Source organism: Micromonospora sp. M42, assembly GCF_000568915.1.
Taxonomy (GTDB): domain Bacteria; phylum Actinomycetota; class Actinomycetes; order Mycobacteriales; family Micromonosporaceae; genus Micromonospora; species Micromonospora chalcea.
The window spans coordinates 1861934-1912743 of the sequence record NZ_KK037233.1; the positions used below are offsets into that span (position 1 = coordinate 1861934).

The following is a 50810-nucleotide window of genomic DNA, read 5'->3' on the forward strand; positions in this document are numbered from 1 at the left end:
TCCGCTTCCCCTCGTACTCTTGACTGACTACGTCCCGCGGATCCTCACCTTTGCCATATCCCGCGCGAATACACCCCTCGGAGCCGTCGCCGTGCCGACCACACCCACCGCCCCGGAGACCGGGCCGGAGCCGACCGAAACCCGTCCCACCAGCACGCCGGGTGAAGTGCTGCCCGGCGTGGCGACGCCTGCCTGTCCGCGCTGGGCGCGCTGGGGCGGGCCGGGCAGGGGGCGAGCACCGCCGAGCTGGGCTTCGTCGGGCTGCTGCTGGGCGCGGTGGGCGACGCCGGGGACCGGGACGTGGCCGGATTCCTCACCGCGACAGTGGGTCCGGTGGTGGACTACGACGCCCGGCGGGGCACGGCGCTGGTGAAGACGCTGGAGGCGTACTTCGGGGTGGGCGGCAGCCTGGCCCGGGCCGCCGAGCAGCTGCACGTGCACGTGAACACGGTCACCCAGCGGCTGGAACGGGTCGGGCAGCTGCTCGGCGCGGACTGGCAGCGCCCGGATCGGGCGCTGGAGGTGCAGCTCGCGCTGCGCCTGCACCGGCTGCGCACGCCCACTCGCTGAGCGGCCGGGCACTGCGACCCGGTCTCAGCGGACGCGCAGGCCGTCCAGGACGGTGTCCACGATCCGCTCGGGCACCACCCGCTCGTCCCCGGCGTGCCAGTGCAGCATCCGCTGGGTGAGCATCGGCGCGGTGAGCAGCGCCATGGTCACCTCGATGTCGATGTCGGCGCGGAGTTCGCCGCGCTCGATCGCGCGGCGCAGCACCTCGCGCAACGCCTCGCGGCGCGGCTCGACGATCGCCTCGTACGCCTGCCGGTGGGCCGAGCTGCGGTTCACCTCGGGCACCAGGCACGGCATGATCTTGCGGGCCCGGGGGTCGGCGTGCTGGCCGACGGCGCCGACGAGCAGCACCAGGTCGTCGCGGACGGAACGGCCGGCGCAGTGCGGCGCGGGCCCCTTGAGCGTGCGCAGCGCGTCCAGCAGCAGCGCGTCCTTACCCGGCCAGCGGCGGTAGATGGTGGCCTTGCCGACTCCGGCGCGGGCCGCGATCGCCTCGATGCTCAGCGACTCGACGCTGTTGCCCTCGGCCAGCAGGTCGAGTGTGGCGTCCACGATCGCCTCGTCCGCGCGGGTGCTCCGCGGTCGTCCGGGCGACCGCGGAGCATCCGCCGTGGAAGTCATGTCAGACATTGTCCACGAACCTACGCGGCCCCGGCCAGCTCCCGGTCCGTGGCGGGGGTCGCACCACCGGCGGCGGCGACCGGCCGGCCGGGCATCCAGCGCAGCACGATGACGAGGCCGAGCGCGGCCACCACCGCCGAGACTCCGGCGGCCCAGTGCATGGCCGAGACGAAGGAGTCGTTCGCCGCGTCGATGAGTCGCGGCGCGGCCGGGCCGAGCCGGTCGGCGACCGCGTACGCCCCGGAGACCGACTCGCGGGCCGCGTCGCGTACCGGCGCGGGCAGGGCGGCCACCGCCGGGGCGACCTGGTCGCGGTAGACGGCGGAGAGCACCGAGCCGAGCACCGCCACGCCGAGCGCGCCGGCGACCTGCCGCACGGTGTTGCTGACCGCCGAACCGACACCGGCCTTCTCCCGGGGCAGCGACGACATGATCGACTCGGTGGCCGGGGGCATGATGTTGGCCATGCCGGCGCCCTGGAGGAAGCCGAGCGCCGAGAAGATCCAGATCGGGGTGTCCGCGTCGATGAAGACGAACGCGCCCAGCGCGGTGGCGGTGAGCAGCAGTCCGACCGCCGCCACCGACCGGCCGCCGTAGCGGCGGACCATCGCCGCGCTGCGCGGGGCGAAGATCAGCTGGGCCACCGCGAACGGCAGGAACAGCAGGCCGCTCTCCAGCGGGCTGTAGCCGCGGACCAGCTGCAGGTAGAACGCGCCGAAGAACATCACGCCCATGGCGGCGAAGAAGACCAGCCCGACCAGCGCCACCGGGGCGGCGAAGCGGGGCACCCGGAACAGCCGTACGTCCAGCGACGGGTGGTCGCTGCGCAGCTCGTGGGCGATGAACCAGCCGAGCACCGCGAGACCGCCCAGCACCGCTACCCACACCTGCGGCCGGTCGAAGCCGTGCTCGCCGCCGTCGATGATGCCGTACGTGAGCGCGACCAGGCCGACCACCGACAGCAGCACTCCGGGCACGTCGACCCGGCCGGGCTTCGGGTCGCGGGACTCCGGCACCAGGGCCGCGACCAGCACCACGCCGAGCGCCACCACCGGCACGTTGATCAGGAAGACCGAGCCCCACCAGAAGCGCTCCAGCAGCGCGCCGCCGAGCACCGGGCCGATCGCCACGCCGAGGCCGACCGCGCCGGCCCAGACGCCGATCGCCTTGGCCCGCTCGCGCGGGTCGAAGACGTTGGAGATGATCGAGAGCGTCACCGGCATGATGGCCGCGCCGCCGACGCCCATGAGCGCGCGGGCCGCGATGAGCTGGGCCGGGTCCTGCGCGTACGCGGACAGCAGCGAGGCCAGCCCGAACAGCGCCAGGCCCAGGATCAGGAAGCGGCGGCGGCCGAGCCGGTCACCGAGCACGCCGAAGGTGAACAGCAGCCCGGCGAAGACGAGCGTGTAGGAGTTGATCGCCCATTCCAGCTCGCCCTGGGTGGCGCCGAGGCCGTGCACCGGGTCGGCGAGGGTGCGCAGCGCGACGTTGAGGATGGTGTTGTCGAGGACGACCACGAGGAGGCTGATCACCAGCACCCCGAGGATCGCCCACCTCCTCGGGTGTCCGGTGTTCCCGTGTGGTTCCACTGCAGGTTCTCCCCCCGGCTCCCCCGCGTCGAAATACGATACGGGCCAGACTCGTAACGGTGACGAGCGTAGGCGCGAGGATTTCGATACGGAACCGGTTCGTATCGAATGTGTGCCAGGTCACTTCTCGGCGTCAGGCGGCGCTACGCAGGCAGGCCAGCGTGGCCTCGCCGAGCGTGGTGAGGCGCTGCGGCACGGCCGAGGTGGGCGGGAACGGCTCGATCCAACCCGGGCCGGCGGCGAGCACCCGCACCCCCGGCAGGTCCCGCCGCAGCCGGACCAGGCGGTACGCGCGGCCGGTCACCGGGGTCTGCGACCAGACCACCACCACCCGCGGACGGACCCGCGCCGCCGCGCTGGCCAGCGCCGACCAGGGCAGGGCCGGGCCGAGGTGCAGCGCGCCGCGCCCGCGCTCGCGCAGCGCCGCGGCGAGCGCGTGCAGCCCGAGGCAGTGCGTCTCGTGCTCGGCGCCGGCCAGCAGCACACCCTGGGCGGGCAGCGGCCGGGTCGGCTCGCGGCCGAACACGTCCAGCCCGACCCGCAGCCCCTCGGAGAGGGCGTGCTCCATCGCGATCTCGGCGGCGCTGTCGCCGCGCAGCGAGCCGAGCAGCGGCAGGCAGACCTGTTCCCAGGCGGGCACCACGCCGGCCTCGGCGGCCAGGTCGAGCAGCAGCCCGGCGACCTGGTTGTCGTCCAGGTCCTCGGCGGCGGCGGTCAGCCGTTTGCGGGCCGTCTCGGCGGCCCCGGCCGGCATGTTCTCGGTCAGCAACGGACGTACCCCCGGGTAGCTCTCCTACCCAGGGGTTCGCTCGCACCGGCCGATCCGGATGCGCCGACGGCGGATCCGGCCGCCGCCGGTCAGTCCGGGAAGGTCACCACCCAGCGGGCGCCCTCGCCACGGGACAGCCGCGAGAGTGCCTCGGGCGCCTCCGCCAGCGGCACCGTGCCGCTCACCAGCGGGCCGAGGTCGAGATCACCGGCGGCGAGCGCGGCGGCCAGCTCCGGCACCTCCCGGTCCGGGTCGGTCGAGCCGTACACCGAGGAGCGCAGCGTGCGGGCGGAGTGGAAGATGTCCAGCGCGGAGAGGCTGAGCATGTCGTCCTTGCCGCCCATGCCGACCACGGTGACCGCTCCCCCGCGCCGCGTCGCCCGCCAGGCGGCGCGGATGGTGGCGGACCGGCCGACGCACTCGAAGGCGTGGTCCACGCCGCGCCCGTCGGTGCGCGCCCGGATCTGCTTGCCCAGCGTGTCGTCGGAGCGCAGGAAGTCGGTGGCCCCGGCCGCGAGCGCCAGGTCCCGCTTCGCCTCCACCACGTCCACGGCGAGGATCGGCGACGCGCCGGCCCGCCGCGCGGCGGTCAGCACGGCCAGGCCCACCCCGCCGAGCCCGATCACCGCTACCGACTCGCCGGGCGCGACCCGCGCGGTGTTGCGGACCGCGCCGACGCCGGTGAGCACCGCGCAGCCCAGCACCGCGGCCTGCTCCGGCGGCAGCCCGGCCGGCACCGGTACGGCGGCGCGCTGCGGCACCACCACCTCCTCGGCGAGCGCGCCGAGCCCGAGCGTGACCGCGAGGGGCTCACCGGCGGCCGTCTCACCCCGGGGTGTCGACGGGTTGGGATTGGCCGCGCAGAGCCACGGCTCACCGTGCCGGCAGTGCCAGCAGTCCCGGCAGGCCGGCGCCCAGTTGAGCACCACGGGTTTGCCGACCGCGATCGTTGTGTCCGGCCCGGCCTCGGCCACCACGCCGGTCGCCTCATGGCCCAGCACCAGCGGGTACGCGGGCGCCAGCGTGCGTCCACCATGGCCAGGTCGGAGTGCAGATGCCGGCGGCGCGGATGCGTACCCGCAGCTCGCCCGGGGGGGGCGGGCAGGCGTACCTTCCTCACCGCCGGGTCTCGCCCCGGCCGCGTACCACCAGCGCCCTCACCGCTGGATCGCCTTCAGCTCGGTGAACTCCTCCACGCCGTACGCGCCCAGTTCCCGGCCCAGGCCGGACTGCTTGTAGCCGCCGAACGGGGCGAGCGGGTTGAACGCGCCGCCGTTGACGTCCACCTGACCGGTACGCATCCGCCGGGCCACCGCCAGCGCCGCGTCGGGGTCGGCGGACCAGACCGCGCCGGCCAGCCCGTACCGGGAGTTGTTGGCGATGGCGACCGCCTCGTCGGTGTCAGCGAACGGGATCACCGCGAGCACCGGGCCGAACACCTCCTCCTGGGCGAGCGCGCTGTCCGGGTGCACGTCGGCGAAGACGGTGGGCGCGACGAAGTGCCCCTGCGGCGGCAGCGGCGCGTCCGGTCCGCCGGCGACGAGCCGGGCGCCGTCGGCGAGCGCCCGGTCCACGTGGTCGCGTACCCGCCGGGCCTGCGCGGCGGAGGCGAGCGGGCCCAGCCGGGTGGCCGGGTCGAAGGGGTCGCCGAGCCGGTAGCCGGCCACCGCCGCCGCGACCAGGTCCAGGGCCTCGTCGTAGCGGTCGCGGTGTACGAGCATCCGGGTCCAGGCGGTGCAGGTCTGCCCGGAGTTGAGCAGCGCGTTGCCGACGCCGACCTTGACCGCGGTGGGCAGGTCGGCGTCGGCCAGGACGATGTTCGCGGACTTGCCGCCGAGTTCCAGCGACACCCGGGCGATCCGCTCGGCGGCCAGGTGGGCGATGCGCCGGCCGGTGGCGGTGGAGCCGGTGAACGAGACCAGGTCGACGTCGGGGTGCACGGCCAGCGCCTCGCCGACCACCGGGCCGGTGCCGGGCACCAGGTTCACCACGCCGGGCGGCAGGCCGGCGTCGGTGATCGCGTCGAACAGCAGGTACGCGGTGAGCGGCGTCAGCTCGCTGGGCTTGAGCACCACTGTGCACCCGGCGGCGAGCGCGGGCGCGACCTTCGCGACCACCTGGTGCAGCGGGTAGTTCCACGGGGTGATCGCGCCGACCACGCCGACCGGCTCGCGGACGACGAGCGAGTTGCCGACCGTGTGCTCGGCGGCCGGGCGGGCGGCCAGGTCGACCATGCTCCGCAGCACTTTGAGCGGCAGCCCGGCCTGGACGCGGGTGGCGAGCTTGAGCGGGGTGCCCAGCTCGGTGGCCACGGTGCGGGCGATCTCGTCGGCGCGCGCGGCGAGCGCGGTGTGCAGCCGGTCCAGGTGCGCGGCCCGCTGCTCGGGGGCGGTTGCGGCCCAGCCGGGGAACGCGGCGCGGGCGGCGGCGACCGCGCGGTCCACGTCGGCCGGCGTACCGGCCGGCACCTCGCCGATGATGCTCGCGGTGGCCGGGTTCTCCACCGGGACGGTGTCGTCCGACGACGGGTCGGCCCAGTCACCGGAGATGTGCAGGTGGCGGCGCGTCAGCAGGGCGGGCGGGGCGGCGGCGAGATCCATGGCGTCCTTCGGGGGCGGCGGTGAAAACTAGCGGTGGGAGTTTGGACGCTACTCCGGACCGCCGACCCGTTCCAGCGGGGCGACGGTGGCCGCGTACTCGGCGGCGAGGCCGTGCAGCAGCGCGTCCAGGCCGAGCGCGAACGCCCCCTCGTCCACGCTGCGCTGGTGGCCGGCGAGGCGGTGCGCCTGGTTGAGGTGCGGGTGCGCGGCGTAGAGCGAGGGGTCCTCGACGAAGCCGCGGGCGAACGAGCCGAGCGCGGACCCGGCCACGAAGTAGCGCATCGCGGCGCCGATGTGGGTGGCCCGCGCGGGCGGCCAGCCGGCCCGGACCAGCGCGCCGTAGACCGCGTCGGCCATGGCGAGCGCGGCCGGACGGCGGCCCGGCCCCTGCGCCAGGTACGGCACGATGTTCGGGTGCGCGGCCAGCGCGGCCCGGTACGAGCGCGCCCAGCGGCCGAGCGCGTCGAGCCACTCGTACTCGTCGAAGACGCCGATGTCCACGGTCGCCGCGACGCCGTCGGCCACCGCGTCGAGGATCTCCTCCTTGGTGGCGAAGTGGTTGTAGAGCGAGGGGCCGCGTACGCCCAGCGCGGCGGCGAGCCGCCGGGTGGAAAGCGCGTCCAGCCCGTCGGCGTCGATCAGCGCCAGCGCGGTCTCGACGATCCGGTCGCGGGTGAGCAGGGCCTGTCGGGGTCGGGGCACCTGATCATCATCCTCCTTTCGACATCGGGTCTGGACGCGGGAAAACTTCCAGCGCTAGTTTATAGCCAGTCGACCTGAGGGGGAACCGTGGACTTCGCACTGTCCGACGAGGAACGCGCGATCCGGGACACCGTTCGCACGTTCGTCACCCGCGAGGTGATGCCGCTGGAGGCGGAGGTGCTGCGCCGCGAGCGCGCCCACCAGCCCGGCCTCGACCGCTCCGAGCTGCGCGAACTGCAGCTCAAGGCGAAGAAGTTCGGCTTCTGGGGGCTGGCCACCCCGGAGGAGTACGGCGGCATGGCGCTGCCGGCGGTCATGCAGTCGCTGATCTGGACCGAGCTGGGCCGCACCTTCGTGCCGTTCCGGTTCGGCGGCGAAGCCGACAACATCCTGTTCCACGCCACCGAGGAGCAGAAGCGCGAGTTCCTCATCCCCACCATCGAGGGGGAACGGATCTCCTGCTTCGCCATCACCGAGCCCGGCGCGGGCTCCGACGCGGCGAACATCAAGCTGCGCGCCCGCCGCGACGGCGACGACTGGATCCTCGACGGCGAGAAGACGTTCATCACCAACGGCAACGACGCCGACTTCGCCATCGTGGTCGCGGTGACCGACCCGGAGAAGGGCGCCCGCCGCGGCGGCGCCACCGCCTTCCTGGTGGACCGCGCGATGGGCTGGCGCTCGGAGTTCATCCAGACCATGGGCGAGGGCGGCCCGGCCTCGCTGATCTTCGACGGCGTACGGGTGCCGCACCGCAACATCCTCGGCGAGATCGGGCAGGGCTTCACGCTCGGCATGGAGTGGATCGGCAAGGGCCGCTACACCATCCCGTCGCACGCCGTCGGCATCGCCGAACGAGTCCTCCAGATGGCGATCGACCACGCCAACACGCGGGAGACGTTCGGCGCGCCGATCGCCACCAACCAGGCCATCCAGTGGATGATCGCCGACTCGGAGACCGAGCTGGAGGCGGCCCGCTGGCTGATCCTGCGCTCGGCCTGGACGGTCGACCAGGGCCTCGACCCCCGGCACGCCTCCTCGATGGGCAAGCTCTACGGCGCCGGCATGGTCAACCGGGTGGTGGACCGGGCGCTGCAGATCCACGGCGGCATGGGCTACACCCGCGAGCTGCCGATCGAACGCTGGTACCGGCAGGTCCGGCTCTACCGGATCTTCGAGGGCACCGACGAGATGCAGCGGCTGATCATCTCCCGGGACCTGCTGCGCGGCTACACGAAGATCGGCGGCCACCTGGCCTGAGCGGCCTGAGCGGCCTGGGCGGTCGCCGGGCGGAGCCGTCAGCCGGTCAACGCCTCGACCGCCCGGTCCACGTCCTCCTCGGTCGTGTAGAGGTGGAACGAGGCGCGGACCCGGCCCGCCCGTACCGCCGCGCGCACCCCGGCGCGGGCCAGCCGTTCCTGCGCGTCCGGCACGTCCACGGAGACGATCGCGCTGTCGCCGGGCGGGCGGCCCAGCCCGGTCAGGAACCGGTTGGCCAGCCCCACGTCGTACGCGCGCACCTCCTCCGGATCGAGGTCGGCGAGCAGCTCCAGCGCGGGCGCGGCCCCGACGTAGCACAGCCAGGACGGGGAGATGTCGAAGCGCCGGGCGTCGTCGGCCAGGCGCAGCGGCAGTCCGTAGTAGGAGGCGTGCGGGTCCTTGCCCGCGAACCACCCGGCCGCGTCCGGGCGAATCCGCTCGCGCAGCTCCGGCGCCAGGTAGGCGAAGGCCGCGCCGCGCGGCGCCATCAACCACTTGTACGCCCCGACCACCACCGCGTCCGCCCGGTCCGCGGCGAACGGCAGCCACCCGCACGCCTGCGTGGCGTCGACCACCACGACGGCGCCGTGCGCCCGGGCCGCCGCGACGATCTCGTCGTACGGAGCCACGACGCCGTCGGCGGACTGCACCACGCTGAACGCCACCAGGTCGGTGCCGGCGTCGATCGCGTCGACCAGGCCGGCCAGCGGCACGGCGCGGACCCGCACCCCGCGCTCCTGCTGGACGAGCCAGGGGAACAGGATCGAGGTGAACTCGCTCTCGGGCACCACCACAGTCGCACCCTCCGGCAGGCTCGCCGCGATCGGCGCGACCAGCTGAGACACGGCGGAACCGATGCTCACGTCGGCGGCGTCCACGCCGGACAGCCGGGCGAACGCGGCCCGGGACCGGTCCACCGACTCGTCCCACACCTCGAACGACACCCGTCCGCCCCGCCAGTCGGCGAGCACCCGCTGCACGGCGTCCCACACCGGCTCGGGCGGCAGCCCGTAGGTGGCGGTGTTCAACCAGCCCGGTTCCGGCTGCCACAACTTCCGTGCCTGCTCCAGCTCCATGCCCCCGACGCTAACCACCCCCACCCCACCCCCGACACCACCAATCCCACCCCCGTGGCCCCCGCCCCGCCCACCCCGCCCGCCCCCGCCCCCGCCCCCGCGCGGCCCGCCCGACCCCGGCGATCTTGCACTTTCGGCCCCGGCGAATCGGGGCAAACAGGCCCTCGGTGGGGCCGAAGCGGGCCTGTCTCGCTAACGGCTCTGTCTCACATTCGGTGGTGACCGAAGGTAGTCGATGTCGTTGAGGTCATGTGTGCAAGATCGGTGATCTTACGAAGATGGTGTTCTCAGGGCTGCTGCCGCTGGTGATCGATGACGTGACGGACGAAGGTGGACGGATCCTGGTGCGGGCTCGGACTCCCGCAGGGCCGGTGGCCTGTCCGGGCTGTGCGGCCATGACGGGCCGGGTGCACGGGTATCACCAGCGGACCCTCGCGGACGTGCCGGTCGATGCCCGGCCGGTGGTGGTGCGGGTGCGGGTACGTCGTCTGGTGTGTCCGTCCCAGGGCTGTCGTCGAACGTTCCGGGAGCAGCTTCCCGGGGTTCTGCACCGCTACCAGCGACGTACTTGCCGGCTGATTTCCCAGCTCGGTGCGGTGGTGCGGCAGTTGGCCGGCCGTGCCGGGGCGCGGATGTTGTCGGCGCTGGCGGTGGTCGTGTCCCGGCATACCGCCCTGCGGGCGCTGCTGCGCCTGCCGTTGCCCGAGCGGCGGGTGCCTCGGGTGCTCGGGGTGGACGATTTCGCGTTGCGGCGAGGTCAGCGTTACGCCACCGTCCTGATCGACGCGGTCACCCGCGAGCGCATCGATGTGCTGCCCGACCGCAAGGCCCATACGTTGGAGACGTGGTTGCGTGAGCATCCCGGTGTCGAGGTGGTGTGCCGGGACTCCTCCGGCGCCTACGCCGAAGCAGTCCGCCGCGCCCTACCCGACGCGCTGCAGGTCGCCGACCGCTGGCATCTGTGGCACAACCTCGCCGGGGCCGTCCGCAAGGAGGTCACCGCGCACAGCTCATGCTGGGCCACCGGCCTGCCGCCGCAGGACGGTAAACGGGCGGTGACCACCCGGCAGCGGTGGCAGCAGGTCCACGACCTGCTCGACAAGGGCGTCGGCCTACTGGAATGCGCCCGCCGGCTCAACCTCGGCCTCAACACCGTCAAACGCTACGCCCGCATCAGCCAACCTGAACGCCTGGTCCGCGCACCGCAGTACCGGCCCACCCTCGTCGACCCCTATCGCGAGCACCTGCGCCGCCGCCGGGAACAAGACCCCGCCGTCGGCGCCACCCAACTCCTCGCCGAGATCAGGGAACTGGGCTACACCGGCAGCCTCAACCTGCTCTACCGCTACATCACCCAAGGCCGGGTCGAAGCCGACCGCCCAGCTCTGTCTCCCAGGCGGTTGACCCGCTACCTCCTAACCGACCCTGACCAGCTCAAAGGACACCAGCGCACGCTCGTCGACGCCCTCACCAGCGCCTGTCCACAGATGACCGCGCTGGCCGGCTTCATCGGCTCCTTCGCCGCGCTCCTCACACCCACAGCCGACAACGACGACCACCTCGACGCGTGGATCACCAAGGTCAAAGCCACCGACCTACCCCACCTGCACACGTTCACCCGCGGCCTCGGCCTGGACCGCGACGCCGTCAACGCCGCCCTGACCCATCCGTTCCACAACGGCGGCACCGAAGGCGTCAACACCAAAACCAAGCTGATCAAGCGACAGATGTACGGACGCGCCGGGTTCAACCTTCTGCGACACCGAATCCTGCTCGGCTAACCAGCACCCTCCGTCACCACCGAATGTGAGACAGAGCCTCGCTAACGGTGTTTCCGGCGATCTTGGTTAGTAGGTTTCAGCGGCTGGGAAGCGGTCGCTGAAGGTGATGGCGAAGGCGTTCAGGGCGGGTTTCCAGCGCATCGTCCATCGGGTTCTGCCTGTGCCGGTGGGGTCCAACGATCGGGTCACCAGGTACAGACACTTCAACGCGGCCAGCTCGTTCGGGAAGTGGCCGCGGGCCTTGACCGCCCGCCGGTAGCGGGCGTTCAACGACTCGATCGCGTTCGTGGAACAGATGACGGTGCGGATCTCCAGGTCGTAGTCGAGGAACGGGATGAACTCGGCCCAGGCGTTGTCCCACAGTCGGATCACCGCCGGATACCGGCCGCCCCACTTCTCGGCCAGGTCATCGAACGCCGCCCTGGCCACTTGAGCGTTGACGGCGGTGTAGATCGGCTTGATTTCCCGCTTGATCTCGTCCCAGTATTTGCGCGAGGTGAGCCGGAACGTGTTACGGATCAGGTGGATGACGCAGGTCTGCACCACGGTCCGGGGCCACACGTTCGTGACGACCTCCGGCAGCCCTTTCAGACCGTCGCAGACGAGGAAGAACACGTCCTTCACGCCGCGGTTGCGCAGGTCGGTCAGCACGCTCATCCAGAACTTCGCGCCCTCACCACCCGAGCCGGCCCACAAGCCGAGGACATCCTTCTCGCCATCGAGGGTGACCCCGATCGCGGCGTAGAACGGCCGGTTCGCCACCTGCCCGTCACGCACCTTGACCACGATCGCGTCGATGAACACCGCCGCGTAGATCTCATCCAACGGGCGATGCGACCAGTCGGTCATCTCCTCGATCACCTTGTCGGTGATCCGCGAGATCGTCTCCTTGCTGACCGAAGCGCCGTAGATCTCGGCGAAGTGCGCGCTGATCTCCCCGGTCGTCAAACCCTTGGCATACGGCGACAAAACGACCTCGTCGACCCCTGACAGGCGCCGCTGCCGCTTGCGGACGATCTGAGGCTCGAACGTGCCTGCCCTGTCCCGCGGCACGTCGATCTGCACCGGTCCGCTGGCCTCGGTCAGGACCGTCTTCGACCGGCTGCCGTTGCGGACGTTGCCCGACCCGGCACCGGCATGCTCATGCTTCTCATAGCCGAGATGATCGGTCATCTCCTCGTTCAGCGCGGTCTCCAGGACCGTCTTGGTCAACTGCTTGAGCAGCCCGTCCGGGCCGGTCAACGACAGGCCCTGTTCCTTCGCGGCCCGGACCAGCTCGGCGGCGGCCTTCGCCTCCGCCGACGGCTCAGGCCGCTTCCTACGTCCGGTCTGGTCGTTCAGTGTCGCGGTCATCACGGCACCCTCCTCACCAGGCACAACGCCCGGCAGGTCAGGCCGGAAACACCGTTAGATCCACACTCCCGCCGAAGCTGCAAGATCGCGGCAGAACGAGGGCGTTGGGGGCGGCGAGATGTACAAAATCGCGCGGCGGAACGAGGGCGAGGGGCGGAACGTGCAAGATCGCGGGGCCAGGCGGGGCACCAACGCACCAACTCCCCGTCCCGTCGATCATGAAGTTGGCGGCGACAAATCGGACGTCAGGTGCCGTCAACTTCATGATCGACGCGGTGGGGTGGGGAGGGTCAGGGGGGTGGGGGGAGGTTGGGGAGTGCGGCAGTGAGCTCCTCGCGGACCCGGGGCAGGGGCCAGGTGACCAGGTCTCGCAGGGAGTGGTGGCGGCGCAGGTGTCGTACCACGGTCAGGCCGACCAGGTAGCCGCACCGCTTGGGCAGGCCGCCGGCCAGCGGCGAGTCCCGCATCAGGAAGTACGGGGCGTGGTGCTCGACGTCGGTGGCGTCGAAGTCGGCGCGGACCCGGCGCAGGATCTCCGGCCACCGGCGGCGGCACTCGTCGAGCCACTGCCGGTGGCCGGGCCGGCCGAACCAGAGGTACTCCTCGTCCGGCCGCCCGGGGTCCAGCTCCGCCGTCACCTGGGTGGCGAGCCCTTCGGTGAACAGGGCGTTCGCCACCCCGTACTCGGGCCAGTCGCGGATCGCGGCGCCGCGGTCGTGCACCACGTGCGCGGCCTCGTGCCGTACCAGCAGGTCGAGATCCTCGGGCGGGCCGAGCTGTTCCACGGCGAGGAAGAGCGCGTACCTGCCGTTCAGCTCACCGGCCCAGCCGTTGGCCTGGTTGCGCCCGACCAGCACCACGCACTCGACCGGCCCGCCGTCGCCGGACCAGCCCAGCGCGTCCGCCACCGCCGCGACGCCGCCGGGCAGCAGCGCGCGTACCGTCTCGGCTCGTGCCGCCAGCTCGGTGGCGCGGTCGCGGAGCCCGTCCAGGGCGGCGGCCACGCCGGCGGCGTCGGACCAGCCGCCGTCGCGGCGCAGCGCCCGGACCACGTCCGGGTGCCCGGCCAGGTAGCGGGAGGTCCACGGCGGGCCGGACCGTTCGGCGCAGGCCAGGAAGTCGGGCACCAGGTCACGGACGAGCAGCAGGTCGGTGGGCGGCATCCGCACGATGCTGCCCGGCCGCGGCGCGGCGGGCAAGACCGCGACGGTACGGGGACAGCTCCGCATCTGAAGGAAGTCTTCATCAAACTGCCCTTCGACGCAAGGTATCGACATAGACGAACGTCACGCTATAAGGTGCGGCGAACCGGCGACGGGAGCCAGTCGCCCCATGCAGTCGACGAGGAGTGACGTGACAGTTCGGAGACCCTCGCGCCGGGTGAGCCACCTGCTCGGCGGCGCCGTGATCCTCATGATCGGCCTGACCGGCCAGCCGGCCCACGCCGCGCCTCAGCATGACGCGCAGCCGCTCGCCGCGGCCTTCGACCGGGCCGCCGCCGGCTCCGACGTGCCGCGCGACCTGCTCGCCGCGCTCGGGTACGCCGAGACCCGCCTGGACGGTCACGGCGGGCAGCCCAGCGCCTCCGGCGGATACGGCGTGATGCACCTGACCAGCAACCCGAAGGTACGGACGCTGGACGAGGCCGCACGCCGGACCCGGCTGGACCGGGCCGAGCTGCGTACCCGGGACGCGGCGAACGTGGCCGGCGCGGCGGCCGTGCTGCGCTCCTACGCCGACGAGGCCGGGCTGACCGCGGCGCAGCGCGACGACGTCAACCAGTGGTACGGCCCGATCGCCCGCTACGGCGGCTCGACGGACGCGGCCACCGCCCGGCTGTACGCCGACGCCGTGTACGACCTGCTCGCCCGGGGCTTCATCGCTACCACCGCCGGCGGCGAGGTCAGCGTGGACGGCCGTCCGGTCGCGCCGCAGCGGGGCCGGTACGCCGCCGTGGCGCCACTGGGCACCGGCGACTTCGGCACCCTGAGCACCGACTACGGCCCGGCCGCATGGGTGCCGGCCAACTCGTCCAACTACACGGTCTCCAGCCGCGAGTCGGCGTACCCGATCAACTACATCGTCATCCACACCATGCAGGGCAGCTACGCCGGCTCGATCAGCTGGTTCCAGAACGCCGCCGCCGGCACCAGCGCGCACTACCTGCTCCGCTCCTCCGACGGCGCGGTGACCCAGATGGTGCGGGACAAGGACATCGCTTGGCACGCCGGCAACTGGACCTACAACACCCAGTCGATCGGCATCGAGCACGAGGGGTACGTCGACAACGCCTCCTGGTACACCGACGCGATGTACCGGTCGTCGGCGGCGCTGACCCGCTTCCTGTGCGACAAGTACGGCATCCCGAAGACCCGCACCAACATCATCGGGCACAACCAGGTGCCGGGCGCCACGCACACCGACCCGGGGTCGAACTGGAACTGGACCTACTACATGCAGCTCGTCACCGGCGGCACCACTCCCCCGCCGACCGCCTGGTCGACGATCGTGGACAACACCACCGCCGGCCGGTTCACCGCGAGCGCCAACTGGGGCACCTCGACGTACTCGGCGCAGCGCTACGGCGCCGACTACCGGTACGCCAACCCCGTCGCGGCCAGCGACACCGCCTGGTACAAGGTGAACATCCCGGCGACGGCCACCTACCGGGTGGAGGTCTGGTATCCGGCCGTCGCGGGCTACAACACCTCCACGCCGTACATCGTCGCGACGACGAGCGGCAACCAGACGGTAGCGGTGAACCAGAGCGCCAACGGCGGTGCGTGGCGGTCACTGGGCACCTTCACCCTGGCCGCCGGTGACGCCAACAAGGTCGGTGTCAGCAGGTGGTCCGGCAGCACCGGGTACGTGATCGCCGACGCCATCCGCGTCACCCGCGTCTAGCCGGCACGTCCCCGCTCGGCCCGGTCAGCTCACGTTGGCCGGGCCGAGCACGCTCTTCAGGTCACCCATCAACGCAGTGGTCGGCGCGACCCGGAACGGGCCGAGGCGCAGCGTGGTGACCTTGCCGCCGTTGAGCAGCTTGACGTGCACCTCGGTGTCGCCGGGGTGCAGCACGAGCGTCTCCTTGAGCCGTTCCACCAGCGGCGGCGTGCAGCGGTGCACCGGGATGGTGAGCGTGACCGGCTTGTTCGCCGGGTTGCTGGTGACGTCCGGCATGGACATGTCCATCGCCATGATGCGCGGGGTGTCGTCGCGCCGGTCGACCCGGCCCTTGACCACCACGATCGCGTCCTCGGCGATGTACTGGCCGATCACCTCGTACGTGTTCGGGAAGAACAGCGTCTCCACGCCGCCGGCGAGGTCTTCGAGGGTGGCCGACGCCCACGCCCGGCCCTGCTTGGTGACCCGGCGCTGCACGCCGGAGAGGATGCCGGCCAGGGTGACCACCGCGCCGTCGGGCACCGTGCCCTCCTCCGACAGCGCGGCGATGGTGGTGTCCGCCGCCGCGCCGAGCACGTGTTCCAGACCGAACAGCGGGTGGTCGGAGACGTACAGGCCGAGCATCTCGCGCTCGAACGCGAGCTTGTCGCGCTTGTCCCACTCCCCCTCGCCGATGACCGGCATGACGGTGGTGGTGCCGCCGGTCTCGGACTCGCCGAAGCCGGCGCCGAACAGGTCGTACTGGCCGACCGCCTCCTTGCGCTTGACGTCGGCGTACGCGTCGATGGCGTCGGCGTGCACTGCGAGCAGGCCCTTGCGCGGGTGGCCGAGCGCGTCGAACGCCCCGGCCTTGATCAGCGATTCGATTGTCTTCTTGTTGCAGACCACGGCGTCGACCTTGGACAGGAAGTCGTAGAAGTCGGCGTAGTCGCCCTTCTCCTCGCGGCACCGCATGATCGAGGCGACCACGTTCGCGCCGACGTTGCGTACCGCGCCGAGACCGAAGCGGATCTCCTCGCCGACCGGGGTGAACGGCCCGGCCGAGGTGTTGACGTCCGGCGGCAGCACCTGGATGCGCATCCGGCGGCACTCGGACAGGTACATCGCCATCTTGTCCTTGTCGTCACCGACGGAGGTGAGCAGGGCGGCCATGTACTCGGCCGGGTAGTGCGCCTTGAGGTACGCGGTCCAGTAGGAGACCAGGCCGTACGCGGCGGAGTGGGCCTTGTTGAAGGCGTAGCCGGCGAACGGCACCAGCACGTCCCACACGGCCTGGATGGCCTCGTCGGAGTAGCCGCGCTCGCGGCAGCCGTCCCGGAACGGGATGAACTCCTTGTCCAGGATCTCCTTCTTCTTCTTGCCCATCGCCCGGCGCAGCAGGTCGGCCTGGCCGAGCGTGTAGCCGGCGAGGATCTGCGCGGCGCGCTGCACCTGCTCCTGGTAGACGATCAGGCCGTAGGTGGGCGCGAGGATCTCGCGCAGCGGCTCCTCCAGCTCCGGGTGGATCGGGGTGATCTCCTGGAGGCCGTTCTTGCGCAGCGCGTAGTTGGTGTGCGAGTCCACGCCCATCGGGCCGGGCCGGTAGAGCGCCAGGACGGCGGAGATGTCCTCGAAGTTGTCCGGCTTCATCAGCCGCAGCAGCGAGCGCATCGGCCCGCCGTCGAGCTGGAACACGCCGAGCGTGTCGCCGCGGGCCAGCAGCTCGTACGCCTGCTTGTCATCAAGCGGCAGGCCGAGCAGGTCCAGCTCCCGGCCGTGGTTGAGCTGGATGTTCTTCACCGCGTCGTCGATGATCGTCAGGTTGCGCAGGCCGAGGAAGTCCATCTTCAGCAGCCCGAGCGACTCGCAGGTCGGGTAGTCGAACTGCGTGATGATGACGCCGTCGGAGTCGCGCCGCATGAGCGGGATGTGCTCGATGATCGGCTCGGCGGACATGATGACGCCGGCGGCGTGCACACCTGTCTGCCGGATCAGGCCCTCGATGCCCTTGGCGGTCTCGATGACCTTCTTGACGTCCGGGTCGGACTCGTAGAGGCCACGGATCTCGCCCGCCTCGGCGTAGCGGGGGTGCTTCGGGTCGAAGATGCCGGACAGCGGGATGTCCTTGCCCATCACCGCCGGGGGCATGGCCTTGGTGATCCGGTCGCCGACCGCGTACGGGTAGCCGAGCACCCGGGCCGAGTCCTTGATCGCGGCCTTCGCCTTGATCGTGCCGAACGTGGCGATCTGCGCGACCTTGTCCTCGCCCCACTTGTCGGTCACGTACTTGATGACCTCACCGCGCCGGCGCTCGTCGAAGTCGATGTCGACATCGGGCATGGAGACGCGCTCGGGGTTGAGGAACCGCTCGAAGATCAGGCCGTGCGGGATCGGGTCGAGGTCGGTGATGCCGAGCGCGTACGCCACGAGCGAGCCGGCCGCCGAGCCACGCCCGGGGCCGACCGCGATGCCCTGGCTCTTGGCCCACTGGATGAAGTCGGCGACCACGAGGAAGTACGACGGGAAGCCCATCTGGATGATGACGCCCAGCTCGTACTCGGCCTGGACGACGTGGCCCTCGGGGATGCCGTTGGGGAAGCGGCGCTTCAGCCCGGCGAAGGTCTCCTTGCGGAACCAGGACTCCTCGGTCTCGCCCTCGGGGATCGGGAAGCGCGGCATCAGGTTGTGGAACGTGAACATGCCGGCCGGGTCGACCTTCTCGGCCACGAGCAGCGTGTTGCGGCAGCCCTGCTGCCACAGCTCGGAGGAGTCGACGGCGCGCATCTGGTCGGCGGACTTGACGAAGTAGCCGCCGCCCTCGAACCGGAACCGGTTGGGGTCGGCCACGTTGCTGCCGGTCTGTACGCAGAGCAGCACGTCGTGCGCCTCGGCCTGCGCCTCGTGCGTGTAGTGCGAGTCGTTCGTGACCACCGGCGGGATGTCGAGCTTGCGGGCGATCTCGGTGAGCCCGTCGCGGACGCGGCGCTCGATGTCGAGGCCGTGGTCCATGATCTCCAGGAAGTAGTTGTCCTTGCCGAAGATGTCCTGATAGGCGGCGGCGACCTTGAGCGCCTCGTCGAACTGGCCCAGCCGCAGCCGGGTCTGCACCGCGCCGGACGGGCAGCCGGTGGTGGCCATGATGCCCTGGGCGTGCTCGGCGATCAGCTCCATGTCCATCCGGGGCCACTTCACGTAGTGGCCCTCCATGGAGGCGCGGGAGTTGAGCTTGAACAGGTTGTGCAGGCCGTCGCGGTTGGCCGCCCACATGGTCATGTGGGTGATCGCGCCGTTGCCGGAGACGTCGTCGCTCTTCTGCTCGGGGCGCCCCCACTTGACCCGCGCCTTGTGGAAGCGCGACTCCGGCGCGACGTACGCCTCGACGCCGAGGATGGGCTTGACCCCGGCGTCCATGGCCTGCTTGTAGAAGTCGTTCGCGCCGTGCATGTTGCCGTGGTCGGTGATCGCCACCGCCGGCATGCCGAGCCGCGCCGCCTCGGCGAAGAGGTCCTTGAGCCGGGCCGCCCCGTCGAGCATCGAGTACTCGGTGTGTACGTGCAGATGCGCGAACGAATCGCCCATGCGTGGCGCCCCCCGGGTTGTGGATCAAGCTGCGTCGGAGTCGACCGACCCACCCTACCGAGGTGATCTCGCGGGCTCCACCGTCCGCGCCGGGCGTGGCCCGGGTCTCTCCGGCCGGCCGGTGTGCGGCACGCGATGTTCTCCTCTATTGCAATGGTGTGTGGCACACACTATCGTGTTGAGCATGGTCAGCGAAGAGGTCCTCCGGACCCACCTCCAGGAGCTACGGCGCGGCACTGTCGTGGTGGCCAGCCTGGTCGCCCTGCGCCGCCCCGACTACGGATACGCCCTGCTGCAACGGCTGGCCGCGCACGGCTTCGCGGTCGACGCCAACACGCTCTACCCGCTGCTGCGCCGGCTGGAGGACCAGGGCCTGCTGACCAGCGAGTGGAACACCGAGGAGAGCCGGCCGCGCAAGTTCTACCGGACCAGCGACGACGGCGAGTCCGTCCTGAACCGCCTGCTCGACGACATGACCGCGGTGCGGACGTCCGTCACCGACCTGATCGAAGGAGCGGAACGATGAGTTCCCTGACCGACCGTTACGTCGCCGCCACCATGCGGGCCGTGCCCGCGCAGCGCCGCCTGGAACTCGCCGAGGAACTGCGCGGCTCCATCGCCGACATGATCGACGACCGGACCGCGGGCGGGCAGGACCACGCCTCCGCCGAACGCGAGGTGCTCACCGAGCTGGGCCACCCGGAGAAGCTCGCGGCCCGCTACAGCGACCGCACGCTGCAACTCATCGGCCCGCGCTACTACCTGACCTGGTGGCGGCTGCTGCGACTGCTGCTCACCTGGATCCCGGCGATCGTCGGCGTGCTCTCCGGTGTCACGAAGGCGCTCGTCGACGGCGAGCCGGGCGCGGCGATCGGCGCGGCGATCGTGGCCGCCATGCAGACCGCGGTGCAGATCGCGTTCTGGGTCACGCTGGTGTTCGCCGTGCTGGAACGCACCCGCACCCCGCTCGGCCTGCCCGAGTGGACCGTCGACCAGCTCCCCGAGGAGACCCGGGAACGGCAGATCAACCACTCCGACAGCATCGCCTCGGTGGTGTTCCTGCTCGCCACCATCGGCCTCCTGATCGGCCAGCACTTCCAGCGCTGGACCACCGACGACGGCACCCGGCTGCCGGCGCTCGACCCGGCGCTCTGGAGCTTCTGGCTGCCGGCCCTGATCGTGGTGCTGCTGGCCACCGTCGGCCTGGAGATCGCCAAGTACCGGTCCGGCCGGTGGACCTGGCCCCTGGTGGCGGTCAACGCGGTGCTCAACGTCGCCTTCGCCGCCCCGGTGCTCTGGCTGCTCGCCACCGACCGGCTGCTCAACCCGGAGCTGGTCGAGCGGTTCGCCTGGCTGCGCGACGGCGGCACCGTCGAGTTCGCCCGGGTGGCGGGCGCGGTGGTCGTGCTGGTCGCGATCTGGGACGTGATCGACAGCGCGGTCAAGGCCGGCCGCGCCGCCTGAGCCACGCCCGGCCCGGCACGCCCCGTCGAGGGCGTGCCGGGCCCTTCCGGGTACGCGGGCAGTCAGGCCGCCGCCCGCCACTCCCGGGCCAGCAGCGCGTAGACCACCTCGTCGGTCCACTCCCCCTTGACGAACTCGTTCTCCCGCAGGTGCGCCTCCCGGCGCATGCCGAGCCGCTCCAGCAACCGGGCCGAGGCGGTGTTGCGGGCGTCCAGCCGGCCGACGATCCGGTGCAGGCCCAGCCCGTCGAAGCCGATCCGCAGCAGTTCCCGGGCCGCCTCGGTGACGTACCCGCGGCCGGTGTGCGCGGGATGCGCCACGTACCCGATCTCGCCCTGCCGGTGCTCTCCGCTGGTCCAGCTCAGCAGCACGTCGCCGACGAACTCGCCGGTGTCCGCGACCGTCACGGCGAGGTTGAGCACGTCGCCGGGGGCGCGCAGCGCGGTCCGCCGGACCAGCCGCTCGATCGCGGCCCGGGCGGCGCCGTCGTCGTACGGCTCGTGGTAGAGGTAGCGGGTGACCTCCGGGCGGCCCCGGTAGTCCCGGAGCACGGTCACGTCCGCGGCGGTGAAGGCGCGCAGCAGCAGACGCTCGGTACGCAACGGCAGATCAGGCACGAACACCCCGGCAGGCTACGTCGGCACTGTCGTCCGGCCCACCCGATTACGCCCCGGCCACCGCGACGGCCCGGTCGGTGGCATGGTCGTACGGTGAGCACCGCACCCACCACCGCCTGGCGCCGGCCGGCTCCCACGGCGGCGCAGTTCCGCGCCGACCTCTGGGTCGGGCTCGCGGTCACCGTGCTGGCCCTGTTCGAGCTGACCCTGGCGTACAGCACCGGGGCGTTCCTGCTCGGGCCGCCGCCGAGCGTCGCCGAGCAGGTCTGGTGGACCGTCGCGGTGACCGCCCCGCTGGCCGTACGGCGGCGCTGGCCCGCCACCGTCGCGGTGATCGTGGCCGTCGCCTTCGTCGCCGGGCAGGCCCGGGCGGTCCCGCTGGCCCAGATCCCGTCGGGCGCGCTGTTCGCCGCCCTGTTCACGCTCGGCGCGTGGGGCACCGACCGGCGGCTGGCCGGGCGGCTGCGGGCCGGCATCATCGTCGCGATGTTCGCGTGGCTCTGGCTGTCCCTCGCGTTGCGGGCCGACCAGATCTCCGCTGCCTCCTTCGCCGACGCCGCCGGCCCGGTGCCGCCGGTGCTCGCCGCAGTGGTGAACGGTGTGCTCTACAACGTGCTGTTCTTCGGCTTCGCCTACTACTCCGGGCAGACCGCCTGGGTGGCCGCGCGCCGCCGGCACGAGCTACGCGAACAGGCCGAGCAGCTGCGCCGCTCCCAGGCGGAGGCGCGCGAGCGCGCGGTGATGGGCGAGCGGGTCCGCATCGCCCGCGAACTGCACGACGTGGTCGCCCACCACGTGTCGGTGATGGGCGTGCAGGCCGCCGCGTGCCGGCGCGTGTTCGACCGGGACCGGGACAAGGCGCGTACCGCGCTGGCCGCCATCGAGCAGACGGCCCGCACCTCCGTCGACGAGCTGCGCCGGATGCTCGGCGTGCTGCGCGACCCGGACGCCGCGGCCGGCGCGGTCACCGCGCCGGAGGACACCGCCGGCATCGACCAGGTCCGCGCGCTCGTCGACCGGGCCCGGGAGACCGGGCTACGGGCCGACCTCGGGGTGTACGGGGAGCCGGTGCCGCTGCCGCGCTCGGTGTCGCAGGCGGCGTACCGGATCGTCCAGGAGGCGGTGACGAACGTGGTCAAGCACGCCCACGCCACCACGCTGGACGTGCGCATCCGCTATCTGGCGAGGGAGTTGGAGATCGACGTGAGCGACGACGGGCAGGGCGGCGCGCCGGCGGCCGGGACCGGGCTCGGCCTGATCGGCATGCGGGAGCGGGTCGCCGCCCACGGCGGTGAGGTGGAGGCCGGGCCGCGCCCCGGCGGCGGGTTCCGGGTCCGGGCCCGCATGCCGCTGCCGGTCGAGGCCGCCGGGCGGGCGGCGTGAACGCGCCGGTACGGGTGCTGCTCGTCGACGACCAGCACCTGGTCCGGACCGGTTTCCGGGTCATCCTGGAGGTCGAGGACGACATCGAGGTGGTCGGCGAGGCCGCCGACGGGCAGCGCGCCGTGTCGATGGCGTCCGCGCTGCGGCCGGACGTGGTGCTGATGGACGTGGAGATGCCGGTGCTCGACGGGCTGGAGGCCACGCGCCGGATCACCGCCGACTCGACGCCGGGCGGCCCGGCGGTGCTGATCCTCACCACGTTCGACCGGGACGACTACCTGTTCGCGGCGCTGCGCGCCGGGGCGAGCGGCTTCCTGCTGAAGAACGGCACCCCGGAGGACCTGGTCGAGGCGGTGCGGGTGGTGGCGCGCGGCGAAGGGCTGATCGCGCCGGCGCTGACCCGGCGGGTGATCTCCACGTTCGCCCGGCCCGGCGGGGCGCCGCCGGACCCCCGGCACGACGCGGCGACGGCGGACCTGACCCCGCGCGAGCGGGAGGTGCTGGAGCTGATCGCGAGCGGCGCCAGCAACGCCGAGATCGCGGACGTGCTGCGCGTCGGCGAGGCGACGGTGAAGACCCACGTCAGCCGCGTCCTGGCCAAGCTGGGGCTGCGTGACCGGGTGCAGGCGGTGGTGTTCGCGTACGAGCACGGGGTGGTCCGGCCCGGCGGATGACGCCGGTCCGCCGCAGGGCGGACCACGTGATCGTTCCGCGGTGGGACGACGGGTGCGGGCGCCGGCCGTAGCGTCGGGATCATGACCAGCGTGCTCCGCCTCGACGGCGTCGACCGCAGCTTCGGCGGCCGTCAGGTGCTCAAAGACGTCTCCTTCGACGTGACCGCCGGGCGCATGACCGGGTTCGTCGGCGGCAACGGCGCCGGCAAGACCACCACCATGCGCATCATCCTCGGCGTGCTCGCCCCGGACGCCGGGCAGGTCACCTGGCGGGGACACCGGCTCACCCGGGAGGACCGGGCCCGGTTCGGCTACATGCCCGAGGAACGCGGCCTCTACCCGAAGATGACGCCCCGCGAGCAGGTCGTCCACCTCGGCCGCCTGTACGGGCTGGACGCCGCCGGGGCGCGCCGCCGCACCGACGCGCTGCTGGAGCGGGTCGGTCTCGGCGAGCGGGCCGACGACCTGCTGGAGACGCTGTCGCTGGGCAACCAGCAGCGCGCGCAGATCGCCGCCGCGCTGGTGCACGACCCGGAGGTGCTGATCCTGGACGAGCCGTTCTCCGGGCTCGACCCGCTCGCCGTCGACATGGTGGTCGCGGTGCTGCGGGAACGTGCCGCCGCCGGAGCGCCGGTGCTGTTCTCCAGCCACCAGCTCGACGTGGTGGAGCGGCTCTGCGACGACCTGGTGCTCATCGCCGGCGGGACGATCCGGGCCGCCGGCGCCCGCGAGGAGCTGCGCGCCGCGTACACGTTGCCCCGGTTCTCGCTCGTGGTGGACGGCGACGCCGGCTGGCTGCGGGACCAGCCCGGCGTGCGGCTGGTCGACCTCGACGGCGCGCGCGCCGTGTTCGAGGTGGACCCGCCCGCCGACGACCAGGCGGTGCTGCGCGCGGCGCTGGAACGCGGCCCGGTACGCGCGTTCGGCCCGGTCACCCCGTCCCTCGCCGAGATCTTCCGAGAGGTCAACCAGTGAACACGTTCCAGGCCACCCGGCTGGTCGCGGCCCGCGAGATCAAGGTCAAGGTCCGCGACAAGACGTTCCTCTACAGCACGCTGATCTTCCTGCTGCTCGCCGTCGTGGCCACCGTGGTGCCGGCGATGCTGAGCAGCGGCCCGTCCACGGTGGCGGCGACCGCGGCCGGCGCCGAACCGCTGCGCGCGGCCGGGCTGGACGTCCTGCTGGTCGCCGACGACGGCGCCGCCGAGCAGGCGGTACGCGACGGCGACGCGGACGCCGCGGTGGTGGCCGGTCCGGTGGTGGTCGCCGACGAGCGGGCCCCGGACGACGTGGTCGCCGCGCTCAGCGCGGCCCCGCAGGTGAAGCTGCTGGACCCGGACGCGGTGGATCCACTCGTCGCGTACCTGGTGCCGTTCGCCTTCGCGTTCGTCTTCTTCTTCATGTCCCAGACGTTCGGGTTGCAGATCGCGCAGAGCGTCACCGAGGAGAAGCAGACCCGGATCGTGGAGATCCTGGTGGCCGCCGTGCCGGCCCGGGCGCTGCTGGCCGGCAAGATCCTCGCCGCGGGCGCGCTGGCGCTGGGACAGATCACGCTGATCGCGGCCGTCGCGCTGATCGGGATGCGCCTGACCGACGGCGGTGACCTGCTGGGCCTGATCGCGCCCGCGATCGGCTGGTTCGTGCCGTTCTTCCTGTGCGGCTTCCTGCTGCTGGCGGCGATGTGGGCGGCGGCCGGCGCGCTGGTGAACCGGCAGGAGGACATCGCCGGGGCGTCCACCCCGGTGCAGCTCGCCGTGATGGCGCCGTTCTTCGCGGTGGTGTTCCTCAACGACAACGCCACCGCGATGCGGGTCCTGTCGTACCTGCCGATCTCCGCGCCCACAGCGATGCCGGTACGGCTGTTCACCGGTGACGCGGCGACGTGGGAGCCGTTCGTGTCGCTGGCGCTGCTGCTGCTCGCGGCGGCCGGGTTCCTGCTCGCCGGGGCCCGGGTCTACGAGGGCTCGCTGCTGCGCACCAACGGGCGGACCTCGGTGCGGGCGGCGTGGCGGCAGCGCGAGCCGATCGGCTGACGACGGCATACGCCGAGCGCCGGCCACCCCGCAGCGGGGAGCCGGCGCTCGGCACGTCGGACCGGGGTCAGCCGACCGCGGCCATCACCTCGTCGGAGACGTCGAAGTTGGCGTATACGTTCTGCACGTCGTCGCAGTCCTCCAGCACGTCGATCAGCTTGAAGATCTTGCGCGCGCCCTCCTCGTCCAGCGGCACGTTCACGCTGGGGATGAGGGAGGACTCGGCCGACTCGTACTCGATGCCGGCGTCCTGCAGCGCGGTGCGGACCGCGATCAGGTCGCCCGGCTCGGACACCACCTCGTACGCCTCGCCGAGGTCGTTGACCTCCTCCGCGCCCGCGTCGAGCACTGCCATCATCACGTCGTCCTCGGTCGTGCCGCCCTTGGGGACGATCACCACGCCCTTGCGGGAGAACATGTACGACACCGAGCCGGCGTCGGCCAGCGAGCCGCCGTTGCGGGTCAGCGCGGTGCGCACCTCGGTGGCGGCACGGTTGCGGTTGTCGGTGAGGCACTCGATCAGCATCGCCACGCCGTTCGGGCCGTAACCCTCGTACATGATCGTCTGCCAGTCGGCGCCGCCGGCCTCCAGGCCGGAGCCGCGCTTGACCGCGCGGTCGATGTTGTCGTTCGGGACCGAGTTCTTCTTCGCCTTCTGGATGGCGTCGTAGAGAGTCGGGTTGCCGGCCGGGTCACCACCGCCGGTACGGGCGGCCACCTCGACGTTCTTGATCAGCTTGGCGAACATCTTGCCGCGCTTGGCGTCGATGACCGCCTTCTTGTGCTTGGTCGTCGCCCACTTTGAGTGGCCGGACATCTGTTACCTCCGTTGCTACCCGCCGTCTGCATCGACCGCACCACACGCCCCGCTCCCCCGCCGGCGCACGCCGACGCCGAGGTGCCGTGATCTCTGCTGGGAGCCGCGGCGGGCTGATGGCCCTGCCGAATCTCGGCAATCCTACCGGCGGGGGCCGGGTCACTGTCACGCGCCGCACGGCAGCGGCCCGCCCCGGGCCGCCCGAACCGGCACAATCAGGGACGGACCGGCCGCTCAGCGGCTCGCCCGGACCAGTTCCACGAAGTGGCGGTGCAGGCGCAGGTCGCCGGTCAGCTCCGGGTGGAACGAGGTGGCCAGCAGGTTGCCCTGCCGTACCGCGACGATCCGGTCCGCGGCCGGGCCGTCTGTCACCCGGCCGAGCACCTCGACGTCGGGGCCGACGCGCTCGACCCAGGGCGCCCTGATGAACACGGCGTGGAACGGGCCGCCGTCGACGCCGGTGAGCGCCACCGGCGCCTCGAACGAGTCGACCTGACGGCCGAACGCGTTGCGCCGCACCGTCATGTCGACGCCGGCGAAGCCGCGCTGGTCGGGGCGGCCGTCCAGCACCTCGACGGCCAGCATGATCATGCCGGCGCAGGAGCCGTAGACCGGCATGCCGGCGGCGATCCGCTTGTCGATCGGCTCGCGCATCTCGAAGATGTCCACCAGCTTGCTGATCGTGGTCGACTCGCCGCCGGGCACCACCAGGCCGTCGACCGCGTCCAGCTCGCCCGGGCGCCGCACCGGCCGGGCGTCGGCGCCCGCGCCGGTCAGCGCCGCGACGTGCTCGCGTACGTCGCCCTGCAGCGCGAGCACGCCGATCACCGGTACGGTCACGCCGCTCCTCCCGCCACCGTGTTAACAAGGGGCCCCGCCTCTACCGGAGGCGTTAACAGGGGGCCCTTCCTTTCGCTCACCAGCCGCGCTCGGCGAGGCGGTGCGGCTGCGGGATCTCGTCGACGTTGATGCCGACCATCGCCTCGCCCAGCCCGCGCGACACCTTGGCGAGCACGTCCGGGTCGTCGTGGAACGTGGTCGCCTTGACGATCGCGGCGGCCCGCTGCGCCGGGTTGCCGGACTTGAAGATGCCCGAGCCGACGAAGACGCCCTCCGCGCCGAGCTGCATCATCATGGCCGCGTCGGCGGGGGTAGCGATGCCGCCCGCGGTGAACAGCACGACCGGCAGCTTGCCCTGCTCGGCGACCTCCTTGACCAGCTCGTACGGGGCCTGCAGCTCCTTGGCCGCCACGTACAGCTCGTCGTCGGGCAGCGACTGGAGCCGGCGGATCTCCTGCCGGATCTTGCGCATGTGGGTGGTGGCGTTGGAGACGTCACCGGTGCCCGCCTCACCCTTCGAGCGGATCATCGCGGCACCCTCGGTGATCCGGCGCAGCGCCTCGCCCAGGTTCGTCGCGCCGCACACGAACGGGACGGTGAACGCCCACTTGTCGATGTGGTTGGCGTAGTCGGCCGGGGTCAGCACCTCGGACTCGTCGACGTAGTCGACGCCGAGCGCCTGGAGGATCTGCGCCTCGACGAAGTGGCCGATCCGGGCCTTGGCCATCACCGGGATCGAGACGGCGGAGATGATGCCGTCGATCATGTCCGGGTCGCTCATCCGGGACACCCCGCCCTGCGCGCGGATGTCGGCCGGCACCCGCTCCAGCGCCATCACAGCCACCGCGCCGGCGTCCTCGGCGATCTTCGCCTGCTCGGGGGTGACCACGTCCATGATCACACCGCCCTTGAGCATCTCGGCCATGCCGCGCTTGACGCGGGCGGTGCCGACGGCGGTGGCGGGGGTCGGGGCTGCGGACTCAGACACGGGACATCGCTCCTCGGCGTGCTCGGGAGGTGACTGCGCAGGAATGCTACGACCGTCGCGACGCCGCTCCGAGCGCCAATCGAACCCCCGGTGGCCTGCCGTGTGGCCCCGGTCACGACCGGCGGTCAGCCAGTGGTCACGTCCGCCGGGGAGGCCAGCGTGGGATCGTCGATGTCGAAGTAGCGGGGCCACTCCCGCCCCCGCCCCATCCGGAACAGCCGCACCACCGGGCGGCTGCGCGCCGATCGGGCGTCCCGGACCAGGTCGGTGTGCACCTGCCGGGCCAGCGCCAGCCGGCGGCTCGCCGCGATCACCGCCGCGCAGCCCGGGTCGTCCGGATCCAGCCGCACCGCCCGCAACTGCCGGGTCAGGTCGTTCTCGGCCGCCTCGCGCTCCTCCGGGGCGGCGTCGAGCGCGATCCGGGCGGCGGCGTACAGCTCCACGCCGTACCGCTGCTCGGCCAGGACCGCGGCGGCGGCCGCGCGGCGCAGCAGGTGCGCCTCCAGCGCGCGGGCCGCCGAGTCCGCGCGGACCTGCAGCCGCTGCACCCGGCCGGAGGTCCAGATCAGGTACGCCGAGACCAGCCCGAGCACACCGACCGCGCCCACCACCCACCACATGCCCGGCATCGTAGTGCTGCTCCTCATCCCGCCCGCCCGGCGCGGGGCACCGGTCGACGCGCTCGTCACAGCGGCCGCAGCGGCCACCCCGGTCAGCCCAGTCCCGCCCACTCCTGGTCCATGACCCGGCCGTCGGTGGCCTCGATCGCGGCTGCGTATACCTCCAGAACACGGCGGGCAACCACGGGCCAGTCGAAATTCGCCACCACCTGGTCGCCGCAGGCGGTCAGCCCGGCGCGGCGGCCGGCGTCGTCGAGCAGCTCGGACAGCGCGCCGCCCAGCGCCGCCGCGTCGCCGGTCGGGAACAGCTGTCCGGCCCGGCCGCCGTCGAGCACCCGGCGGAACGCGTCCAGGTCGCTGGCGACCACAGTCGTCCCGGCGGCCAGCGCCTCGGTGAGGATCATCCCGAAGGATTCCCCGCCGGTGTTCGGTGCGACGTAGAGGTGCACGCTGCGCAACATGCGTGCCTTGTCCGCCTCGGAGACCAGGCCGAGGAACGTGACCCGGTCGCGCAGGGCGGCCGGGAACCGCCCGTACAGCTCGTCGGCGTCGCCCGGCCCGGCGACCAGCAGGCGCAGCCCGGGGCGGTGCGGCGCGAGCGCGACGAACGCGTCCCGCAAGATCGGGAAGCCCTTGCGCGGCTCGGTGAACCGGCCCAGGAAACCCAGCGTGCCGCCGGTGCCCGGCGCGCACTCCCCCGGCCAGCCGGGCAGCGGCGGCACCCCGGCGAACTTCGCCACCGCCACCCCGTTGGGGATCTCCACCGCGCCGCCGTCCATGTGCTCGACCTGCACCTTGCGGGCCAGCGCGCTCACCGCGATCCGGGCGGTGATCCGCTCCAGCACGATCTGCAGCGCGCCCTGCGCGGCCGACAGCACCCGGGAACGGGTCATCGCGGTGTGGAACGTGGCCACCACCGGGCCGCGGGCGCAGAGCACGGCCAGCATCGACAGGCTCGGCGTGAGCGGCTCGTGCACGTGCAGCACGTCGAAGTCGCCCCGGGTGATCCAACGCCGCACCCGGGCGGTGGAGACCGGGCCGAACGCGATCCGGGCCACCGACCCGTTGTACGGCAGCGGCACCGCCCGCCCGGCCGACACCACGTACGGCGGCAGCGCCGAGTCCTCGTCGGCCGGCGCCAGCACGCTCACCTCGTGGCCGAGCCCGAGCAGCGCCTCGGCCAGGTCCATGACGTGGTTCTGCACCCCGCCCGGCACGTCGAACGAGTACGGGCACACGATGCCGATACGCACTGCGCCCTCCCCTTAGACCGTCCCGGTGGTGGCCGGCGGCGCCGCCGACGTGGGCGTACCGTCCCGGCCCTGGTCCAGCCACATCCGCTGCAACATGTGCCAGTCTTGCGGATGCCGGGCGATGCCCGCCGCCAGACCGTCGGCAATCCGCTGCGTCACCGCGCGGACCCGCTCGTCCAGCGGGGCGCTGTCCGGGTCCGGCAGCGGCAGCGGGCCGTCGATCGACGCGCACGCCGCGTCCGGCTCGTACCACATCGAGGCCACGTAGAGCGGCGCGCCGGTGCGGATCGCCAGCAGCGCCGGCCCGGCCGGCATCCGGGTCCGGCCGCCGAAGAAGTCGACCTCCACGCCCCGGGCCGACAGGTCCCGGTCGGCCAGCAGCGGCACCACGTAGCCGGCGCGCAGCCGGTCCACCAGCACGTCGAACGCGGGACGCGGGCCGCCGGTGTTGGGCAGGATCTCCATGCCCAGCCCTTCCCGGAACCCGACGAACCGCTCGTAGACGCCGTCCGGGAGCCGCTCGGCCACCGTGGTCATCGGCCAGCCGGTGGCCGCCACCCAGGCGCCGGCCGCGTCCCAGTTGCCGGCGTGCGGCAGCGCCACCACGGCGCCCCGCCCGGCCGCCACGTCGGCGGCGAGCAGTTCCTGCCCGTCCAGGCGGAACCCGGCGAGGATCTGCGCCCGGCTCAGGCCGGGCAGCCGGAACGCCTCCATCCAGTACCGGGCGTACGAGCGCAAGCCCTCGCGCACCAGCGCGTCCAGCTCCGCGTCGGGCAGTTTCCGGGCCGACCACCCGGCGCAGGTTGGCGCGCAGCCGGCGCGTTACCCCCGCCGTCCTTGCGGTGGGCGCGGTCGGCGCCCGCCCGGAAGGCCGCGGCCGCGACGGGCCGGGGCAGCGCCCGGATCAGGCGTCAGCCCGCGACGAAGCCCGCCTCGGTGAGTTCACTCGACGCCGACCTGCTGGGCCTGGCGGTACACGTGGGCCATCCGCTGCCCGACGGTGAAGATCGAGACGGCGGCGAGCAGCCAGAGCGCGATCTCCAGCGCCAGCGGTACGCCGAGGCCGGTGAGCAGGCCGCCGACGCCGACGATGAGCAGCCGCTCGGTGCGTTCGGCGATGCCCACGTTGCAGGTCATCCCGAGGCCCTCGGCGCGGGCCTTGACGTAGGAGACCAGCCCGCCCGCGGCCAGGCAGATCAGCGCCGCCGCCACGCCCGAGTAGTCGTGCTCGGTGGCCAGCCAGTACGCGACCGCGCCGAACACCGCGCTGTCGGCGACCCGGTCCATGCTCGAGTCGAGGAACGCCCCGAACCGGGTGGACCCGCCGCTCATCCGCGCCATCGTGCCGTCGAGCAGGTCGGTGAGGGCGAAGACCGTGACGATCAGCGCGCCGGCGACCAGATGGCCGCGCGCGCCGAAGCCGAGCGCGCCGACGAGCACGCCGACGGTGCCGGTCACGGTGACCGCGTTGGGGGACACGCCCGCACGCAGCAGCGCACGGGCGATCGGCTCCACGACGCGGGTCATGCCCGCGCGGGCCGTCACTTGGAAGATCTTCGCCATGGCGGTCCCACGATAACGGCCCGCAACCGCCGGGGACACAGCCGGGCACACGACCCGCCCGACGGCCCTTGTGCCCGCACTCGCGCGGGTGTGAGATCGAGCCAGGAGGTGAGCCAGCTCACCGGATCACCGGTCCGCGTTCCCGGCCAGCAGGAGATCACCGGAAGATATCGCCGCGGCGCCCGTCCCGGGTCCGCTCCCCCGTCGCCCGCGGCGGTCGCCACCACCACCGGTTGAGGGAGGTGCGCCGCGATGGCGCAGAAGAACGAGAAGGGTGTCACCGGCGGCGCGCCGGTGGTGACCGAGCCCGGCAGGGTTCGCAACGTGGTGCTCGTCGGGCACTCCGGCGCCGGCAAGACGACTCTCGTCGAGGCGCTGCTGGCCGCCAGCGGCACGATCGGCCGGGCCGGCGCCGTCACCGAGGGCACCACCGTCTGCGACCACGACCCCGCCGCCGTACGGCAGCAGCGCTCGGTCAGCCTGGCCTGCGCGCCGCTGGTGCACCGCGACGTCAAGGTCAACCTGCTGGACACGCCGGGCTACGGCGACTTCGTCGGCGAGCTGCGCGCCGGGCTGCGCGCCGCCGACGCGGCGCTGTTCGTGGTCTCCGCCGTCGACGGCATGGACGCCGCCACGGCCGCCCTGTGGGAGGAGTGCGCCGCCGTCGACATGCCCCGCGCGGTGGCGGTCTCCCGGCTGGACCACCCGCGGGCCGACTTCGACGAGGCGGTGGCGCTGTGCCAGCGCGTCTTCGGCGACAACGTGCTCCCGCTCTACCTGCCGATGCTCGGCGACGACGGCGAGTCGGTGGCCGGCCTGATGGGGCTGATCACCCGCCGGGTGTACGACTACTCGGCCGGGCTGCCGCCGGAGGTACGCGAGCCGGACCCGGAGCACCTGCCGGCCATCCAGGAGTCCCGCAACGAGCTGATCGAGGGGATCATCGCGGAGAGCGAGGACGAGACCCTGATGGACCGCTACCTCGGCGGCGAGGAGATCGACCCCGAGGTGCTCATCACCGACCTGGAGACCGCTGTGGCCCGCGGCCACTTCTACCCGGTGGTGCCGGTCTGCGCGGAGACCGGCGTGGGCCTGGACGCGCTGCTCGACGGCCTGGTCGCGGCGTTCCCGTCGCCGCTGGAGCACGACCTGCCGGCGGTCACCGGCGTGGACGGCTCGCCCCGCCCGCCGCTGACCTGCGACCCGGACGGCCCGCTCGTCGCCGAGGTGGTCAAGACGACAGTCGACAGGCACGTCGGGCGGGTCTCGCTGGTGCGCGTCTTCTCCGGCACGCTCCGCCCCGACCAGGTCATCCACGTGTCCGGTCACGGCATGGCCGAGCGCGGCCACCCCGACCACGACGCCGACGAGCGGGTCGGCCACGTCTACACCCCGCTGGGCGCGACGCTGCGCGAGGTGGCCGCCTGCGTCGCCGGTGACCTGTGCGCGATCACCAAGTCGGGCAGCGCGGAGACCGGCGACACCATCTCGGCCAAGGACGACCCGCTGCTGGTCGCGCCCTGGGAGATGCCCGAGCCGCTGCTGCCGGTGGCGATCGTGGCGCGCAGCCGGGCCGACGAGGATGCGCTGGCCCGCAACCTGTCCCGGCTGGTCGCCGGTGACCCGACGCTGCGGCTGGAACGCAACGCGGAGACCCACCAGCTGGTGCTGTGGTGCATGGGCGAGGCGCACGCCGACGTGGTGCTCGACCGGCTGCGCGGCGGCGGGGTCGAGCTGGACACCGAGCCGGTCCGGGTGCCGCTGCGCGAGACGTTCGGCGCCGCCGCGCGCGGGCACGGCCGGCACGTCAAGCAGTCCGGCGGCCACGGTCAGTACGCGGTCTGCGACATCGAGGTGGAGCCGCTGCCCCGGGGCGCCGGCTTCGAGTTCGTCGACCGGGTGGTCGGCGGCGCGGTCCCGCACAACTACATCCCGTCGGTGGAGAAGGGTGTACGGGCCCAGATGGAACGCGGTCTGGTCGCCGGCTACCCGGTGGTGGACCTGCGGGTGACGCTCGTGGACGGGAAGGCGCACAGCGTCGACTCCTCCGACGCCGCGTTCCAGACCGCCGGCGCGCTGGCGCTGCGTGACGCCGCCGAGAAGGGCCAGCCGACGCTGCTGGAGCCGGTCGACGAGATCACCGTGCGGGTGCCGGACTCGTCGGTCGGCGCGGTGATGGGCGACCTGTCCGGGCGGCGCGGCCGGGTGCTCGGCACCGAGCCGGACCCGGACGCCGAGGGCCGCACGCTGGTCCGCGCCGAGGTGCCCGCCACGGAGCTGCTGCGATACGCGGTGGAGCTGCGCTCGATGACGGCCGGCACGGGCACGTTCCGCCGCGAGTTCGCCCGCCACGACCCAATGCCCGCCCACCTGGCCGACCAGGCCCGCAAGGAGTCCACCTCCCACTGACCCCGCCCGCCCCGCCCACCCGCCGCGGGGTCAGGGGCGGACGGCGGGGACCGGGGGCATCGGCCAGTGGGGGCGGTCGGCGTCCCGGAGGGCTGCCGAGCGTACCGCCGCCAGCTGCCGCTCCACCTCGGCGAAGTGGTCCGGGGCGAGCGGACCCCAGCTCAGCGCTGCCGCGTTCTCCTCGACCTGGGCGACGGTACGGGCGCCGGGGATCGGCACCGCGCGGCCGCTGCGCGCCCAGATCCACCCGATCGCCCCCTGCGCGAGGGTACGGCCGTCGGCGGTCAACGCGTCGCGGACGGCGGCGACCCGGCGCAGCCACTCCGGGGCGGGCCGGCCGCTGCGGAACCACTCCAGCCAGGTCGGCCCGAGTCCGCGTACGTCGTCGCGGGGCAGCGTCGACTCCGGCGTGTACTTGCCGGTGAGCAGCCCCATCCCGAGCGGTCCCCGGGCCAGGCTGGCCAGGTCGTGCTTGTCGCAGGCGTCGAGCATGGCCGGGGCGTCGCGGAGCACCGACAGCGCGTGCTGCACGGCGGCGGCGCCCCGGGCGACCTGGGCGAACGCGGCGGCCCGGTCGGCCCGGTCGGTACTCCAGCCGTACCCCCGGATCAGGCCGTCGTCCATCAGGTCGTCGAGCGTGCCGATGAGCGCCTCGGCCCGGGGCAGCGGCAGGTCACCGAGGTGCAGCTGGTAGAGGTCGATGTGGTCGGTGCCCAGCCGGCGCAGCGAGTCGGTCACCGCCCGGCGCAGGTAGTGCGGCGAGGCGTTCTCCCCGGTGGCCTGCCGGGCGCTCTCGTCGAACGTGTAGCCGAACTTCGTGGCGATCACGGCCTCGCCGCGCCGCCCGGCGAGCGCCCGGCCGAGCACCCGCTCGCCGTGCCCGGCGCCGTACGTGTCGGCGGTGTCGAACAGCGTGACACCGAGGTCGAGCGCGCGGCGGATCGCGCGTACCGACTCGTCGTCGTCGACCTGGCCCCAGCCCAGCGGGCGGGCGCCCTCGGCCCAGGGGCCGCCGATGGCCCAGCACCCCATACCGAGGGCGCTCACCTCGATGCCGCTGCGCCCCAACTGTCGCTTGTCGACTGCCACCGCCGCATCCTGTCATCTTCCCGGCGATCGCGGGCCGGTTCGTAGCCGAAGAGTCCGGGCGCGGTCACGCCGCGTGACGCCAGGCGGTGGACGTTCGCGGTGAAGCGATATACCTCAGAGTCATAAATATGACTCTGAGGTATATCGGTCCGAGGTCATCCCTCCCGATCCGGCTCTGCGGAGGAACGCCGCCGCCCGGCGAGCCGTCAGCGCGCGTAGGCCAGCAGCACCGGCTCGTCCTGGCCCGGCCAGGAGCCGGTGAGCCCACCGGAGCCCGGCACCTCGGCCGGTACGGGCCGCCGGACCACCGCAAGCTCGACGTCCCCCACCCGGGCCACCGTCACGCCGCCGTCACCCGAGCCGGTCGAAACCGAACCAGCCGAAACCGAACCAGCCGAAGCCGGACCCGTCGGCACCGGGCGGCCGGTCCGGCTCCCGGTCAGCGTCATGCTCGCCGGACGCATCTCACGCTTGCCGTCGACCTCGAAATACTCCTCGGCCTGGCCGGCGTCGGCGAGCACTGCGGCAGCAAGCAGCGGCGGGTACACCGGGTCGCCGCAGGCGTCGTACACCCAGCGGCGGCCGAGCACCGAGTGCTCGACGAGACCCACGAAGAAGTCGTCCGCCCCGGCCAGCGGCGCGCCCCGGTAGGTCAGCGGCACCTGGAGCACCGGGCCGTCACCGGCGCGCACGAGCAGCGTCTCGACGCCCACCTCACCGGCCGGATCGTCGAACCGGTACGCCGCGACGCGGCTGACCTCCGCGCCCGCCTCCCCGGCGAACCAGGACCGGCCGGGCAGCCAGGGTACGAGCAGCTCCAGTTTCGAGGGGCGCAGTTCCGCGCGGTGCAGGAGAGCCATGCGCAAGATCGTACTGTCGGAACGGGCCGGCGTCAGGCCGCCGCCCACGCCTTGGCGAGCAGCTCCCGGGTGTCGGCGAGCAGCTGGGGCAGCACCTTCGTCCGGCCGATCACCGGCATGAAGTTGGCGTCGCCGCCCCAGCGCGGCACCACGTGCTGGTGCAGGTGCGCGGCGATGCCCGCGCCCGCCACGCCACCCTGGTTCATGCCCAGGTTGAAGCCGTGCGCGCTGGAGACGTGCCGGACCACCCGCATGGCAGCCTTGGTGAACGCGGCCAGCTCGACCGTCTCCGGCTCGTCCAGCTCGGTGTAGTCGGCCACGTGCCGGTAGGGGCAGACCAGCAGGTGCCCGGGGTTGTACGGGTAGAGGTTGAGCACCGCGAAGACGTGCTCGCCCCGGGCCACCACCAGGGACTCCTCCGCCGGCAGCCCGGGCGCGAGGCAGAACGGGCAGCCGGCCGGCTTCTCGTACCCGCCCTCGGGCCGGTCCTCGCCGGAGATGTAGGTCATCCGGTGCGGCGTCCAGAGCCGGTCCAGCCCGTCCGCCAGACCGTTGTCGCCGCCGTACCCGGTGTCCCGCTCCGCCCCTGTCACACCGGCGATCCTACGATCCGGCCCGCTCGGCGGCAGGACCGGCGTTGGTGCGGGACTCCACCACCTCGCGCACGTGCGCGACCGCCTCGTCGATCGGCACGCCGTTGCGCTGCGAGCCGTCCCGGTAGCGGAACGAGACGGTGCCGGCGGCCACGTCGTCGTCCCCGGCGATCACCATGAACGGGATCTTCTGCTGCTGCGCGTTGCGGATCTTCTTCTGCATCCGGTCGTCGCCCAGGTCCACCTCGGCCCGGACGCCGTGCCGGCGCAGCGTCGCGGCGAAGTCGACCAGGTAGTCGCCGTGCTCCTCGCGGATCGGGATGCCGACCACCTGCACCGGCGCCAGCCAGGCCGGGAACGCGCCCGCGTAGTGCTCGGTGAGCACGCCGATGAACCGCTCGATCGACCCGAACTTGGCGCAGTGGATCATCACCGGCTGCTGCCGGGTGCCGTCGGCCGCCTGGTACTCCAGCCCGAAGCCCTTCGGCTGGTTGAAGTCGTATTGAATCGTCGACATCTGCCAGGTCCGGCCGATGGCGTCCTTGGCCTGCACGGAGATCTTCGGGCCGTAGAACGCCGCGCCGCCCGGGTCCGGCACCAGCTCCAGCCCGGTCTCCAGCGCGCACTGCTCCAGCACGGCGGTGGCGGTCGCCCAGTCCTCGTCGGACCCGACGAACTTGTCCGGCTTCGAGTCGTCGCGGGTCGACAGCTCCAGGTAGAAGTCGTCGATGCCGAAGTCGCGCAGCAGGCTGAGCACGAAGCCGAGCAGGTGCTTGATCTCGGCCGGCGCCTGCTCCTTCGTGCAGTAGGAGTGCGAGTCGTCCTGGGTGAATCCGCGCACCCGGGTCAGGCCGTGGATGACGCCCGACTTCTCGTACCGGTAGACCGTGCCGAACTCGAACAGCCGCAGCGGCAGCTGCCGGTAGGACCGCCCGCGCGACCGGTAGATCAGGTTGTGCATCGGGCAGTTCATGGCCTTGAGGTAGTAGTCGCTGCCCTCCATCTCCATCGGCGGGAACATCGTGTCCTTGTAGTAGGGCAGGTGTCCCGACGTGTGGAAGAGACCTTCCTTGGAGATGTGCGGCGTCCCGACGTAGTCGAAGCCCTCCTCGACGTGCCGCGCCCGGACGTAGTCCTCCATCACCCGCTTGAGCACGCCGCCCTTGGGGTGGAAGACCGGCAGGCCGGAGCCGATCTCGTCGGGGAAGCTGAACAGGTCGAGGTCCGCGCCGAGCTTGCGGTGGTCGCGGCGGGCGGCCTCCTCCAGGAGCTTCAGGTACGCCTTGAGCTCGTCGCGGGTCGGCCACGCGGTGCCGTACACGCGCTGCAGCTGCGGGTTTTTCTCCGACCCGCGCCAGTACGCGGCGGCCGAGCGCATCAGCTTGAACGCGCCGATCAGCCGGGTGTTCGGCAGGTGCGGGCCGCGGCACAGGTCCGACCAGCAGACCTTGTCCTCGTTCGCGGCGAGGTTGTCGTAGATGGTCAGCTCGCCGCCGCCCACCTCCATCACCTCGGAGGAGTCCAGCCCCTCCCCCTTGACCTCGATCAGCTCCAGCTTGAACGGCTCGGCGGCCAGCTCGGACCGCGCCTCGTCCAGGTCGGCGAACCGGCGGCGGCGGAACCGCTGGCCGGACTTGACGATCTCCTGCATGCGCTTCTCGAGCTTGGCCAGGTCGTCCGGCTGGAACGGCTTGTCGACGCCGAAGTCGTAGTAGAAGCCGTTCTCGATCGGCGGGCCGATGCCGAGCTTCGCCTCCGGGAAGACGTCCTGCACCGCCTGGGCCAGCACGTGCGCGGTGGAGTGGCGCAGCACGTTCAGCCCGTCCGGGCTGTCCAGCGCGACCGGCTCGACCGCGACCTCCTCGGCCGGACGCCAGTCCAGGTCGCGCAGCTGGCCCTGCGGATCGCGGACCACCACGATCGCCTTCGGCCCGCTCATCGGCAGGCCGGCCGCGGCCACCGCGTCGGCCGCCGTGGTCCCGGCGGCGACGACGACGGGGTCGGCCACGACGGGGGTACGGGGTGCGGACACGGTGACTCCTAGTCGTCGACGGTACGGATCGGCCGGTGACCGGCCCCTGCGATGCTATCGGTCGCCCCGAGGCGTGCCGTCGCCGACGCCGCTGCCCGCTGGCAACGAGTTCGGCCCGCGTTGAACCTTTTCGCCCCGCCGCCCGAACTACCAGGTGGGGCCGGAGCCGGACCGGCCCCGGTCGAGATGGATGGGGGCCACGATGAGGATGATTCGTCAGGGCCGGTGGGCGGCGGCGCTGCTGGCCGCCGCGCTCGCCGGAGCGGTGAGCTGGCCGGGCGCGGCGAGCGCGGCCGAGGTCACGGTCACGACCTCTCCCGCCGAGGTACGCCAGGGCGACGCGATCCAGCTGTCTGTGGTGGTGCCGGCGGACCGCCCCGGCACCCGCACCACGAAGATCGAACTGACCATGCCCCCGGACGCCCCGATCGGCGAGGTGTACCCGCTGTCGGTGCCGGACTGGGCGCCGACCATCACCACCCGCACCCTGGACCAGCCGGTCCCCGGCATGCACGCGGCCGAACTGAACCAGGTGACCCATTCGGTGACCTGGCTGCGGGTGCCCGGCACCGGCGCCGGAGCGGCCCGGCTGCCGCTCGGCATGGGTCCGATGCCCGCCACCGACCGGCTCACATTCACAGTGACCCAGACGTACGCCGACGGCACCGTCGTGCAGTGGGCCGACCCGGCGGGCGGCAAGCACCCGGCGCCGACCGTCGACCTGCTGCCGCCGCTGCCGGGCGCCATGACGCACAACGGCGACCCCGGCGCGAACGGCGCCGGCACGAACGGCGGCGCGCACGGCGGTCACGGCGCGGCGGGCGGGGTGCAGGGCGGGGTGCAGAACGGTGCCCCGAACGGCGCGCCGACGGCCGGCACGGTCGACGACGGGCCGAGCGCGGACCTGCTGCTCGGCGGCGGCCTGCTCGCCGGACTGGCCGGCGGCGCGGCGATCGGCTGGCTGCTCAGCCGCCGCCGGCGCGACGCCATGACCCTGCCGCTCGACGACACCACCGCGGCCCCCGACAGCCGCACACCTCCCGACGCCACCGCGACCCAAGACAGCGTGCCCCGCGTCGGCAACGCGGCCCTCGAGAGCGCGACCTCCGAAGCCGTCACCGCCGGCACCGCCTCCTCGCGCCCCTGACCGCCGCCCGCCCAGAAAGCGGGAGCACCGCGAGACCACAGTAGATCTTGGTACGGAACGGCCCCCAGGAGGGCCGTCCCGTACCAAGATCTCGGACTCCTACGGCGGCGGACCGCGAGCGCGGGTGCGGGTGGGACGGGTCAGGCGGGGGTGGTGACCCAGCCGGGAAGGGGCTCGCGCGCGGTCAGCCAGTCCTGCGGCACGCCGCCGGGCCCGCCGACCCCGGTGTACGCGGCAACGATCCCGCCCACGATCGCGGCTGTGGTGTCCACGTCGCCGCCCGCCTCCACGCAGACGCGGATCGCGGCGGGATAGTCGTGCAGCAGCGTGGCCGCCACCCAGAGCGTGAACGGCACGGTGTCCTGCGCGGTGACCCGGGATCCGTTTCCGAGCGCGTCGGCCGCCTCGGCGGCGGGACGACCGAGCAGCGTGGCGGCCCGGCGTACCCCCTGGTGCACCTCCCCGGCCGGGTCGAGCGCCCCGGCGACGGCGCTGAGCAGCCGGGCCGGCTCGGGCCGGCCGCCGTCGAGGCGGGCGCGGGCGGCGAGCGAGGCGGCGACAGCGACCGCCACCGCGCCGGCGACGCCCTCCGGGTGGGCGTGGGTCACCTCGGCCGACGCCCGGGCCTGCTCGGCGGCGCGCCGGGTGGAGTCGGCGTGCCAGGCGCCGAACGGCGCGACCCGCATGGCCGCGCCGTTGCCGCAGGAGCCCTGCCCGTCGAACGCGGACGCGGCGGCCACCGGCCACGGCGTGCCGGTACGGATCAGCCGCAGCACCCTCACCGCGCCCGGCCCGTACCCCCGGTAGGGCTCGCAGCGCTGCGCGAACGCCAACGCCAGCCGGTCCCTGTCGATCCGTGCCCCGGCAGCCAGTTCGGCCACCACCGAGCAGGCCATCTCGGTGTCGTCGGTCCACTCCCACGGCGGGGCGGGCAGCCGGCCGGCGGCGAGGTCGTCCGGGCGCCGGCCGGGAACGAAGAACTGGGAGCCGAGGGCGTCGCCCACCGACAGGCCGGCCAGCGCGTCGCGGGCGAGCGTGAGGCGGGTGTCGGGGAAGAGCGTGAACGTCATCGCCGTCACAGCTTGCCCGCTTCGCCGGACCGCCGCAACGCGACCGGCTTGCCACGACGAGTACGGTGCTGACGTGGCAACCGTCCTGCTGGTCGAAGACGACCACGTCGTGCGCGGCGCCATGCTGCGGTCGCTCACCGACCGGGGGCACGCGGTGCACGCCGTCGGCACCGCGCTCGACGCGCTGCGCCGGGTCGCCGCCGAGACACCGGATTTGGTGGTGCTCGATCTCGGTCTGCCCGACCTGGACGGCTCGGACGCGCTGCGCATGCTGCGTGGCATCACCGACGTGCCGATCATCATCGCCACCGCCCGCGACGACGAGCAGTCCGTGGTGCGTCTGCTGCGCGCCGGGGCGGACGACTACATGGTCAAGCCGTTCACCGGCGCGCACCTGGACGCCCGGATCACCACTGTGCTGCGGCGGGCCGGGCGGGCCAGCCGTACCGTCGCGCCGGCCGTGCACACGGTTCGGCGGCCTGCGGGTCGACGTGGGTGAGCGCAGCGCGGTGCTGGACGGGGACCGCTGGCGCTGACCCGTAGAATTCGACCTGCTGGCGTATCTCGCGGCGCGTCCCGGCCGGGTAGTGTCCCCGGCGGGAACTCTTGGAGGGAGGTATGGCGGCAGCCATCGGTCGGCGAGGACCAGACCATCGACGTGCACCTGTACTGGCTCCGCCGCAAAATGGGCGAGTCCGCGGCGAAGCCGCGCTACCTGCGCACCGTGCGGGGGGTCGGCTTCCGGCTGGTGGCGCCGGACTGAGGCTGACGCTGGCCGGGCTCACCGCCGGCATGTGCGGCCTGATCGCGCTCGCCTTCCTCGTCCCGCTCGGGCTCACCCTCGCCGACCGGGCCCGGGAGGCGGAACTGGCCGACGCCGCGCGTCGCGCCGCGCTGGTGACCGGCGCCCTGGCGGTGAGCACCGACACCGCTGCTGTCGAAAAAAAAAGTGGCCGCCGCGGCCGGCGACGACCCGGCGCTGCGCCCGGTGGTGCACGGCATCGGGGCGGACGAGTCCGCCGGCCGGGCCGACGCGGCAGCTCTCGCCGACGCCGCCGCGCAGCGGCGTTCGGTGGTGACCGAGGTGGACGGCGGGGTGCTGCGGCTGGACCCGGTGGTGCTCGGCGAGCGGGTCGCCGTGGTGGAGGTCTTCGTCCCCGACGAGGCGCTCGACGAGGGCGGGGGCCGCTGGCTGCTGCTGCTCGGGATTGCGCTGGCGCTGGTCGGCGCGGCGGTGGTGGTGGTCGACCGGGTGGCGGCCCGGGCCGTGGACGCCACCGGCGACCTGGTCAAGGCGGCGCTCGCGGTGGGTGACGGCGAGCTGGGGGTACGGGTCGAGCCGACCGGACCGCGCGAGCTGGCCGAGGCCGGGCACGCGTTCAACCGGATGACGGAACGGCTGGTCGCGTTGCGTGCCGACGAGCACGAGCTGGTCGCCGACCTGTCGCACCGGCTGCGGACGCCGTTGACCGCGCTGCGGCTGGACGCCGAGGCGCTGGAGTCCGACGACACGAGCATCGGCACGTTCAGTGAGGCGGAGCTGGACCGGCGGCGTGGCATCCGGCGTATCCGGCAGGCGATCGTCACGCTGGAGGGCGAGGTCGACCAGCTGATCAAGACGACCCGCAAGGCGGTGAGCCAGGAGTCGGCGCCGGCGTCGTGCGACGTCAGCGAGGTGGTGCGGGACCGGATGGTGTTCTGGTCGGCGCTGGCCGGGGACCAGAACCGCCCGCACCGGGTGGTCGGTGCGCAGTTGCGCATCCCGGCGCCGGTGCCGCGCGCCGAGCTGGCCGCCGCGCTGGACGCGGTGATCGGCAACGTGTTCCGGTACACGCCGCAGGGCACCGCGTTCGAGGTGGCGGTGAGCCGCCGGGACGGCTGGGTGGCGATCCGGATCGACGACGCCGGGCCGGGCATCCCGAACCCGGACCGGGCGCTGCGCCGGGGCGAGAGCGACCAGGGCTCCACCGGGCTCGGGCTGGACATCGCCAAGCGGGTCGCGTTGCAGGCCAACGGTTCGGTGAGCATCGACCGGGCCCGGCTGGGCGGGGCCAGCGTGGTCATGTTGCTGGCCGACCCGGACGCGGCGCCCCGGCCGGTGAACCGGTTCGGGCTGGTCGGACGGATGGCCCGGGACGCCCGCGAGCCGCGTGCCGGGCGGCGCTGGCCGCGTCCGCGCTGACGCCTTGACTGTGGGCCGGCGCAAGTTCTCCTTAAAGGTGGTTTAACGACGGCCGGGAAACCGCCGTGAACTGCCAGGATTACCGACAGAACCCATCAGTTCCGTCGGCCGGGACGCCCCGTAACACCTTTCGACCGACGGATCGGTGCGCGCGGCGGGAGTTCGGTCCCCCCACACCTCGCTCCCGTCGCGCGCTCTCCCGTCGTTCCGGGCGAGGTGACCGTCATGACGCCGACCGTCGGCCGTCTGCTCCGCTGGGCCGCCGTGATCGGCCTGGGCATCGCCCTCACGCTCGCCTTCTGGCAGGACCCGGTGCTCGCCCACGGCCCGGTCCGGCCGGCGGCTGTCGCGTCAGGTCCGGCCGCCGCGCTGTCCGCGCTGGCCCTGGCCGGGGTGATGCTGACCGCGCGGCGCCGGCCGCCCCGGGGCTCCCGGCGGCCGACGCCGGTACGGCCGCTCAGCGTGCCGCGCTCGCCCGGTACGCGTCGATCTCGGCGCTGATCCGGGCCTGCTCGGCCGGGGGCAGGAACGCAGCGGCGACCGCGTCGCGGGCCAGCGCGGCGACGCCGTCCGGACCGAGTCGCAGCAGCCGGGCGGCCACCGCGTACTCGTCGTTGAGCGTGGTGCCGAACATCGGCGGGTCGTCGGAGTTGATGCTGACCGGCACGCCGGCCTCGACGATCCGGGGCAGCGGGTGCGCGTCGATGCTCGGCACGGCCCGGGTGCGCACGTTGGAGGTCGGGGAGATCTCCAGCGGGATCCGCCGCTCGGCCAGGTAGGTCAGCAGCGCCGGGTCCTGCACGGCGGAGATGCCGTGGCCGATCCGCTCGGCGCCCAGTTCGCGCAGCGCGTCCCAGATCGTCTCCGGGCCGGTGGTCTCGCCGGCGTGCGGCACCGAGCGCAGCCCGGCCGCCCGCGCCTGGTCGAAGTACGGCTTGAACTGCGGCCGGGGCACGCCGATCTCGGGGCCGCCGAGGCCGAAGCTGATCAGCCCGTCGGGTCGTTCGTCGAGCGCGATCCGCAGCGTCTGCTCGGCGGCGGGCAGGCCGGCCTCGCCGGGGATGTCGAAGCACCAGCGCAGCGCGATGCCGAAGTCGGCCTCGGCGCGTTTGCGGGCGTCCTCGATGGCCTCGCAGAACGCCGGCGCCGGGATGCCCCGGTTCACGTGCGAGTACGGCGTGACGGTCAGCTCGGCGTACCGGACCTGCTGGCGGGCCAGTTCCCGGGCGACCTCGTGGGTGAGCAGCCAGACGTCGTCGGCGTCGCGGATGAGGTCCACCACGCTGAGGTAGACCTCGATGAAGTGGGCGAAGTCGCGGAACGCGAAGTAGTCGGCGAGCGCCTCCGGGTCGGCCGGCACCGGGCTGCGCCCCTCGTGCCGGGCGGCCAGCTCGGCGACGATCCGGGGCGAGGCGGAGCCGACGTGGTGCACGTGCAGCTCCACCTTTGGTAGTCCGGCGATGAAGGTGGGCAGGTCGGTCACGAGTTCTCCTCTGCGCGGGCGCCGGTGCGGGCCACCATGAAGATCCGGCGGAACGGGAAGTACACCTGACCCTGCCGCACCGGGTACGCCTGCGCGAGCCGTACCCCCAGCTCGGCGCGGAAGGCGGCCCAGCCGGCGGCGTCCAGCGCGGCGCGGACCGGGCGCAGCGCCGTGCCCTCCATCCAGGCCAGCACCGGGTGGTCGGCGCCGGTGGCGGGCAGCAGATGCACGTACGTAGTCTCCCAGGCGTCGACCGCGCAGCCCGCGCCGGTCAGTAGCGTGGCGTAGCCGACGGGTTCGTCGACCGGCGCCTCGCGCAGCTTGCCGGCGAGCGCGTCGCGCCACGGTTCCCGCGCGGCGACGGAGCGCAGCAGCCGGTGCGACGGCGCGTCGAAGTTGCCCGGCACCTGGAACGCCATCCAGGCGCCCGCCGGCAGTGCGCCCGCCCAGCGGCGGAGCAGGTCGCGGTGTTCGGCACCCACTGGAAGCACGGCGTTGCCGACAGCACGTCGACGTCGGGCTCGGGCCGCCAGTCGCGAACGTCGCCGACCGCGTACGTGACCGGACCGCCCTCGGCGCTCGCCCGGGCGATCATCTCCGGGGAGGAGTCGAGGCCGGTGACGCGGCTGCCGGGCCAGCGGCCGGCGAGCGTGGCGGTGAGCGTGCCGGGGCCGCAGCCGAGGTCGACCACGGCACGCGGGTACTCGGCGCCGACGCGGGCCAGCAGGTCGTGGAACGGCCGGGAGCGCTCGTCGCCGTAGCGCAGGTAGGTGCGCGGATCCCACATGACAGCCTCCAAACCGTACGTACGTCTTGTTAGACCGTACGGCCCGCCGCGCGCCACGGCAAGCGGCTCACTAGGCTCGGCCGGGTGGAACAGCGCAGCTTCGACCGGCTCGGCCGGCACGTCGGCATCATCGGACTCGGCGCGTGGCAGCTCGGCGCGGACTGGGGCGAGGTCAGCGAGGACGCGGCGCTCGCCGTGCTCGCCGCCGCCGTCGACGCGGGCGTCACCTTCCTGGACACCGCCGACGTGTACGGCGACGGCCGCAGCGAGGCGCTGATCGGCCGGTTCCTGCGCTCCCGCCCCGGACACGGGCTCACCGTGGCCACCAAGATGGGCCGCCGGGTGGAGCAGACGCCGGAGGCGTACACACTCGACAACTTCCGGGCCTGGACCGACAGATCCCGCGCCAACCTCGGCGTCGACACGCTCGACCTGGTGCAGTTGCACTGCCCGCCCACCGCCGTCTTCGCCGACGACCGGGTCTTCGACGCCCTCGACACGCTCGTCGCCGAGGAGCGCGTGGCCGGGTACGGCGTCAGCGTGGAGACCTGCGACCAGGCGCTCACCGCCATCGCCCGGCCCGGGGTGGCGAGCGTGCAGATCATCCTCAACGCGGTCCGGCACAAGCCGCTGGAGCAGGTGCTGCCCGCCGCCGCTGCCGCCGGGGTCGGGATCATCGCCCGGGTGCCGCTGGCCAGCGGCCTGCTCTCCGGCCGCTACGACGAGAACACCACGTTCCCGGCGGACGACCACCGCACGTTCAACCGGCACGGTGAGTCGTTCGACGTCGGCGAGACGTTCTCCGGCGTCGACTACGACCTGGGCCTGGCCGCGGTACGCCGGCTCGCGCCGCTGGTCGGCGACGACCGCACGATGGCGCAGTTCGCGCTGCGCTGGATCCTCGACCAGCCGGGCGTGACGGTGGTGATCCCCGGCGCCCGCTCCCCCGAGCAGGCGCGGCGCAACGCGGAGGCAGCCGGCCAGCCGGCACTGACCGACGTGGAGCTGGCCGCGGTGCGGGCCGCCTACGACGAGCTGATCCGCCCGCAGGTGCACGACCGGTGGTGAGCCGGCCGGTCGGCGCGGCGTCGCCGGCCGCCCGCGCCGCCGGGCATGCTGGAGCGGAACTGTCGTCGTCGGAGGGGGAACGATGAGGGGCTGGTTCCGGCTCACAGTGGGGCTGCTCGCCGTGGTGCTGGGTGCGCTGTGGACGGTGCTCGGGCTCGGGTATGTCGAGGGCAGCGCGCTGAGCGACGAGCGGCTCTGGGCGTACGTGGGCGCGGTGCTGATCCTGATCGGACTCGTCGGGCTGTGGTGGGGCATGCGTGCCCGCCGCTGAGGCGCCGGGCAAGGCGAAGCCCCGCCTCCCGTACGGGATGCGGGGCTTCCGGCACCGGCCGGCGCGGCCGGTGCGGTCAGCTCAGATGGGGCGGACCTGCTCGGCCTGCGGACCCTTCTGACCCTGGGCGATCTCGAACTCCACCCGCTGGTTCTCCTCCAGCGTGCGGTAGCCGCTGGTCTGGATGGCCGAGAAGTGGACGAACACGTCAGCACCCCCGCCGTCGACGGTGATGAAGCCGAAGCCCTTGTCAGCGTTGAACCACTTCACGGTTCCCTGCGCCATGTGTATCTCCTTCTAAAACTGGCGGCCGAGCACGCCGTGCGGCCGATTGGCCGTTTTCGAGCAGCGGCGCCTGAGGCGGCCCCCAGTACCGGAGACTTCTCTCAACCCACGCGTCTCTCAACAGCGTGAGACAGCAAACCACGTACGCAAAAACTTCGCACAGCCTAGCGGACGAAATTCTCCGACATGTGACCTGAAGGTCGCGCCGACGCCGCTGCGCGGCCCCGCCGGAGCCATGCGAAAGGCCCCTTTCCCGCGCTCGGGAAAGGGGCCTTTCCGGCTTTTCGTCAGTCCGGCCAGCGACCGGTCAACCGGCGCACGCCCACCGCTCCACCTCGGTCGACGGCGGCCCGCACCACCGAGAAGATGGCGCCCTGCAGCGCTGCGGCGGCGAGCACCTCGCCCCAGCGGCGGTCCTCGTCGGTGGCGCTCGGCGCCTCGCCGTCGCCCGCTGTCAACTTCCAGACCTGGCGGAAGATCACGCCGGCGACGGTACCGGCGGCCAGGCCGAGCAGCACCCCCACCGGTTTGTACGCCGCCTTGCCGATCTTCCCGCTCACCTGCGCCTCCCTCGGACGATCGCCAGCACCACCACCGTCACCAGGGCCCCGGCCGCGACGGCCGCCCACGGCAACGGGTTGCGCCCGACCGCCTCACCCTTCTCGTACGCCTGCGCCCGGACCAGCCGGGCCCGCTCCGCCGCCCGCCCGCGCACCCGGGCCGCGGTCAGCGACGCCTGCTCGCGCATCCGCGCCTTCGCCGCCTCGGCGGAGTGCCGCACCAGCGCCTTCGGGTCGGCCCTGGCCGCGAGCAGCTCCATCGTCTCACCGAGTTCCACCCGGGTCCGGCGGATCTCCTCCCGGAGCGCCGCCACGTCCCCGGTTCCGTTGCCGGTCATGCCCGTCTCCCGTCCTTCACCGCGGCGGTGACCGTGTCGACGTCCGCCCGCACGCTACGGACGGCCGCCTCGGGCACCGGCGGGACGGCACGGCTGACCTGCTTCTTGCCCACGAGCGCCAGGATTCCGGCGAGCAGGAACAACGCCACCGCCACGATCAGGGCCGCCAGCCACGCCGGCATGACCAGCGCCAGCAGCAGGATCACGGTGGCGACCAGGGCGCCGGCGCCGTAGAGCGCCATCACCCCGCCGCCGCCGAACAGACCGATCCCGATCCCGGCGTGCTTGCCCTTCTGGGTCAGTTCCGCCCGGGCCAGCGCCAGCTCGTCCCGTACCAGACGGGTGACCTGCTCGGTGGCGCGCTGGACCAGTTCCGCGGTGGACGGCTCGTTCCCGGTCCGGGACGTGCTGCGACTCGCGACGTCAGCCATGCTGTCCTCCTTTCGTCATCACCGCGCTGTATGCCCGGAGTCGCCGCCCGTCAATCCTGCGCGGCGCGGCCGGTCCGCCCGGCCGCGCGCCGCCGGAACCCGGCGCCGTGAGCGCCGGATCCGGGGCGTGCGCACCACGTCCCCCGCAACCGTCCGGCCAAACCCGTCCGGCCGGAAAGCCGCCCGAACGCGGGAACCCCCGGCGCCGTGGGCAGCCGGGGTCCCCGATCGGGGGTACGGGGTCAGCGACGCGCCTCGGCGTGGTCCTCGCGGCCCACGAACACCTCGCTGCGCGCCTCGCCGTCGTCGCTGCCGCCGAAGACCCGCGCGTCGTCGGGCGCCTCGGTGCCGGCCGGGCGGCGGACCGGGCGGCGCGGCTGCGCCGCCTGCCAGGGCAGCGGGCCGGTGGCGTCGCCCACCTCGGCGCGCAGCCGGGGCAGGGCGGTTGGGCGCTGGTCGCGTACCCAGGTCACCAGGTGCTCACGGACCAGGCAGCGCAGGTCCCACAGGCTGCCCGCGTCGGCGGCGCTGACCAGCGCGCGGACCTTGACCATGCCGCCGGTCGCGTCGGTCACCTGGAGCACGCAGACCCGCCCGTCCCACAGCTCGGTGCCCTCGCACAGGCGGCGCAGCTCCTCCCGCATCGCCTGCACCGGGATGGCCCAGTCCAGGTCGAACTCGGCGGTGCCGAGCACCGCCGCCTCGGTCCGGGTCCAGTTCTGGAACGGCCGGCTGGTGAAGTACGAGGTGGGCAGGATCAGGCGGCGGTCGTCCCAGACCTGCACCACCACGTAGCTGAGCGTCAGCTCCTCGATCCGGCCCCACTCGCCCTCGACCACCACCACGTCGTCGAGCCGCACCGCGTCGCTGAACGCGAGCTGGAGACCGGCGAAGACGTTGCCGAGCAGGCTCTGCGCGGCGAGCGCGGCGACCGCGGCGATCACACCGGCGGAGGTCAGCACACCCGCGCCGACGCCGCGTACGGCCGGGAACGTCATCAGCATGACGCCGACGGTGAGGATCACGATCACCGCGATGGTCAGCCGGCGCAGCAGCACCACCTGGGTACGCACCCGGCGGGCGTGCCGGTTGTTCGGCACGTCCACCCGGAACCGGGCCAGCGCGGTGTCCTCCGCCACCACCAGCAGCGAGGCCACCAGCCAGGCGGTGGCGGCGATCATCGCCAGCACGAGCGTGTGCAGGACGAACTGCCGCCACGGGCTGCCGACCGCGTACAGGGTGGTGAACCGCACCGCGATCTGCACCGCGACCACTGTGGCGGCCACCTGGAACGCGCGGTGCGCGTGCTCGGTCAGCTCGGTCATCAGCAGCGAGCGGCGGCCCAGCCGGCGGGTGACCCGGTGCACCACCTGGGCCAGCACCAACGCGATCGCCGCCGCGGCGAGCGCGGCGGCGATGGTCACGACGTAACTCTGCACGAACTCTCTCTCCCTCCGACCGGGCGGAATCGGGCGCAAAGGCCCAATGGTGCCCGGCGGCCCGGGTATCGACCAGGATCAGACCTTGCGGTACCGGGACTGGAAGAAGCAGTAGACGCCGAACGCGGCGATGCCCAGCGCCATGAGCGCCAGCAGCCACGGCCCGTACGACTGGTCACGCAGCGTCCGCAGCGCGGCGTCCAGGCCACGCGCCTTCTCCGGGTCGTAGTTGACCGCGGCGACCACGACGAGCACGCCGGCGATGGCGAACACGGTGCCCCGGGAGGCGTACCCGGCCATGCCGAGACGGCGGGTGAGCTGGCGGGTCTTCGGGCTCATCTCGCCGGTCTTGAGGTTGCGCTCGAACTTCTTCTTCAGGCCGTAGATCACCATGCCGACGCCGAGCGCGGCGAGCGCAAGTCCGGCCAGCCCGACCAGCCACCGGCCGCCGTCGGAGGCCATCAGCTTCTCGGAGAACTGCTGCTGCTGGTCCGAGGCGTTGGCGCTGGCGTCCTGGAAGACCTTGATCGCGGTCCAGCCCAGCCAGACGAACACGACGACCCGGACCGCCGAGGCGATCCGTTCGAACGTGCGTTCCTTGCCGGTCCGGGAGACGTGGCCGGAGATCGCCTCGAAGGCCTGCCAGATCGCCATGGCGAACAGGCCGACCGCCATCGCGATCAGGAGGAACTTCCCGAGCGGCTGTTCACCGAGGGTGCGCAGTGCGCCGTTCTGGTTCCCCTCCTCGCCGGACTTGCCGAAGGCGATCTGCAGCGCCAGCCAGGCGAGGAGAAGGTGGACGATTCCGTATCCGATGAAGCCGCCACGGGTCAACAGTTCGAGCCACCGGCTGTTTCGAGCCTGGGCGGCGGTGGCTCCGGCATTCCGGGTGAGAGACATGAGCCCTCAATCTCCCGGCGGGCGATTTTCCAAACGTCCGCGCCCGCCGGGAGCGGCCGAAACGGATCAGCCGGCGAGGTCGCGGGCGACCCGCAGCACCACCTGCTGCTCGGTGACGCTGTCCAGGCTGACCTGGAAGCCGGCGACCTCGGTGGCCTGCTGACCCACGGTCAGGGAGAGCTGTTCCCCGGCCACCTCGACGGTGACCTGGTCGCCCTGGGCGCCGACCAGCTTCGCCTCGACGCCGAGGATCCGGGCGCTGGCTTCCACGCCGCGGTCGAAGGTGATCGTGCAGGCGTCGAGGCCGCAGTCGGTCTCGGCACCTTCGGAGCTGCATCCGGCGAGCAGCGCGGCGCCGAGGGCGAGGCCGGCGAGCAGACCGGCGGCACGGCGGGCGGGGGCGGAGGTGGCGCGTCGGATCGTCACCCGCCCAAGGATAGGCGGACTGCGCCAGCGCGCCGTCGCGCCCGGGGCCCGCGACGGCACGCCGGGCGGGGCGTCCGGGGTGCGCGCTAGGGTGCCGGAATGGCTTTCGACGTCGCCCGGGTCCGGGCCGCCTACCCCGCCCTGGCCGAGGGATTCGCCCACTTCGACGGCGCCGGGGGCACCCAGACCGCGGCCGGCGTGCTCGAGGCGGTGACCGGCGCCATGCGCGCCGCCACCGGCAACCGCAGCGCCGCTTTCGTACCCGGCCGCCGGGCGCTGGAGCTGGTCGCCGGGGCGCGGGCGGCGGTCGCCGACCTGCTCGGCGCGCAGCCGTCGGGCGTGGTGCTCGGTCCGAGCGCGACCGCGCTGACGTACCCCCTTTTCGCGGGCACGCTCGGCGCCGGC

45 protein-coding genes and 5 pseudogenes are annotated in these 50810 nt (G+C 73.0%); 18 read left to right on the forward strand and 32 right to left on the reverse strand.

The window, feature by feature from the left end:
• Window positions 1–189: 189 nt before the first annotated feature.
• Window positions 190–570: pseudogene (locus tag MCBG_RS08360) on the forward strand (PucR family transcriptional regulator); the annotation flags it as partial.
• Between the two features lie 24 nt (window positions 571–594).
• Here MCBG_RS08360 and MCBG_RS08365 read toward each other — a convergent pair.
• From MCBG_RS08365 to MCBG_RS08390, 6 genes are all read right to left on the reverse strand, one after another.
• Window positions 595–1200, reverse strand: coding sequence for a TetR/AcrR family transcriptional regulator (locus tag MCBG_RS08365; RefSeq protein ID WP_030502541.1), 606 nt, complete (start codon window positions 1198–1200; stop codon window positions 595–597).
• An 11-nt stretch (window positions 1201–1211) separates the two neighbouring features.
• Window positions 1212–2780: an MFS transporter gene (locus tag MCBG_RS08370; protein WP_043324981.1), complete on the reverse strand. Its 1569-nt coding sequence runs from the start codon at window positions 2778–2780 to the stop codon at window positions 1212–1214.
• 133 nt (window positions 2781–2913) lie between these two features.
• Window positions 2914–3549, reverse strand: coding sequence for a transcriptional regulator (locus MCBG_RS08375; RefSeq protein WP_223201133.1), 636 nt, complete (start codon window positions 3547–3549; stop codon window positions 2914–2916).
• Window positions 3550–3638: 89 nt separating this feature from the next.
• A complete protein-coding gene (locus MCBG_RS08380; protein ID WP_369799284.1) occupies window positions 3639–4550 on the reverse strand; it encodes a zinc-binding dehydrogenase in 912 nt (303 codons plus the stop codon).
• A 156-nt stretch (window positions 4551–4706) separates the two neighbouring features.
• On the reverse strand, window positions 4707–6149 hold the full coding sequence (locus MCBG_RS08385) for an aldehyde dehydrogenase family protein (protein WP_043324982.1): 1443 nt from the start codon (window positions 6147–6149) through the stop codon (window positions 4707–4709).
• Between the two features lie 48 nt (window positions 6150–6197).
• Window positions 6198–6851, reverse strand: a complete 654-nt coding sequence (locus MCBG_RS08390) for a TetR/AcrR family transcriptional regulator (RefSeq protein ID WP_043324983.1) — start codon at window positions 6849–6851, stop codon at window positions 6198–6200.
• Window positions 6852–6938: 87 nt separating this feature from the next.
• Here MCBG_RS08390 and MCBG_RS08395 point away from each other — a divergent pair, with 87 nt between their 5' ends.
• Complete coding sequence (locus tag MCBG_RS08395) at window positions 6939–8111, forward strand: acyl-CoA dehydrogenase family protein (protein ID WP_043324984.1); 1173 nt, start codon at window positions 6939–6941, stop codon at window positions 8109–8111.
• A 38-nt stretch (window positions 8112–8149) separates the two neighbouring features.
• Here MCBG_RS08395 and MCBG_RS08400 read toward each other — a convergent pair whose 3' ends face one another.
• Window positions 8150–9187 (reverse strand): aminotransferase class V-fold PLP-dependent enzyme, encoded by a 1038-nt coding sequence (locus tag MCBG_RS08400; RefSeq protein WP_043324985.1) that lies wholly within the window; start codon window positions 9185–9187, stop codon window positions 8150–8152.
• Window positions 9188–9465: 278 nt separating this feature from the next.
• Here MCBG_RS08400 and MCBG_RS08405 point away from each other — a divergent pair, with 278 nt between their 5' ends.
• Window positions 9466–10968: an ISL3 family transposase gene (locus MCBG_RS08405; RefSeq protein ID WP_181373717.1), complete on the forward strand. Its 1503-nt coding sequence runs from the start codon at window positions 9466–9468 to the stop codon at window positions 10966–10968.
• A 66-nt stretch (window positions 10969–11034) separates the two neighbouring features.
• Here MCBG_RS08405 and MCBG_RS08410 read toward each other — a convergent pair whose 3' ends face one another.
• Window positions 11035–12321: an IS256 family transposase gene (locus tag MCBG_RS08410; RefSeq protein WP_043324987.1), complete on the reverse strand. Its 1287-nt coding sequence runs from the start codon at window positions 12319–12321 to the stop codon at window positions 11035–11037.
• 290 nt (window positions 12322–12611) lie between these two features.
• Window positions 12612–13520: a DUF2268 domain-containing protein gene (locus MCBG_RS08415; protein ID WP_223201134.1), complete on the reverse strand. Its 909-nt coding sequence runs from the start codon at window positions 13518–13520 to the stop codon at window positions 12612–12614.
• A 754-nt stretch (window positions 13521–14274) separates the two neighbouring features.
• Here MCBG_RS08415 and MCBG_RS35105 point away from each other — a divergent pair.
• Window positions 14275–15225, forward strand: a complete 951-nt coding sequence (locus MCBG_RS35105; protein ID WP_369799359.1) for a golvesin C-terminal-like domain-containing protein — start codon at window positions 14275–14277, stop codon at window positions 15223–15225.
• Between the two features lie 24 nt (window positions 15226–15249).
• Here MCBG_RS35105 and dnaE read toward each other — a convergent pair whose 3' ends face one another.
• Window positions 15250–18783 (reverse strand): DNA polymerase III subunit alpha, encoded by a 3534-nt coding sequence (dnaE, locus tag MCBG_RS08425; protein ID WP_043324990.1) that lies wholly within the window; start codon window positions 18781–18783, stop codon window positions 15250–15252.
• Between the two features lie 184 nt (window positions 18784–18967).
• Between dnaE and MCBG_RS08430 the strand changes: the two genes are divergently transcribed.
• Window positions 18968–19309, forward strand: coding sequence for a PadR family transcriptional regulator (locus MCBG_RS08430; RefSeq protein ID WP_043324991.1), 342 nt, complete (start codon window positions 18968–18970; stop codon window positions 19307–19309).
• Window positions 19306–20247: a permease prefix domain 1-containing protein gene (locus tag MCBG_RS08435; protein WP_043324992.1), complete on the forward strand. Its 942-nt coding sequence runs from the start codon at window positions 19306–19308 to the stop codon at window positions 20245–20247. The genes MCBG_RS08430 and MCBG_RS08435 overlap by 4 nt, the downstream gene beginning before the upstream one ends.
• A 62-nt stretch (window positions 20248–20309) precedes the next feature.
• Here the strand turns inward: MCBG_RS08435 and MCBG_RS08440 are convergent, their stop codons facing one another.
• A complete protein-coding gene (locus tag MCBG_RS08440) occupies window positions 20310–20870 on the reverse strand; it encodes a GNAT family N-acetyltransferase (protein ID WP_043324993.1) in 561 nt (186 codons plus the stop codon).
• Between the two features lie 87 nt (window positions 20871–20957).
• Here MCBG_RS08440 and MCBG_RS08445 point away from each other — a divergent pair, with 87 nt between their 5' ends.
• The 4 genes from MCBG_RS08445 (at window position 20958) to MCBG_RS08460 (ending at window position 24954) form a co-directional block, all read left to right on the forward strand.
• A complete protein-coding gene (locus tag MCBG_RS08445) occupies window positions 20958–22247 on the forward strand; it encodes a sensor histidine kinase (protein ID WP_043324994.1) in 1290 nt (429 codons plus the stop codon).
• Window positions 22244–22921 (forward strand): response regulator, encoded by a 678-nt coding sequence (locus MCBG_RS08450; RefSeq protein ID WP_043324995.1) that lies wholly within the window; start codon window positions 22244–22246, stop codon window positions 22919–22921. The genes MCBG_RS08445 and MCBG_RS08450 overlap by 4 nt, the downstream gene beginning before the upstream one ends.
• Window positions 22922–23002: 81 nt before the next feature.
• Window positions 23003–23896: an ABC transporter ATP-binding protein gene (locus MCBG_RS08455; protein WP_043324996.1), complete on the forward strand. Its 894-nt coding sequence runs from the start codon at window positions 23003–23005 to the stop codon at window positions 23894–23896.
• Entirely contained in the window at window positions 23893–24954 is a 1062-nt protein-coding gene (locus tag MCBG_RS08460; RefSeq protein WP_043324997.1) for an ABC transporter permease, read from the forward strand. The genes MCBG_RS08455 and MCBG_RS08460 overlap by 4 nt, the downstream gene beginning before the upstream one ends.
• A gap of 67 nt (window positions 24955–25021) precedes the next feature.
• Here the strand turns inward: MCBG_RS08460 and MCBG_RS08465 are convergent, their stop codons facing one another.
• The 7 genes and pseudogenes from MCBG_RS08465 to pgsA all read right to left on the reverse strand — a co-directional run bounded on the left by MCBG_RS08465 (window position 25022) and on the right by pgsA (window position 31035).
• The gene (locus tag MCBG_RS08465; protein ID WP_043324998.1) at window positions 25022–25771 is read right to left on the reverse strand and encodes a YebC/PmpR family DNA-binding transcriptional regulator; all 750 of its coding nucleotides are present in this window, start codon (window positions 25769–25771) and stop codon (window positions 25022–25024) included.
• Window positions 25772–26005: 234 nt separating this feature from the next.
• Window positions 26006–26611, reverse strand: a complete 606-nt coding sequence (pdxT, locus tag MCBG_RS08470) for a pyridoxal 5'-phosphate synthase glutaminase subunit PdxT (RefSeq protein WP_043324999.1) — start codon at window positions 26609–26611, stop codon at window positions 26006–26008.
• 76 nt (window positions 26612–26687) lie between these two features.
• Window positions 26688–27599: a pyridoxal 5'-phosphate synthase lyase subunit PdxS gene (gene pdxS, locus MCBG_RS08475; RefSeq protein WP_043325000.1), complete on the reverse strand. Its 912-nt coding sequence runs from the start codon at window positions 27597–27599 to the stop codon at window positions 26688–26690.
• Between the two features lie 125 nt (window positions 27600–27724).
• Window positions 27725–28228 (reverse strand): hypothetical protein, encoded by a 504-nt coding sequence (locus MCBG_RS08480; protein WP_043325001.1) that lies wholly within the window; start codon window positions 28226–28228, stop codon window positions 27725–27727.
• Window positions 28229–28311: 83 nt separating this feature from the next.
• Window positions 28312–29472 carry a glycosyltransferase family 4 protein gene (locus tag MCBG_RS08485; protein WP_043325002.1) on the reverse strand — a complete coding sequence of 387 codons (1161 nt, stop codon included), beginning with the start codon at window positions 29470–29472 and terminating at the stop codon, window positions 28312–28314.
• 12 nt (window positions 29473–29484) lie between these two features.
• Window positions 29485–30380 (reverse strand): annotated as a pseudogene (locus tag MCBG_RS08490) (phosphatidylinositol mannoside acyltransferase).
• Between the two features lie 34 nt (window positions 30381–30414).
• Entirely contained in the window at window positions 30415–31035 is a 621-nt protein-coding gene (pgsA, locus tag MCBG_RS08495; protein ID WP_043325003.1) for a phosphatidylinositol phosphate synthase, read from the reverse strand.
• Window positions 31036–31287: 252 nt separating this feature from the next.
• On the opposite strand from pgsA, the gene MCBG_RS08500 reads away from it, so the two are divergent.
• Window positions 31288–33444 carry an elongation factor G-like protein EF-G2 gene (locus MCBG_RS08500; protein WP_043325004.1) on the forward strand — a complete coding sequence of 719 codons (2157 nt, stop codon included), beginning with the start codon at window positions 31288–31290 and terminating at the stop codon, window positions 33442–33444.
• Between the two features lie 30 nt (window positions 33445–33474).
• On the opposite strand, the gene MCBG_RS08505 is transcribed toward MCBG_RS08500, so the two are convergent.
• The 4 genes from MCBG_RS08505 to thrS form a co-directional block, all read right to left on the reverse strand.
• Window positions 33475–34476, reverse strand: a complete 1002-nt coding sequence (locus MCBG_RS08505) for an aldo/keto reductase (protein WP_051611074.1) — start codon at window positions 34474–34476, stop codon at window positions 33475–33477.
• 263 nt (window positions 34477–34739) lie between these two features.
• Window positions 34740–35393: a CG0192-related protein gene (locus tag MCBG_RS08510; protein ID WP_043330343.1), complete on the reverse strand. Its 654-nt coding sequence runs from the start codon at window positions 35391–35393 to the stop codon at window positions 34740–34742.
• A gap of 32 nt (window positions 35394–35425) precedes the next feature.
• Window positions 35426–35986, reverse strand: coding sequence for an HIT family protein (locus MCBG_RS08515; RefSeq protein WP_043325006.1), 561 nt, complete (start codon window positions 35984–35986; stop codon window positions 35426–35428).
• A 10-nt stretch (window positions 35987–35996) separates the two neighbouring features.
• Window positions 35997–38018, reverse strand: a complete 2022-nt coding sequence (gene thrS / locus MCBG_RS08520) for a threonine--tRNA ligase (RefSeq protein ID WP_043325007.1) — start codon at window positions 38016–38018, stop codon at window positions 35997–35999.
• A gap of 202 nt (window positions 38019–38220) precedes the next feature.
• Between thrS and MCBG_RS08525 the strand changes: the two genes are divergently transcribed.
• Window positions 38221–39165 (forward strand): YcnI family protein, encoded by a 945-nt coding sequence (locus MCBG_RS08525; RefSeq protein ID WP_084789463.1) that lies wholly within the window; start codon window positions 38221–38223, stop codon window positions 39163–39165.
• Window positions 39166–39305: 140 nt separating this feature from the next.
• Here the strand turns inward: MCBG_RS08525 and MCBG_RS08530 are convergent, their stop codons facing one another.
• Window positions 39306–40235, reverse strand: coding sequence for an ADP-ribosylglycohydrolase family protein (locus MCBG_RS08530; protein ID WP_043330346.1), 930 nt, complete (start codon window positions 40233–40235; stop codon window positions 39306–39308).
• Window positions 40236–40308: 73 nt separating this feature from the next.
• Here MCBG_RS08530 and MCBG_RS08535 point away from each other — a divergent pair.
• The 3 genes and pseudogenes from MCBG_RS08535 to MCBG_RS08545 all read left to right on the forward strand — a co-directional run bounded on the left by MCBG_RS08535 (window position 40309) and on the right by MCBG_RS08545 (window position 42918).
• Window positions 40309–40998: pseudogene (locus MCBG_RS08535) on the forward strand (response regulator transcription factor).
• Between the two features lie 375 nt (window positions 40999–41373).
• Window positions 41374–42417, forward strand: coding sequence for a HAMP domain-containing sensor histidine kinase (locus MCBG_RS08540; RefSeq protein ID WP_198033340.1), 1044 nt, complete (start codon window positions 41374–41376; stop codon window positions 42415–42417).
• Window positions 42418–42642: 225 nt separating this feature from the next.
• Window positions 42643–42918 (forward strand): hypothetical protein, encoded by a 276-nt coding sequence (locus tag MCBG_RS08545; RefSeq protein ID WP_113973165.1) that lies wholly within the window; start codon window positions 42643–42645, stop codon window positions 42916–42918.
• Here the strand turns inward: MCBG_RS08545 and MCBG_RS08550 are convergent.
• The gene (locus MCBG_RS08550) at window positions 42875–43900 is read right to left on the reverse strand and encodes an adenosine deaminase (protein WP_043325009.1); all 1026 of its coding nucleotides are present in this window, start codon (window positions 43898–43900) and stop codon (window positions 42875–42877) included. The genes MCBG_RS08545 and MCBG_RS08550 overlap by 44 nt on opposite strands.
• A pseudogene (locus MCBG_RS08555) lies at window positions 43897–44687 on the reverse strand (trans-aconitate 2-methyltransferase). The gene MCBG_RS08550 and the pseudogene MCBG_RS08555 overlap by 4 nt, the downstream one beginning before the upstream one ends.
• An 84-nt stretch (window positions 44688–44771) precedes the next feature.
• On the opposite strand from MCBG_RS08555, the gene MCBG_RS08560 reads away from it, so the two are divergent.
• Both MCBG_RS08560 and MCBG_RS08565 read left to right on the forward strand, forming a co-directional pair.
• Window positions 44772–45755, forward strand: a complete 984-nt coding sequence (locus MCBG_RS08560) for an aldo/keto reductase (protein WP_043325010.1) — start codon at window positions 44772–44774, stop codon at window positions 45753–45755.
• A gap of 82 nt (window positions 45756–45837) precedes the next feature.
• Window positions 45838–46026 carry a hypothetical protein gene (locus tag MCBG_RS08565; RefSeq protein ID WP_043325011.1) on the forward strand — a complete coding sequence of 63 codons (189 nt, stop codon included), beginning with the start codon at window positions 45838–45840 and terminating at the stop codon, window positions 46024–46026.
• An 81-nt stretch (window positions 46027–46107) separates the two neighbouring features.
• Here the strand turns inward: MCBG_RS08565 and MCBG_RS08570 are convergent, their stop codons facing one another.
• The 7 genes from MCBG_RS08570 to MCBG_RS08600 form a co-directional block, all read right to left on the reverse strand.
• Window positions 46108–46311 carry a cold-shock protein gene (locus MCBG_RS08570; RefSeq protein WP_007075740.1) on the reverse strand — a complete coding sequence of 68 codons (204 nt, stop codon included), beginning with the start codon at window positions 46309–46311 and terminating at the stop codon, window positions 46108–46110.
• 287 nt (window positions 46312–46598) lie between these two features.
• Complete coding sequence (locus tag MCBG_RS08575; RefSeq protein ID WP_043325012.1) at window positions 46599–46871, reverse strand: DUF4235 domain-containing protein; 273 nt, start codon at window positions 46869–46871, stop codon at window positions 46599–46601.
• Entirely contained in the window at window positions 46868–47209 is a 342-nt protein-coding gene (locus MCBG_RS08580; protein ID WP_043325013.1) for a DUF3618 domain-containing protein, read from the reverse strand. The genes MCBG_RS08575 and MCBG_RS08580 overlap by 4 nt, the downstream gene beginning before the upstream one ends.
• Window positions 47206–47640: a phage holin family protein gene (locus tag MCBG_RS08585; protein WP_043325014.1), complete on the reverse strand. Its 435-nt coding sequence runs from the start codon at window positions 47638–47640 to the stop codon at window positions 47206–47208. The genes MCBG_RS08580 and MCBG_RS08585 overlap by 4 nt, the downstream gene beginning before the upstream one ends.
• A 242-nt stretch (window positions 47641–47882) precedes the next feature.
• Window positions 47883–49079, reverse strand: a complete 1197-nt coding sequence (locus MCBG_RS08590; protein ID WP_043325015.1) for a mechanosensitive ion channel family protein — start codon at window positions 49077–49079, stop codon at window positions 47883–47885.
• 78 nt (window positions 49080–49157) lie between these two features.
• Window positions 49158–49979 (reverse strand): DUF1206 domain-containing protein, encoded by an 822-nt coding sequence (locus tag MCBG_RS08595; RefSeq protein WP_043325016.1) that lies wholly within the window; start codon window positions 49977–49979, stop codon window positions 49158–49160.
• A gap of 66 nt (window positions 49980–50045) precedes the next feature.
• Window positions 50046–50405 carry a hypothetical protein gene (locus MCBG_RS08600; protein ID WP_043325017.1) on the reverse strand — a complete coding sequence of 120 codons (360 nt, stop codon included), beginning with the start codon at window positions 50403–50405 and terminating at the stop codon, window positions 50046–50048.
• A gap of 99 nt (window positions 50406–50504) precedes the next feature.
• Here MCBG_RS08600 and MCBG_RS08605 point away from each other — a divergent pair.
• A pseudogene (locus MCBG_RS08605) lies at window positions 50505–50810 on the forward strand (cysteine desulfurase-like protein); the annotation flags it as partial.

Bases quoted from the DNA above. Each gene is read 5' to 3' on its own strand.
- MCBG_RS08365 (WP_030502541.1), bottom strand. From the start codon at position 1,200: ATGTCTGACATGACTTCCACGGCGGATGCTCCGCGGTCGCCCGGACGA.
- MCBG_RS08385 (WP_043324982.1), bottom strand. From the start codon at position 6,149: ATGGATCTCGCCGCCGCCCCGCCCGCCCTGCTGACGCGCCGCCACCTG.
- MCBG_RS08400 (WP_043324985.1), bottom strand. From the start codon at position 9,187: ATGGAGCTGGAGCAGGCACGGAAGTTGTGGCAGCCGGAACCGGGCTGG.
- MCBG_RS08405 (WP_181373717.1), top strand. From the start codon at position 9,466: ATGGTGTTCTCAGGGCTGCTGCCGCTGGTGATCGATGACGTGACGGAC.
- MCBG_RS08410 (WP_043324987.1), bottom strand. From the start codon at position 12,321: ATGACCGCGACACTGAACGACCAGACCGGACGTAGGAAGCGGCCTGAG.
- dnaE (WP_043324990.1), bottom strand. From the start codon at position 18,783: ATGGGCGATTCGTTCGCGCATCTGCACGTACACACCGAGTACTCGATG.
- MCBG_RS08430 (WP_043324991.1), top strand. From the start codon at position 18,968: ATGGTCAGCGAAGAGGTCCTCCGGACCCACCTCCAGGAGCTACGGCGC.
- MCBG_RS08435 (WP_043324992.1), top strand. From the start codon at position 19,306: ATGAGTTCCCTGACCGACCGTTACGTCGCCGCCACCATGCGGGCCGTG.
- MCBG_RS08455 (WP_043324996.1), top strand. From the start codon at position 23,003: ATGACCAGCGTGCTCCGCCTCGACGGCGTCGACCGCAGCTTCGGCGGC.
- MCBG_RS08465 (WP_043324998.1), bottom strand. From the start codon at position 25,771: ATGTCCGGCCACTCAAAGTGGGCGACGACCAAGCACAAGAAGGCGGTC.
- MCBG_RS08480 (WP_043325001.1), bottom strand. From the start codon at position 28,228: ATGCCGGGCATGTGGTGGGTGGTGGGCGCGGTCGGTGTGCTCGGGCTG.
- pgsA (WP_043325003.1), bottom strand. From the start codon at position 31,035: ATGGCGAAGATCTTCCAAGTGACGGCCCGCGCGGGCATGACCCGCGTC.
- MCBG_RS08500 (WP_043325004.1), top strand. From the start codon at position 31,288: ATGGCGCAGAAGAACGAGAAGGGTGTCACCGGCGGCGCGCCGGTGGTG.
- MCBG_RS08505 (WP_051611074.1), bottom strand. From the start codon at position 34,476: ATGGGGTGCTGGGCCATCGGCGGCCCCTGGGCCGAGGGCGCCCGCCCG.
- MCBG_RS08510 (WP_043330343.1), bottom strand. From the start codon at position 35,393: ATGGCTCTCCTGCACCGCGCGGAACTGCGCCCCTCGAAACTGGAGCTG.
- MCBG_RS08525 (WP_084789463.1), top strand. From the start codon at position 38,221: ATGAGGATGATTCGTCAGGGCCGGTGGGCGGCGGCGCTGCTGGCCGCC.
- MCBG_RS08530 (WP_043330346.1), bottom strand. From the start codon at position 40,235: ATGACGTTCACGCTCTTCCCCGACACCCGCCTCACGCTCGCCCGCGAC.
- MCBG_RS08545 (WP_113973165.1), top strand. From the start codon at position 42,643: ATGACGCCGACCGTCGGCCGTCTGCTCCGCTGGGCCGCCGTGATCGGC.
- MCBG_RS08565 (WP_043325011.1), top strand. From the start codon at position 45,838: ATGAGGGGCTGGTTCCGGCTCACAGTGGGGCTGCTCGCCGTGGTGCTG.
- MCBG_RS08570 (WP_007075740.1), bottom strand. From the start codon at position 46,311: ATGGCGCAGGGAACCGTGAAGTGGTTCAACGCTGACAAGGGCTTCGGC.
- MCBG_RS08580 (WP_043325013.1), bottom strand. From the start codon at position 47,209: ATGACCGGCAACGGAACCGGGGACGTGGCGGCGCTCCGGGAGGAGATC.
- MCBG_RS08585 (WP_043325014.1), bottom strand. From the start codon at position 47,640: ATGGCTGACGTCGCGAGTCGCAGCACGTCCCGGACCGGGAACGAGCCG.
- MCBG_RS08595 (WP_043325016.1), bottom strand. From the start codon at position 49,979: ATGTCTCTCACCCGGAATGCCGGAGCCACCGCCGCCCAGGCTCGAAAC.